This is a genomic window from Scrofimicrobium canadense (assembly GCF_009696615.1).
Classification (GTDB): domain Bacteria; phylum Actinomycetota; class Actinomycetes; order Actinomycetales; family Actinomycetaceae; genus Scrofimicrobium; species Scrofimicrobium canadense.
On sequence record NZ_VULO01000014.1, the window covers coordinates 1 to 57,671 of the forward strand.

Here is a 57,671-nt window from a genome sequence, read left to right on the forward strand (position 1 = left end):
TTCAAACTCACCAAAGCCTGAAGAATCAACGTAGGATCAGAGACAGTGAAGGTGTTTCTATTATCTTTTTGGATCACACCTAAAAGTATGAAACACCTTCACACCCCACCAAAGTCCGAAGAGCCCGAAATTGAAAAGCCTACGATTCGTCAAGGCCAGATTCACTTCGCCTACTGACCTGTAGTTTTAAAATCTTGCGGGACTGCCAGTCTTTTCTGGCAGTCACGCGGGGAAGCTGCTCATGTCTGCATCCTGGGTGATGTGGCATGTGCCTGGGCGGTATTTGGCCCCGTTTACGGTTTTATGACCCCGTACGTGGTGTGCGGAGGCACGTAGGTCTCCTCTTCACTACCTGCCGACTTTACTTGACTTGTTCTTCTCTTTTCGGGAACCATCCTCATTAATCTGATGAGCAATAACGCTTGCCCCAGAGGTGAGTAACGCGCGCTTCCAAGGGAGGACCCCCTCAATCTCAATCTGGATCGACATCGACAAAATCGTTCGGATGACAACGATGAGTCCCAAAATGAAAGCATCTTCTAGGGACGGTTTTGACGTGACTGTGCGAACCAAGTCCGCAGCAACGAGTATCTCAAGTCCTAACAGAATTGCGCCGCCGATGGTGGTCTTCAAGGTATGAAAGGCAGCGAGCGCCCCCTGCTTCGTAACTAGTTTATTGATACCCAAATAGGCTGCAATGATGAACCCGACAACCATTGCGATAGTGCCCAGCAGTTCAAAACCGGTGGCTATTACCACGAATGCGTCCTCTAAGAATTCCCCGTTCACACGGTCAATCCTAGAGTGAACAGTCTACTTTTGCAGGGTATCTGCAAGTTCTTTGTCCTCTAGAGCTGCGAGTTTGGTTCCTTCAACGTCCACATTGGGAAGAATCTTGTCTAACCAGCGGGGGATATACCAGGCCCATTTGCCCAGCAGCGACATCACAGCTGGAGTGAGTGTCATGCGCACGACGAAAGCATCAGCCAGTACTCCGATAGCCAGGCCGAACCCAAGCGGCCGCACCATGGTGAGGTGCGAGAAAACAAAGCCGGCAAAGACCGAAGCCATGATCAGTGCTGCTGCGGTAACTACCGGGCCAGATGCTCGGAATCCGCGACGAACTGCTCGCACAGGGGGTGCCCCGTGGGCGTGCGCCTCGCGCATCGCTGAGACCAGGAACACCTGGTAGTCCATTGCCAGTCCGAAAAGAATTCCAGTGAGCAATATGGGCAAGAAACTCAGAATTGGCCCAGGAGTGTGCACATCAAAGATATTTCCAAGCCATCCCCACTGATAGACGGCAACAGTTGTACCAAAAGCAGCAGCCAACGATAGTAAGAATCCTGCGGTTGCCAGGAGAGGGATGACGACTGAACGGAATACCAAGAGCAGGAGGATCAGTGACAGTCCGACGACGATGATGAGATAAGGTGTCAGTGCTTCGGTAACCTTTTGTGACACGTCAATTTGCATAGCAACTTGACCAGCTAAGTTGACCTCTGTGTTGGTTACTTCTTGTATCTGTGCAGTATTGTCGCGCAGAGTATGGACTAGGTTTTCTGTTTCGATCGAGGCGGGGCCACCAGTTGGCACGATCTGTAGTAGGCCTGCAGTGTTGTCGTCATTGAGTCCGGCTGGAAGTACTGCAACTACACCTTCAAGTGGTCGGATTTCATCGGCGACGTCCAGCATCGTGTTTGTTGCCTCGTCGGTACTTAGACCTTCTGGCAGGTCGACCATCGCCACCATGGGGCCGTTGTAACCACCGCCAAACCGTTCCGAGATGGTCTCGTATGCTCTCTGTGCGGTAGAACCGTAAGGCTCTTGACCGCCATCAGGCAGCGCGGTGCGCATGGACAATGTGGGAATGGCAAGCACACCAAGGAGTGCCACCGAGGCCAATGCTGCGATGGCTGGTTGGCGGGTGGTGAACGCTCCCCATCCCCGGTTGCGTGAGCGAGTTTCTTCTTCCTCAACGTCAATAGCACCACTGGCAACTGCCTCGGCATGAGCTTTCTCTTTGGCGTAAGCCCGTTTGGAAACGATCCGCTTACCGATGAATCCGAGCATTGCTGGCGTAAGAGTAATCGCCACCAGGACTGCTATTGCTATGGTCGCAGCAGCAGATAGACCGAGGATTGAAAGGAATGGCAATCCGGGCACAACGAGTGCTACCAGTGCAATGACCACTGTCAATCCTGCAAAGACGACGGCATTCCCTGAGGTGCCTATTGCTCGTCCAACGGATTCTTCAGGTTCCATTCCTTTGAGAAGCTGCTGGCGGTGACGGTGAACGATGAAAAGCGTGTAGTCGATTCCCACAGCTAATCCCAGCATCAGTGCCAAGATCGGGGTGATTGACATGACCTCAATGGCTGAGGACAGCGCTAAGGTCCCGCCGACGCCTACGCCGACGCCTACTAGTGCCATCAAAAGTGGCAGGCCTGCAGCAACGAGGGTTCCCATCATCACGAAGAGAACGACTGCGGCCAGAAGGAGACCAATGACTTCTCCAATACCGATCAGTCCGTCAAGGGTGGTAACGATCTCGGCGGAGTACATGACATTGATGCCGTCGGACTCAAGTGATGCTAGGTCGGCCATGAGTCCGTCGCGGCTTTCGTCTGAGAGTCCGCCCATGCCTGCATCGAAACTGAGCTGGGCGATTGCTGTGGTGCCGTCTTCTGAGACGAAACGCAATCCTTCGGTGGCCGAGGCGGTGCGCTCACCAAGAGCCAGTTGCTCGCGTCCCTCAGCTAGTTGTTTTTCACCGTCAGCTAGTTCTTTTTCTGCTTTGGGGATTTCTTTCTCACCCTTGGCAATGTCTTTCTTGCCTTGTTCTAGCTGGGTTTTGCCTTCTTCGTATTGTGCCCGACCCGCGTCCAATTCCGCTTGGCCTGCCTCTAGCTGAGCCCAGCCATCACTGAGCTGCACGGCTGCTGCATCGAGTTGTTGCTTGGCTGCGGCCAACTGTTCTTCACCCTGCGTGCTCTGTGCCCATCCGGCTGCGAGCTGTGCCTCAGAGGCGTCCAGCTGCTTTTTCCCCTCGGCTAGTTGTGCCTTCTGTGCTGGTAACGCGATTTTTGCCTGGTCGACTTCCTTGATGAGTCCGGTGAGTTCCTTTATGCCGCCTTCGGCCGCCTTGATTTTGTCTTTAAGTGTTTCAGGTGGTTCGCATAATTCGGGCGTAACGATCCCTGCTGCGCATCCCTGATAGAGTTTGAGGCCTTGTTTTGCCTTGTCCAACTCATTCTCAAGTGTTGCCCGTCGCTCAGGGAGCGCTGCTTCAGCAGCAGACAGTGCAGCTTCAACCTCCGAGTAGTTCGCGCCTACGTCAAATTCTTTTGCGGCGGCCGCCAGCCTTTCTTCGTACTGCTTCTTACCGGCGTCAAACTGAGCTTGCCCAGCAGCCAGTTGATCTTTCCCTGCCTGTAGTTCAGCCCAGCCCTGATTGTATTGGGCTAGTCCGGCATCGTATTCGGCTTGGCCTTGTTCAAGTTGGGTGCGTGCAGCATCCAACTCAGCCTGGCCTGACTCCAGCTGCTCTGCTGCAGCTTTGAGTCGGGGTTCATTTTCCGCGACCAACTTTTTGCCGGACTCTAGTTGCTTTTTGGCGTCCTCTAGTTGCTTCTTGCCGTCTTCCAGTTTCTTCGCATTCTTTTCGATCTCGGCTTTACCGTCAGCAACTTCGCTGGCTGCACTGTCGATTTGCTCTTGCTGCTCAAACGGGTCAATAGCGCTGGTTACGTTGTGTTTTCCTGGAAGCGACGCTAGAGCCGCGGAAATGGCTTTTTGCTGTTGGGCGGTAAGAGGTGTCCCGTCACTGCTCTCGAAAACCACCGACCCGGATACTTTGGCAGCGTCGGGAAATATCTCTTTCATGCGGTCCAGCGTGGCTTGCGTTTGCGTGCCTGGCAGGCGGAAATTCTCAGAGAAGGTTCCCATGAAAAGTGCGGCAGATGTACCGACGCCCAGAAGAATAACTATCCACGCGGCCAGAAACCATCTGCGTTGCCGATAAGCTAGTTTCCCCAGGCGGTATAAGAAAGATGCCATAATGATTCACATTCCTACTCGTGCTGCCGCGGTGGCAGTGATTTCAGCGCCTAGTAAAGTTGCGGATGCTCAAGTTACCATTCGTAAGTTACCATTAGTAGGATAGCAGTAGTGAATACCGCTGCGATAGGGGAGGTGAGTGAGGCCATATGAGTTCAGTAACACCGAGGTCGCGTCAGAGGATTCCTGCTTCGGCTCGGCACCAACAAATGCTCGATGTGGCAATAGATATGGCGCGCACTCAAGGGGTCACCTCTCTCACATTGGCGCGTGTAGCGGAGGCCAGTGGAGTTTCTAAACCTGTCGCGTATCAACACTTTGGGTCAATTGCCGGTCTGCTGCAGGAAATGTTCGAACAGGTGGGGGAAGAATATGAGCAGACCATCGCTGAAGCGATAGCCTATTCTGCGTATTCGGGAGCAAATCCGCTGGAGCTGCTGCGGTTGTTTTGCGAGGTGTACATTGACTGCAGTCTGGGGGCCGGCGCTCTCTACGACGAGCTTGGCTCGATGATCGTTGCTGTTGTGGAAGAGGACCGGTCAAGGCGGGTGGATATTGCAGAAAAATACGCACCCTTTGCGGTAGATATTTTCGGGATAGATGAGCGCACCGCATACAAACTCATGGTTGCCTTCTTGGGGGCAATCGATCGTACGTGTGAGGCAGTTATTTCTGGTCGCATTGAACGCGAAGAAGCGATTGAACTTCTTATGGGAATCTTTGTTCCTGCTGTGAGCCTGCCAGGCCAAAGCGACAACTAGGTTAGCGCCCCACTTCGGCAAGCGGGTCGCTAGTACTTGACGTGCTACATCACGATGTCGTCAACTAGCATGCGCATTGATGGTCCGACCTGTGCAGTGGGTGTCCCAATCCGGGCCAGCATGTGGATGGCGCCGTCGCCCCCAAAACTCTCGTGAATCTCTCGATAGCATTCGGATAGCTCAGGGTATTCTTGCAGTGCCTGGCTGAGAGGGTGCGTTGCCAACCCATGAACATTAGCGCTGAGAACCACCCGGGCGTATGTCATTCCTGCTTCCACCTGAGAGTGGCGGTCGTTGTTCTGGGTTGTTACCAAGACAAAAGCAGAGGTACCTTCCACATGCTCGACGGCTGACTCGCGGAACATCTTTGCCGCGGCCTCGCCCTGGCCCAGCCCCGGCAGTAGCGTGACTAGTGTCTGCATTGCGTGGCGGACCAGAGGATTCGCGTTCTGATCGCTTGCGGTAAAGCCCCACCGGTGGCGATTCTTCGCATACTCATTAGAGCGCAAGAGCGCGGACGCCTCGTCCATTGCTTCCTGTTTATCCGCCTCTATCATGGCGGCACTGAGTGCAATAGCTTGAAGATGAGCCACCTCATCTGGATTGTCAATCAGCCTGATCCGCGCCACAGAATTGCTGAGGTTTTCTATGGACGAGGCGACGGACGGGTCAATCGGAGTGTCCTTGTAAGGTGAGCGGTTCGTGTCAGGAATATAGAGTCCTTCGGCCAGAGAGGATTCTACCGGTACGGCCTCAACTAGTCTGATTCGTGCTATCGGCGTATTGGCAAGACTTTCAGAAAAGGCAGCTTCGTCGAGTTCTCCCCGGGGGAAGAGCTTTACCTGAACATCCCAACCGTGAGCAGCTCCGTATTCCTGCATATATCCCAGGAAGGTCCCTTGCGAGATCATAGCTTGGCGTCCCAGCGGATCTACCACAGGTGTGAGCCGCTCTGGATTTACATAGAGGTCGAAAGCGAGTGGATCGTTGTCATCAAGATCGATGCGCCACGGCTGAGTATTATGGCTGCTTCCGGCTAGAAGTCCCGCCGAGGCTACCTGCAATCGCGGGTCTGATGATTGCCCAGCATAGGATTTCTTCTACGGGTCCAAGTAGCTGCGCCCCAATTGAGCCCCGCTGATGAGCGCGCCAGCCGCGACTGCGCTAACCACGATCCCTCCGGTGACAAGAGCCACGGTTTTTCCGATCCGTCGACGTGGATGATGAGTAGGCATAGGTGCCTTTCTGGTTAGTTTTCTGTATGGAGGTAAAGTGGCGATTCGGTGAGCAATCCCAAGAGAATGCCGAACAGAGTTTCTTGATCCAGGTTGTGAGAAGCCTGCAGGTAGTGTGTCTTCCTCATTCCCACCCAGAGGGCCCCTTGAACGCTCACCCATAGGGTGGCTGCAGCAGCGTCTGGATCGAGATCGCGGCGAAATATGCCTTGTTGTTGTCCATCCGTGATGATCGAAACCAAAACGTCGTTGGCTCTATTACCCAGCAGGTACATTCGCCCAAGAATTGAATCAGGGGATTCACAGGCATCTTCTTGCGGTTGGTATTCAACGATGGTGCGGAAGTATTCGGGATAGTCATTGTGGAAGTCAAACAGTACGCGAGCTGCTCCCTGCAGGCGCATCAGGGGATTGGCGGCTTCGTTCGCACGTTCGGCCTCCTCTAACTTCTCCAGTAGCAACGTGAATCCGCGCAGCATCACCTCAGCAATCAGGTCATCTTTGCTGGAGAAATGGTGGTAAACAGTGCGCTTGCTACATCCCGCTTCTTTGGCGATGTCACTCATGGAACTTGATTCCACGCCGCCGCGCAAAAAGACAATTTCAGCCGCGTCAACCAGAAGTTCCTTGCGCGCCTGGTTGAGGCGGCTACTCAGTGCTTCGTTGTGCATAACCCCAGCATTGCACACCCGTGCAAGAGGCTGCTATAAGGGTTTCCCACGGTTAAAGCTCACTCAGCAAGTCAGGGGGATGCTCAAATACTCTGAAAGTGTGGGCTGGAGAGAAGCCTAATGCGTCTGTAGTGACTCAATGTGCACGGGGAAGCTCGTTGTGCATGGGCCCCGCGCACAACGAGCTTCCCCGTGCACATCGGGCAGGAGGAACACGAGTAGAGTAGGTGAGTTCTGCTCTTGCAAACCTCACGGACCGGAAGGTAGTCCGGTCGATCACCGCCCTTGGTGGTTCGTAGCCTCATAGAGGAAACCAGTCAAAGCAGGCATGTTTTTCATGCCCAGCTACGACGGAAGGTTCCGCTATGAAGTCTGCTTTCACACTATTCTTTGATGGCTCGCGGTGGGTGGGAGTGTACGAGGTCCACTATGCAGATGGCACCGTCCAAGCAGCACAACACATTTTTGGCATCGAACCTACTGATGCACAGTTGTGGCAGTGGATGGTCAATCACGGGGTGGAACTGATCGCCCGTGCCCATGATGCGCCGCGGATCAGCCCTCACGTCCGTGAGCGTTCGAAGCGAGCGCTCAATCCAAAGAAGTTAGCGCGTATTGCCGCTAAAGAAGCCGCCACGCCGAGGGCATCAACAGCCGCTCAAGAGGCACTAGCCGATGTCAGAGATGAACTGAAATGTCGCGCGAAAACGAAAAGATCACGCAGAAGGCAAGAGCAGGCAGAGCAGCGCTATCAAAAGCGGACTGCCAAACGCAAACAAAAACACCGCGGCCGTTAGCGGCGGATTACTTTCCCCGCATTTTTCTCAATGTGGGGAAGGCGCTCATTATGTGCAAAATCGTTTTCGGCTTCGTGGTACGACACTTCTCCCGATGTGCAGATTGGCCTATTCTCCTGTTTTGCGCCTTTGTGTGAGTTTCAAAGATCACGCAGTGAAGAAAATATTTTTGCTGAATGAGTTCTTCAGATTCTTTGAAAGCCAATACGTCAGACAGTACAAACCCGGACCACAACACTCAAGGGTGAGAACGTGCCTCTTTTTGCTATAGACGGTTATCACTTTGACGAGGTTTTGGCTTTGCCTAGGTATCTCTCTTGAGAGACTTCCCCGCTTACTATTTTTCGTTCACGGCATGTGCGTCAAAGAAATCAACAATCTTCTGTGCGCTTTCACCCATCATGGCAGCACCATGAGAGGCGTCGTCAAGAACTAGATAATCGCCGCCAATAGTCTCATGGGCGCGCTCTGCCCATGCTATAGGGGTGACAGTCTCATTGGAATGGCCAATGATGAGAAGTGGCACGTCATGGTTTTCTGCTGGAACTGCCACGGGCGCAAACGGCCACCCCGCACAGGCAGTAACCCCTGCGGCAACTCCACTGACAGGGTGAATTGGCCGGGCGAGCCCAGCATCGCCATACTGGTTTCCACGCCTGGTCATGTCGTCGATTTGCTGCTGTTCATCATCCGCGCCCTCATAAGAATTGCAGGTGTAAGCAGTGCGGGCAGCAATATTAAGGGGCATCAAGAGATTCGATGTGTCTATCGGTTGGTCGTCGCTTGCTGGTTGATCCTCAAGTGCTGGATCGGCAGATTCAGGCATGTCCAGTGGTGAATCCTCAATGTTCTCTTCACTATCAATTGCGCCATCTTCATTTTCTGCAGTGAACGTGAGTGTGGCTTCTAAAACATCGTCAAGAGTTTCTGTTGTCTGATGGCGGATATCCATGACAGAATCAAGAACCATGCCTGACACAGACTGGGGGAACATTGACTGGTAGGCAATGCCAAGTTCAGTTCCCCACGACGCACCGAAGAAACCGATCGTGTCCACTCCCAGAGCTTCGCGGATCCGATCAAGGTCGCGGGCTGCATTGGCTGTAGTAAGGCTTTGAGCCAACGCCTGGTCAACCTCTACACATGCTTTATTCGCATCAGCGGTGAGCTTCCAATACTCTTTGGCTACCGTCTGTGCTTCCGTGGGGTTTGTTGTGCTGTCGTTGGGGCCATCCAACTCTGCCAATGAAGGACAGTCCATACTGGTGGACCCACCTGTTCCCCGCACGTCCACGCCAATCAACGTGAAATTATCCGTGAGAGCTTTTGCATCTGAAGATGCAATGGCAGCAGGCATTGTTCGACCTTCTAATCCAGGCCCACCAGGATTAGTAAAAATGTATCCCTTGCTCTCTCCGGTAGGTTGCAGGGCTGCAATCGCCACCTCAACCTGGCGTCCATCCGGGTCATCGTAATCAAGGGGGACCGCCACCGTCGCGCACTGCATCCGGTCAGCAAAAGCCTCTAATTGTGAAGGTGCGCCTATGAGATCGTTGAGTGCTTTTTCGCTTTCTACCAGCTGATCACAGTTTTGCCACGCAATGGAAGAAGACGATGGTGTGCTGCCTGACGCACTGCCACTTTCAGCCAACTGTGGATTGACTGCGCTGCAGCCTGCCACCGTTGCGATTATGCCGATGCCTGTAAATATCATGAGTTTTCTCGATCGAATCATAGGTCAAGGATAGGAAGATTCTGGGTGCAAGGCATCCCCTAAAGGGATGGATTTTTGTCAGTCAAAAGGACTAGTGCGTGTGAGAGGCCGTCGGACGGCCAGTCGCACTTTTGTATATATGTGTTATGTTGTCTGTGTGAAAAATCAGAACAATGAACTAGCCCCAGTCGTTTCGACTCAGGTGCTGCGCGGCATGATGTGCCAGCGAATGTTCATGTCCTGTATGTGTTGTCGCTGATTGACTCATAAAAGAGACTCGCGACCTCTTCACTCAAACAAGCCTTAACCTGCACTTTACCTAGATAAGTGCGGATTGCTTTGCCCCTACGTAAGTGGGCTACTTTCCATAACTAATACACACATTGGCGCTAGGTGCGCTTATCAAAGGAAAAACAATGAAGAAAACCATACTGTACTCTGCCACCGCTATTGCAGCCTTAGCATTAGCTGGATGCTCCAGTTCGCAGGCGCAGCCAAACCAGTCAACAACTGAAGAACAGTCAAACAGCTCAGCCGAGGTGATCACCTTCGGAACCGAAGGAACCTATGCGCCCTTCACCTTCCATGACACCGAAAGCGGGGAACTGATCGGATATGACGTGGAAGTAGCTCAGGCTGTTGCAGCAAAACTTGGGGCAGAAGCCCAGTTCCACGAAGTGAAATGGGACGGGATCTTCGCGGGGCTTGAATCCGGACGCTATGACGTGGTGGCAAACCAGGTGGCGATCACCCCAGAACGTGAAGAAATCTATTCCTTCTCCGCCCCCTATGCTGTCTCTAACCCTGTTCTGATTGTTCCCGCGGATGACACCAGCATCACCAGCGTTGACTCCGTCAAGGGCAAGAAATCAGCGCAATCAGTGACCTCAAACTGGGCTGAACTTGCCCGTAACGCCGGTGCAGAAGTAGTGCCGGTGGATGGATTCACCGAGGCCGTGGCTGCGCTGCGTGATGGCCGGGTTGACGTGACCTTCAATGACAATCTGGCTGTACTTGAGTACTTCGCAACCACAGGTGATGACTCGGTCAAGGTCGGCGCGGAAGTCCCAGAAGACAAATCACGCCAAGGCTTCGCATTCCTCAAGGACTCCGAACTGGCCCCCAAGTTCACCCAGGCTTTGGAAGAACTCAAAGCCGACGGAACACTGGCCAAGATCGGTGAAAAATACTTTGGCACAGATATTTCGGAGTAACCGTGGATGCCTCCACTCTTGAACTGATAGGAACCTCTCTGGGGCCACTGGCCCAAGGAGCACTACTAGGAACCATTCCCCTCACGCTGATCTCCTTTGCGTTCGGCATGGTTTTGGCAGTCACTATTGCTCTCATGCGCATATCGTCCTCGCGTACTCTGAGGACGATAGCGAAAATCTATGTGTCACTGATTCGTGGCACCCCACTGCTGGTGCAGCTATTCATCATCTTCTATGCGCTGCCCACACTTGGACTAGTGATAGATCCGTTCACCTCGGCAGTAGTGGCATTTTCTCTCAACGTGGGAGGATACGCAGCGGAAGTTATTCGTGCCGCGATTCTAGCCGTCCCGCAAGGCCAATGGGAAGCGGCCGAAGTAGTGGGTCTAAGCTACGCAAAGACCCTCAAACGCGTCATATTGCCGCAGGCACTACGAATCGCTGTCCCACCCCTGTCGAACACCTTTATTTCTTTGGTGAAAGAGACGTCTCTCGCCTCGTCCATCATGGTGGTTGAACTGCTACGCAAAGCCCAAGAGATCGCCGCTCCCACATTCCAGTTCTTGGCGCTCTACGTACTTGCAGCTTTGTACTACTGGGTGATCTGCTCGGTCCTGTCAGTTATTCAAGGATTATTGGAGGACCGCCTACAGCGGGCCTACGTGTCGGAAGGAGCGCGCAATGTCTTTGCCTAATCTACTCACCGTGAGAAATCTTCATAAAGCTTACGGTCCAAAAAAGGTTCTCAAAGGCGTCGATTTAGATGTGCCAGCGGGAACGGTCACCGCAATGATTGGGCCATCGGGTTCAGGGAAGACCACGTTTCTTCGCTCGCTCAACGCTTTAGAAATACCCGAATTGGGAATTGTCTCAATCGACCAGGTGAGTGTCGATTATGGGGCGTCGCCAAAGAAACCCGCATTGCGTCAGCTTCGAGCCCAGTCTGGAATGGTCTTTCAGTCACACAATCTCTTCCCTCATCGCACTGTATTAGAGAACATTATTGAAGGGCCCGTTTACGCTAAGGGAATCGACAAGACTAACGCAACTGAGCAAGCCCACGAATACCTCAAGCAAGTGGGATTGTCTGAGTTTGCTGACCGCTATCCAGGCCAACTCTCAGGTGGTCAACAGCAGCGGGTTGGTATCGCCAGGGCTTTAGCACTTGAGCCGAAGTTACTTCTTTTTGACGAACCAACATCAGCGCTTGACCCAGAGACTGTTGGTGACGTTCTTGGCGTTATGCGTGACTTAGCGGAGCAAGGGTGGACCATCGTGGTGGTCACCCACGAAATAGCGTTCGCAAGGGATATTGCCGACCAGGTCCTCTTCTTGGACGAGGGAGTCGTTGCCGAGAGGGGCAGCGCCGCTGACGTTCTTGACACCCCATCAAACCCGCGCACCCGGCAGTTCTTGGGCCGCGTGCTCGACCGCATTTAACACAAAGGATCACTATTTATGTCAGTCGATCATTCAGGATTCTCCACGCAGGCCATTCATGTGGGAAATGAGCCGGACCGCATCACTGGGGACATTATTCCCCCCGTACATATTGCCTCCACTTTCGTCATGGACGGGGTGGGAATTCTACGAGCAGGCTACGACTACGGCCGGGGCACCAACCCGACCCGCGACGCCTACCAGGTGACTTTGGGTGCGTTAGAAGGCGGGGAGGCGGTGGCATTCCCCGCCGGACTTAGCGCTGAAGATACCCTACTGAGGGTGCTTTCGCGGCCGGGAGATCACCTAACCTTCTCTTCCGATGTGTATGGAGGAACCTACCGGCTTTTCACTAGAATCCATGCAGCTGAGGGAAGAAAATGGAGTGAAGTAGACGCTGGGGACCTCGCCGCTGTTGAACAGGACCTGGCAGCAAATAGGCCCCGAGTGCTATGGGTAGAGACTCCCTCCAATCCTCTCCTTGACGTCTACGACATTGCGGCGTTGGCGCAGTTGGCACATGCTTATGGCGCGCTCTTAGTTGTTGACAACACCTTCGCCTCCCCCTACCTGCAACGCCCACTGGCTTTGGGCGCCGACGCGGTTATCCACTCGACCACCAAATACATTGGTGGGCATTCCGACTTGGTGGGCGGTGCCGCTATCGTCGCCTCGGATTTAGTGGTGCCAGAGGGGATAGAACCATGGACGGACAATGGGTTGGTCAGTGAAGAACTGGTCCTACTGCAAACAGCAACGGGGGCCATCCCCTCACCAGAAGATTCCTATAAGGCGGCTCGGGGACTCAAAACCCTGGCCGTGAGGGTGGACAGGCAAAGCCGCAGTGCCCTAGAAATAGCTCAATTCTTAGAGGTTGATCCGCGGGTCAAAACCGTCAACTATCCGGGTCTTCCCAGTCACAGGGGACACCAGTTGGCACTCTCACAGATGAGCGGCGGCTTTGGTGGGGTTCTCTCTTTCACGGTCGCTACCCCCGAAGACGCCATCAGGGTGTGTGAGTCGACGCAGACGTTCAGTTTGGCTGTTTCTCTAGGTGCCGTGGAGTCTCTCATCGAATATCCAGCCGCCATGACCCATGGAACCAAAGAAGGATCGGCCACCGCCGTTGACCCCACCCTGGTTCGGCTCTCTGTGGGATTGGAAGATGTCGAAGACTTGATTGCCGATGTAGATCGAGCTTTGGGCTAGAACCAGATACGGCTGATGTGAGAGTCTTTGCCTTGAGAGCGTAGGTACCTTTCGAAATCTTCTGCCCAGGCTTCATGTGACTCACGTTGGAACTGAGTGATTTCCGTAGCCGACATACCTTGCAGTTGTGGGTGTTGCTGCATTATTCGAGCCATGAGTGCCAAGGTCATTGCCACATCAGCGTCAGCATTGTGAGCGTTGGCGGAGATCTCAACCCCATAAGCCATGCACAGGTCTGAGAGAGTTCTGCGTCCCTTGCGAAACCGCACCAGTGCGCGATCTAGCACCAGAGGGTCCAAGACCGGGGCGATAGTACCTACTCTTTGTGACAGGGGTGCCACTCCGTTGCGGCGTGAGTCAGCCTCAAGCAACGTCAGGTCGTAGCCAGCATTGAAAATAACAACCGCTGCATTCTGGGAGAGGTGCTGCGCCAAAGCGTCGTTGATTTCATTGAGCGCAGTTGCCGGGTCTGCACCATGTTCATGAGCATACTCGGTTGTGATCCCATGGACGGCGGTGGCTCTATCTGGAATAGGAACCCCTGGGTTGACCAGCCAGGTTTGCGCCGTCCCTAAAGTGCCGTCGGTCCACGACGTGATTGCTGCGGTCACTAGCCGGTCCTGGGTTGGGGAGATGCCGGTGGTTTCTGTGTCAAACCCAATCCACGGTTTGCTGATCCAAGACTCAGAACTTTGTATTTCGCTCATAAGAACATTGTGCCGTATCGCTCCGACATGTCTGAGGTGATGGGTACCATAGAGAAATGAGTAGTGAGGTAGAGATTGGTCGAGGCAAGCGTGGACGCCGTGCCTATTCCCTTGACGACATTGCCCTGATCCCAGCTAGGCGAACTCGTGACACTGAAGATGTCAACGTGTCATGGCAAATCGACGCATTCCACGTGGATGTGCCAGTAATGGCGGCGCCCATGGATTCGGTGATGAGCCCGCAAACGGCCATCGAATTCGGGCGCCTTGGTGGCATTGGCGTATTGGATTTGGACGGTTTGTGGACTCGTTATGCGGATCCAATGCCATTGTTGCAAGAGATTGGTGAGCTCCCCGCGGATTCGTCAATAGCGCGTTTGCAGCAGATTTACTCTGAGCCGATCAAAGAAGAGCTCATTTTTGAGCGCCTCAATGAGATTCGTCAGGCTGGAGTGGTCGTTTCGGGTCGTCTTTCTCCCCAAAGAACGCAGCGCTACTGGCGTGCGGTCGTTGAGGCTGGCGTTGACCTCTTCGTCATCCGCGGTACCACGGTCTCTGCTGAGCATGTTTCTAGCCGGGCAGAACCTCTCAATCTCAAACGCTTCATCTATGAGTTGGATGTGCCTGTAATCGTAGGGGGAGTGGCAACATATACCGCCGCCTTACATTTGATGCGCACAGGTGCAACAGGAGTGTTGGTGGGGTTTGGTGGCGGAGCTGCCCACTCCACCAGACAGTCGTTGGGCATCCATGCCCCCATGGCAACAGCAATTGCTGACGTTGCGGCGGCAAGACGGGACTACATGGATGAGTCTGGAGGTCGCTACGTTCACGTTATTGCTGATGGCAGTGTTGGCAAGTCAGGGTCGATGATCAAAGCTATTGCCTGCGGGGCTGATGCTGTCATGCTTGGTGCGGCTCTTGCCCGCGCAAGTGAGGTGCCCGGACAGGGATGGCATTGGGGTTCAGAAGCAACCCACCCAGAGATGCCCCGCGGTCACCGTGCCCATGTGGGAACAGTCGGAACGCTAGAACAAATCCTTTACGGGCCTTCAGCTAGGGACGATGGTCACTTGAACTTCATAGGTGCGCTCAAACGCACAATGGCAACCACCGGATATAGCGAGGTTAAAGACCTTCAACGTGTCGAGGTCGTCGTCGCGCCCTACCAACCGGCCTAGAATAGACCAAGGAAACCCCAAACGTGAGGATACCTGAGCGAAGGAGCAACATGACCGAGTACCGCGTCGAGCACGACACCATGGGTGAAGTTCGAGTCCCGAAGGATGCGCTATACGCTGCGCAGACTCAACGGGCTGTGGAAAACTTCCCCATCTCTGGCGAAACCCTCTCTGCCCATCACATTGCAGCTTTAGGTCAAATCAAACGGGCAGCTGCTTTGGCCAACGTTGAACTGGGGGTCATTGACGCAGCCACTTCAGAGGCAATCGTCTCAGCAGCAGACGAAGTCATCGACGGCAAACATGACAAAGAATTCCCCATCGACATCTTCCAAACCGGTTCTGGAACATCGTCGAATATGAATACCAATGAGGTTGTCGCTACGCTGGCTTCGGCTCGCACCAAGGGCGAGAAGGTTCACCCCAACGATCATGTGAATGCTTCACAATCATCCAACGACGTATTCCCATCGTCCATTCATATTGCTGCCTACCAGGCTGTGGAAGAGGTATTGCTTCCAGGACTGCGTAAACTAGCTGAATCTTTGGATAAGAAGGCAGTGGAGTTCGCCGATATTGTGAAGTCGGGACGTACCCACCTGATGGATGCTACCCCTATTACTCTTGGACAAGAGTTCTCAGGGTACGCGCAGCAAATCAAATACGGGATTGACCGTATTCAAGGCGCGCTACCTCGCCTGGCTGAGTTGCCTTTAGGTGGCACTGCTGTTGGTACTGGCATCAACACTCCCGAAGGGTTCTCTGCCCGGGTCATTGAGCTGATTGCTGAGAACACCGGACTACCGTTCGTTGAGGCCCCCAACCACTTTGAGGCACAGGCTGCTCAAGACTCACTTGTTGAACTGTCCGGCGCCATCCGCACGGTTGCAGTCTCCCTGGTGAAGATTGCCAACGACCTGCGCTGGATGGGTTCAGGCCCACGCACTGGCATTGGCGAAATCGCCCTACCTGACTTACAGCCTGGCTCTTCCATCATGCCTGGAAAGGTCAACCCAGTGCTGCCAGAAGCCACAGTGCAGGTAGCCGCACAGGTGATTGGCAATGACGCGGCTATTGCTTTTGCTGGAGCTCAAGGTAACTTTGACCTGCTGGTGATGTTGCCGGTGATGGCTGCTAACCTGCTGCAATCCATCAACATTGTTGGCAACGTGACAGCAACCCTTGCTGATCGCTGCATCGACGGTATTGTCGCAAACCGTGAAGCATGCCTGCGTTATGCAGAGTCGTCGCCTTCGATCGTCACACCGCTCAATCGTCTGATTGGTTATGAGAATGCTGCCAAGATTGCGAAGCACTCGGTCAAGAAAGACATGACAGTGCGTGAAGCTGTTGAAGATCTTGGCTTTGTTGAGCGTGGAGAGGTCACTCCTGAGCAGCTTGATGCCGCCTTGGACGTGATGTCGATGACCACTCCAGCAAAGAAGTAGTATCCTCGTAAACTTCCCAATCATCCCCGGCGGCAGTGTATTCTGCCCCGGGGATTTTGGATAGATAGGTGTTTACAAACCAAGGTTCACGTGTTCTGGTGACCTCACATACGTAATCCTGGTTCTCGGAATTGTCAGAACTCAATGCCACTATATGAACCTCCTTGTATTCGTTAGGCTCCTTACACGGGGGCAGAGTATGCAACGATCACGGCGAAAGGGCAGATTACACTGCCGGTCTCTGTTCGCCGTGCCTTGGGCTTGCAGGCAGGCCAAAAGGTCTCTGTGAAAGTTTCGGACAACGTTGTGGTTATTGAAAGAGCAGCCGACATATCCACGGTGCGAAGCCGATTGCGTGAAGAGGTACAAAGTAGTGGTACGTGCGGACATATTCCCACTTCGGGTGAAGTGTGGGAGGCAAGAGCCGAGGACTACCGTGGTGATGCTTGATACGAATGTCATGCTCCCCTGGTTGCTTGATGACGTTCCCGAACAAACGAAAGCAGTCGATCATCTTTTTGCTACGTCGACAGAGATGGTTGTACCTGACGTCGCATTGATAGAGGTTGTTTTTGTCTTGGAACGAGTGATGATGATTTCTCGGCCCACAATTGTTGCGGCAATTCGTTCTCTTATTGGTCTAGCAAACGTCAGAATGGATAGACGTCTATGAGCCGCGCCCCTCAGCGAGTACCAGCTTCTTCCAAAGCTCTCGATTGCTGATGTGTTTTTGGCTAAGCAAGCAGAGAAGAGCGGAGAAACTCCACTAGCGACATTTGACCGGAAGCTTGCCCACCAAATGAACTCTGCTGTGCTTGTAGGGGACTACCTCTCAACACTCATTGAGCTCTGAATCTGCATACTCCGTTAAAGGTCTACATCAAGATTGCCGGTTTCGCCGCGACGAAAGCCAGACGATTGCTGCGACCAAAACTAGTCCCACCACGGTCACAGTAATAATGTAACCGGGAGTTCCAATCTCAGAATAGAAGGCAGCGATACCCAGAGCTAATGCCTGCAAGAGAGATACCCCCGCTCCGATCCAATAGTAGAGGGAAACGCGCCCCTCAGAGCGGGTTGCTAGAGCCCAGAAAACCCCACATGCCAAGGCAAAAAGAGCTCCGAAGATGATCGCAACAATGCTCACTTGGCCTCCAACTCTTCAATTTCAGCCAGCCACATGCGTGAAAGAGCATCAGAAGGCATCCGCCAATCCCCACGAGGTGAAAGAGCCCCACCCCCCATAAGCTTAGGACCGTTAGGGATCGCCGTGCGTTTGAACTGATTGGCGAAGAAACGCTGGTGGAATACGCGAAGCCAATGAATAATGTCTTCACGGGAATACTCTGGCCACGCGTGTTGCGCCAGGAAAGCAATCTTTCGTGGCCCAGCCCCGTGACGAAGCAAGTAGTAGAGGGTGAAATCTTGCAGTTCGTAGGGGCCAATAACGGCCTGCGTTGACTGCATGGACGCCCCTGGAACCAGCTCCGGAGAAATCTCTGTATCGAGAATATCCTCAAGCACCTCAGACAATTCTGGAGTTCGGTGCGTCGCTACCCACCGAATCAAATGTTGGATCATCGTCTTGGGAAGCCCAGAGTTCACCGCATAGTGGCTCATCTGATCGCCAACTCCGTAGGTGCACCACCCTAAAGCCAATTCGGACAGGTCCCCGGTTCCCACCACAATCCCACCTTCTTGGTTGGCGAGGCGGAAAAGATAGTCTGTACGTAAACCAGCCTGAACATTTTCAAAAGTGACGTCATATTCATCTTCAGCATGCCCCAGGGTCTGAAGCATCTGGGTTGCGGTGGGACGAATGTCGATTTCTTTGAACGTCGCGCCGATAGCAACAGCAAGTTCTTCAGCATTTGAGCGAGTACGCGAGGACGTGCCAAAACCTGGCATCGTGTAGGCCAAAATGTCAGAGCGGGGTCTGCCCAATGAATCCATTGCCTGAGCACACACCAGCAGCGCTTGAGTGGAATCTAAACCTCCGGAAACACCGATGACCAGTTTGGGAGTGCCGATTGATTCCATTCGACGCGCCAAAGCAGAAACCTGAATGTTGAAAGCCTCGTAACAGTCATCATCAAGGCGCGCTGCATCATCAGGAACAAATGGGAAGCGAGCCACCTCCCTGCGCAACGTTGCTGCTGGAGGCTCACCGAAGGCAACCTCAATGCGTGCGATGGTGCTATCAGCGTGGATGCGCGCAGCGTTGTCACCAAAAGTACCTTGCTGTATGCGTTCACGCAGCAACGAGTCCACGTCGACGTCGGCAGTGGTCATCACTGTTTCGCGGGAAAATCGCGGAGATGACGCAAGGTGAGTTCCTGCCTCGTAAATCACAGACTGCCCATCCCACGACAGGTCGTTGGAGGATTCACCATAGCTGGCGGCACAATAAATGTACGCAGCACAACTGGTCATTGATTGGGCTTTCACTAAGTCTTCGCGCTTGCGGGCGCGGCCTACGGTGATGGGAGAAGCCGAAAGGTTCGCTAAGACAGTTGCGCCAGCCATTGCCGCAAATGAGGAAGGGGGAGTCGGGACCCACAGGTCTTCGCAAATCTCAGCGCTAACGGCAAACCCTGGAATGTCCTGGGCCGCGACAACTACCGGTCCCACTGGAATGCCATCAATGAAAGTAGGCTCGGGGAGAGTGTGAAAATAGCGTTTTTCGTAAAACTCGCGGTAGGTGGGCAGGTAGGTTTTCGGAGTAATCGCAAGGATACTGCCCCGGTGAATAAACACGGCACAGTTATAGAGGCACTGATCTATTACTAGTGGTGCGCCCACTAGCAACAACGGGAATAGCTCACGTGAAGCTTTTACAACCGTGTCAAGAGCGCCCCTCACACCAGTCAACAGCGTGTCTTGGAGGACTAGGTCATCAAGAGAATAGCCCGAAAGGCTCAATTCTGGGAATACAACAACGGCAGCGCCATCGTCATGGGCTGCGCGGGCAGCCGCAATAATTCTATCGGCATTTGTGGCCGGATCGGCCAAAGCAACCGGAAGTGATACCGCGGCTACGCGCGCAAAACCATGAGAATACATGACTCCTATTAGACCAGGGTCAGTGCTTGTTTGGCGATTGCAAGCTCTTCATTCGTGGGAACAACCATGACACGAACCGACGAACCACGCGCTGAGATAGTGATTGGATCACGGGGACGCTGGTTATTAGCATCCTCATCCAAAACGACACCGAAGAACTGCAACCGTTGACATACTTCACGTCGCAGGTCAATATCATTTTCGCCAATACCTGCAGTGAATGTGATGACGTCGACGCCGCCCATTTCAGCGGTGTATGCGCCGATGTACTTCACGAGGCGGTTGATGTAGACGTCGAGAGCCTCGCGGGCACGCTGACGAACATTGTGATCGCCGGACCTGAACATCTCGCGCACAGCACGCATGTCATTGTCGCCAGCTAAGCCGCGCAAACCAGAACGCCGATTCATGAGAACATCAACCTCATCGACACTCATACCTGCTACGCGTTGCAGGTGGAAAACCACGGCAGGGTCAATGTCACCCGTACGCGTGCCCATGACAAGGCCTTCCAAGGGAGTCAGGCCCATAGAAGTGTCCATGGCGTGGGGGCCGTCGATTGCTGAAGCTGATGCGCCATTGCCGAGGTGGAGGACAATCTGTTTGAGGTCCTTCCCCCCCAGAATCTCTGCCACTCTCTTCGATACATATTGGTGTGAAGTCCCATGGGCGCCGTAACGTCGAATGGAATACTTTTCGGCTATTTCGCGGTCGAGAGCGTAGAGGGCTGCCTGTGCGGGCAAATCTTGGAAGAACGCCGTATCGAAAACTGCCACCTGGGGAATATCTGGCAAAAGATCCTGGGCAACTTCAATGCCCTTAAGTGCAGGGGGGTTGTGAAGGGGAGCTAGAGTTGAGAGCTCTTTGATGAGGCCACGCACGCGGTCATCGATGAGAGCGGGGCCCGAGAAATAACGACCTCCCTGCACGATCCGGTGGCCAACAGCAACGATATTCGCCTCATCAAGGTGAGGTCCCACCTCGTCAAAGAGATCGAGTACAAGACGCAGAGCCTGCGCATGGTCTGCGATGGGTTGGTTGAGATCCACTTCCCGCAGTGAATACCTGTGGTGCAGGTGCCCCACGTCCTCCCCAATGCGTTCTACCAGACCAGATGCCATAGCATGGCCGATATCTGGGTCTACCAGCTGGTATTTGATTGAAGACGATCCTGAGTTGATAACAAGGACGGTTTTAGGCATTAGTTCACTTTCTCATTGCCAGCCTGTACTGCAGTGATAGCCACAGTATTGACGATATCTTCAACGAGGGCGCCGCGGGAAAGATCATTTACCGGACGGCGTAACCCTTGAAGAATGGGACCAACAGCGACGGCACCAGCACTACGCTGGATTGCCTTGTAGGCGATATTGCCCGCTGTGAGATTGGGGAAGATCAACACATTGGCCTTGCCGGCTACGGCAGAACCGGGAGCCTTGGATGCGGCAACTTCTGGTGAAACGGCTGCATCGTATTGGAGGGGCCCTTCGACAGAAAGTTCAGGCGCCAGTTGCATGAGTTTTTCGGTCGCCTCACGAACTAGGTCAACGTCGGCACCTGAACCAGAAGAGCCAGTGGAGTAAGAAAGCATGGCAACTTTAGGATCAAGGCCAAAGGCAGCTGCTGTTTGGGCAGTTGACACCGCAATCTCTGCTAATTGGTTTGACGTTGGATTGGTGTTGACTGCGCAATCGCCCAACACAAGAACCTGGTCGGCCAGCAGCATGAGGAATGACGATGACACTATCGAAACACCTGGAGCAGTCTTGATGATCTGGAATGCCGGAACGATAGTCTCAGCAGTGGTATGTGCTGCACCGGATACCATCCCATCAGCATCCCCCATCTGCACCATCATGGTGGCGAAATAGGTGACGTCACGCATTTTCTGGCGGGCATCATCAATGGAGACACCTTTATGTGCGCGAAGCCGGGCGAACTCGGTTGCATACTTCTCACTGAGCTCTGGATCGGTGACGCCTACGATACGAGCATCCGAAATATCTAGGTCTAATTCTTGAGCAGAAGAGCGAACCTGAGTCTCATCACCAACGAGAACTATATTCGCAACTCCATCAGCAAGTACCCGCGCGGCAGCGGTGAGTACGCGTGCATCTTCAGGCTCTGGAAGGACAATTGTCTTCTTATTGGAGCGTGCCCGTGCCATCAAATCACCCTGAAACATCAACGGTGTTGTGACAGTAGCTGCGGGCCCGGTAACGCTGCGCACTTTCTCCACATCGAGTGGTGAGGTGACTACCGGAACCTCTACGTCGGGAACAGTGTTAGAGCCGACCAGAACGATTCCGCTCACACTGGCATGGTGCTGCCCCGCGCGGCGCAAAGACGAAGCGATCTCATCGGTAAGTAGCTCACTTCCCATACCGGCCGCGTCAATAACCAATATGACTTTAGCGCCAGCATTTGCTGCTACATCTAGGTTCCATCCCAGCACATCGAAGCTGGGGGCTGGAGCTCCGGACAAACCAGCGATCAAGGCCGCACCAGGGGTAGAGCGGAGCGACACGGTCACCTCTTTGAGTGCCTGTTGTGGGTGCTTAATCGCATTGACGATTGTCGTTCCGGCAGTGGCATCGGTGAGCGTGAAACTTTCACCCCCATATACAACGTCTATTTCTGGAAGCATCGTAGCGAGCTGGTGCGTGACTTCGGCGGCAGCAGACCCAGGTGCAGTGCCTGTGACCAAGATTGAATGCGACACGAGAATCCCTCATGGTTGACAGTTTTCCTGACAATCCCATGGTAACCCCGCCCTCCCACAGATGGGGTGAGTCTAGGTGAGGCCTAGCTCTCCTTCTTGTTCCTCAAGAAGGAAGAGGTGCCGTGATGCGATGTCTTCTTCAACACCCAAAGAACATCATTTGGACAACGTGTGCGAGGCAGCCCGGAAACAGGAGTAAAGTCTCGGTGTTCGCACAACTGCATAAAGGGGGCATATGACTGGTAAGTCACGCAAACGTGAGGTTTTGAGAATCCTATGGGGACTTCTTTTAGCGCTTTTTGTCTCCAATCTCTCCGTCACAATCGTTGGAAATGCGCTGCCTCAAATCATGGCGGCATTGGACGGTTCTGAAACCCAATACACGTGGATTGTCACTGCTGTGCTCTTGGCCTCCACCGCCGCAACCCCCATAGCGGGAAAGCTAGGTGACCTTTTTAATAAGAAGGCGCTACTGCTTGCGGCAATCGGACTATTTTCTCTGGGCTCGCTCCTTTCCGGCATGGTCCCCAATGCATCCTGGCTCATCGCGTCGCGGGTACTTCAAGGCATCGGGATGGGCGCCCAGATGGCATTGGTCCAGACGGTCATCGCCTCCATCGTGACACCAAGAGAACGCGGCCAATACAACGGATACCTGGGTGCGACAATGGCGGTTGCAACAGTATCGGGACCACTCCTTGGCGGACTCATTGTGTCGACTCCATGGCTGGGATGGAGGTGGACCTTCTGGCTTTCAGTACCTTTTTCACTAATCGCCATAGTCGTCTTATGGCGCTACCTGAAGATTCCCAAGAGCGCTCGGCTCAAACCCCACATAGACTACTGGGGATCTGCTCTCATCACCGCTGGAGTATCGCTGCTCCTCATCTGGATCTCCTGTGGTGGAAAAATCTTCCCATGGGTTTCACCCCTGGGTATTGGTATGCCGGTTGCAGCGTTGCTGGTTCTCGCCATATTCGTTTGGGTTGAGCTTCACGACCCAGAACCAGTCGTGCCTTTGCGTCTCCTTACACAGCGCACCCCGCTCCTAGCTGTTCTGGCTTCTATAGGGATTGGAACAGCGCTCAACGCACCTCCAGTGTTCTTCGGCCAGTACTTCCAAATTGCTCAGGGATATAGTCCCGCCTTATCAGGCATCATCATGGTTCCTCTCATGCTGGCGATGTTCCTTTCCTCGACGATTTCGGGACAACTGGTATCCCATATAGGTCGGTGGAAACGCTTTGTTGTCACGGGACTAGTGGCCATGAGCGGCGGACTCATCATGATGATATGGGTAGGGTCAGTCACCCCACTGTGGTACATATGGATAGCGATGGTCCTCATTGGCTTCGGGCAGGGATCCTCAATGCAGAACCTGGTCCTTGCCGTACAAAATGGTGTCCCGCTCAGGGATGTCGGGGCGTCAACAGCAATGGTGACTTTTTTCAGGTCTCTTGGCGGTGCAATCGGAGTGCAAGTAGCTGGAATCATCTACACAATCTCGACCGAAGCTCATATGGAAAGTAAAGTGTTGGCTGCCGGAATGCCAGTGTCAATGGTCCCCGATACCGATTCTCTTGACATCACGAAAATGGAACCCGCATTGCAAGCAATTGTCCGCTCCGCTTACGGGGATGCAATGGGTGACATTTTCATGGGAATTGCAGTCCTTGGAGTTCTCTCCCTCATAGCCGCGCTCTTCCTCCCAGGATCGTCTTTGCGTGATACTTTGGATCTTCTTCCAGAAAATGACACCTAGAAATGAGCTCTTCACTCCATAGATGAGTGCACGCTATGAATACGTACTTCGGCACGGAAAGCCATGCCCCGAAAGAACGGTAAGATGAACCCCGTGAATGAGACGACGCGACGCCCAGTTCTAGTAGTTGACTTCGGAGCTCAGTACGCGCAGTTGATTGCGCGGCGAGTCCGTGAAGCAGGGGTCTATTCGGAAATCGTGCCACATTCGTGGGATGCAAAAAAGATTCTTGAGAAGAATCCCGCTGCCATCATCCTTTCTGGAGGACCGGCTTCAGTGTATGTGGACAATGCAGCTCACCTTGACGGGTCACTATTTCGCGCTGGAATCCCCATCTTCGGAATCTGCTATGGCTTCCAGCTCATGGCCCAATCGATGGGTGGGGAAGTGAACCAAACCGGTGAGAGGGAATACGGGCGAACACAAATTGAACGCGTAGGCGATAGCGTCCTCTTGGACGGTACCGATGCTGATCAGTTTGTGTGGATGAGTCACGGCGATGCCGTAATCTCAGCTCCCGAAGGCTTCACAGTGACTGCTCGCAGCGCGGGCGCGCCAGTGGCAGCCTTTGAAAATACCGACAGTTCTCTTTACGGCGTCCAATGGCACCCTGAAGTCCTCCATAGCGACCAGGGACAAAAAGTCATTGAAAACTTCCTCTACCAGGGAGCGGGGCTTTCTCCTGACTGGACTGCGGGTAACATCGTGGAACAGCTGGTCGGTCAAATCCGTGATCAAGTGGGTGACAGGCAGGTTATTTGCGCGCTCTCAGGAGGAGTTGACTCATCGGTTGCAGCAGCACTGGTGCACCGAGCTGTGGGCGATCAGCTCACATGTTTCTTTGTGGACCACGGACTTCTTCGAGCTGGCGAACGCGAACAAGTCGAAGACGACTACGCGGCAAATATGGGTATCCGGGTCGTCACCATTGACGAATCAGAGCGTTTCCTTGAAGCGCTTGCGGGAGTCAGCGACCCGGAAACAAAGCGAAAGATTATTGGGCGTGAGTTCATCCGTAGCTTTGAATCAGCAGCCCGTATGCTCACTGACGAAAAGGCTGCTGACGGCTTGAGTATTGACTTTCTCGTCCAGGGGACGTTGTACCCCGACGTGGTTGAGTCTGGTGGCGGTGAGGGCACTGCAAACATCAAGTCTCATCACAATGTGGGGGGACTTCCTGAAGATCTTTCCTTCGATCTAGTAGAACCCTTGCGCACACTCTTCAAAGATGAGGTGCGGGCAATCGGTCGTGAACTAGGATTAGCTGACAAACTGGTGCAACGCCAGCCTTTCCCTGGTCCAGGACTGGGGATTCGCATTGTCGGTGAGGTCACCAAAGAGCGTCTTGATATTCTTCGGGCCGCAGACTTGATCGCTAGAGAAGAACTGACGAAGGCTGGCCTCGACCAAGAGATCTGGCAATGCCCGGTGGTTTTGCTAGCGGATGTGCGCAGTGTTGGCGTGCAAGGGGATGGGCGCACCTACGGTCATCCGATTGTGCTGCGTCCGGTTGTCTCTGAGGATGCGATGACTGCTGACTGGGCTCGCATTCCTTATGATGTGCTATCAGAGATTTCTAACCGCATAACGAACACTGTCCCCGAGGTGAACCGAGTTGTCTTGGACGTAACATCGAAGCCGCCGGGCACAATTGAATGGGAGTAAAGAGAACGACGTGGCAAAGAAACGACGCTCATGGCCGGATCTTCCTGAGCCCCTTCCTATGACGGTGACGGACAATCACACGCATTTGCCCACCCACGACGGTGAGATTCCGTCACCTGAAGGGTTACGACTGTCACTTAGTGAGCAGATTGAGCGGGCGAATCAGGTTCGGGTCAACAGGATGATCACCTCGGCATGCTCTCTGCCCGACTTCGAGCCCACCTTAGAAATCGCACGTCAATGGCCAGAGGTCAAGATTGCATTGGCAATCCATCCGAATGAGGCTGCTCTCCACGCAGGCATTGTAGAGAAGTCTCCTGATGGTTTCGAACACGCCCGGGAAGAACACCATGTGCCACTCATTGAGGCGTTGGGCCTTGTCTCGCGGCACCTTCGTGATCCGGAAGTTGTTGCCGTGGGTGAGACTGGTTTCGATTTCTATCGCACGGGTGAGGCAGGCCGCGAGGCCCAGAACGAATCGTTTGCCGCTCATGTGGAAATGGCTCAAGCCCACAATCTGCCCGTGCAGATTCATGACCGGGATGCTCACCGAGAGACTGTGGAACTCTTGCGCGATGTTGCAGAACCTGACCAAAGGATTGTATTCCATTGCTTTTCTGGCGATCGAGAACTCGCTAAGACGATCACTGAGAACGGTTGGTTTGCAAGTTTTGCGGGGCCTTTAACGTATCCGGCAAATGAGGAACTGCGCCAAGCTTTCTTAGAGCTTCCTCATGACAGAGTTTTGGTGGAGACAGATGCGCCGTATCTTACTCCCGTTCCGCATCGTGGTTGCCCGAATGCCAGTTACGTGATGCCGCACACTGTGCGCTATATGGCGATGCTTTGGAATGTCCCAGTACAGCAGGCAATTGAGCGCCTCAACCAGACAACCGCTAGGGTTTACGGCACTTGGTAGCTGGGCTAAACTCCCCTCTATGGCTGGAAAGGGTGTGACTCTCGGGGTAGCAGGTGCAGCTGTTGCTATCGTTGTTACCCTGGCAGCTGTAGATATTTCCACTTCACACAAGAATCTCACGCTGTCAGTGGACGGGGTAGTGCGCCCCATAGCTACGTGGGGCTCCACCGCTTATGATGTGTTGGAAGAAGCTAGCATCACACTGAGCCCACAAGATCGTGTTATTTCTGATACTACGGTCGAGGCGCCTCGTCCACATCTCATAACGATTGAGGATGGACAACGCATCGATGTGTTCACGGCCCGCCCGATCCGCGCAAATATCGACGGCATCCCATCTACAGTTGTGACACCGGCCCAAAGTATTGTGGAAGTGTTGGAAACGACCAGGGCCGACACAATGACTCGCGTTCAAGCCCAAGAATCTGGGTTACCACTTACCCAAAAAGAGCCTGTGAAACTCCGGGACAATGGTTTCGATGGTGTCACCGTAAAGGCACTGGAGGATCCGGTACTTCCCGATGATCTCAATCCTCTTGACGAGGTGGTCTATCACGCTGACAAGGGGACTCTTCTGGTCGAAATAACGCGTGTAAAGAAGGAACTTGAGGTTGATCGTTCCGAAGTGCCTCACGAAAGTGAGGTAAAAAAGGAATCTTCACTCTTTGAGGGCGAATGGATTCGTGAGCAAGAAGGTAAGGCCGGTATCACTGAAACGATCGCACTGGTCACTCAGCGCGGAAATTCTGATCCTGAAAGAACCATTCTTTCATCGGTAAAGACAGAGCCTGCGGCTGAAAAGAGGACCGAAGGCACGAAAAAAGTCACTCCACTGGCACTCGTGGAAGCTGGCATCGATCCGGCAGCAACACTCGAAGAATATGTGGATGATGAAGGCCGCGCGGTCAAGCGGTATCGGGCAGAGCTAGGGAGTATTACCTCTCAATCTGAGATCGACAAGATCAAGAACGGGCAGAATACTGACAGTCAACTGCCGCAAATACCTCTAGGGCCATATTCGGGTGAAGACCCAAGAGGAATCGCTCAAGCAATGCTTGAGGGACAAGGATTAGGTGCGGAGTTCCCGTGCCTATTGAATCTGTGGGAGAGGGAATCTCATTGGAATCCCTATGCTCACAATGCATCATCGGGTGCCTACGGCATCCCACAAGCCCTACCTGGCTCCAAAATGGCCAGTGCTGGGGCCGATTGGCAGACCAATCCCCGAACGCAAATTACGTGGGGATTGGGATACATATCCGGGCGTTACGGGTCACCGTGCGGTGCCTGGGACTTCTTCCAATCGAATAATTGGTACTAAAGAAGGAATCTTTTGAGTATTACGTCAAACCGTCTCTATGTAGGTCTTGCCGCAGGTGTGGTAATTGTTGCCGTCAGCGGAACAGCCGCATACGGTGTCATTCGAGAGCATAAGGAGATAACCGTATCTTCAGATGGCACGGTCCTTGCAATTTCTGGATTCTACACCACCGTTGAGGATGCACTTGATGCGGCCGAAGTGGAAGTGGGGGAACATGACGAGGTTCAGCCAGCTCTCAAGGAATTACTAGAGTCTGGAGACTCCATTACTGTTCGGCGAGCTCAACCGTTTAGCACCGCTGATGGTGAGGTCTGGTCTGTAGAGGATGATTTGGCCAGCGTACTTGCTGATACCGGTGTGGCTAGCCTGACGATTGCAGAAAACCGAGATTCGATTCCCCTTGACAGTGACGGGAATAGCGTCCAGGTCGTCGTCGATAAGGCCGATCCGCAAGAGATTGAACTTGACGAGGACACGACTGTTGCAGATGCTTTGGACGCGGCAAAAATCGAGGTATCCCCGCTAGACATGGTGGCTGTGTCTGCCGCTGGTAATGATCTTGCTGTCGAAGTGACGACGCAAAAACGTTGGATTGAAGAAACGAAGTCAGAAGTACCTTTTGCAGAAGAGCGGCAAGAAGATCCTGAACTGTATGAAGGAACTGAAGAGGTCATTCAAGAAGGTGTCGCTGGAGAGCGAACGATAAAGACCTATCGCCATCTTGTAGGAGGCGAAGTCGTCGTAGAGACCCAGATATCAGACGAAATCACTCGGCAACCGGTTGCGCACATCGTACGTGTAGGAACCAAGGAACGGCCAGCAGAGACCGTCCAGGCTAGCACCGGTGGTGGCGGTGGGTCGTACTCAGGTGGCGACCCGTGGGCTGCACTTGCCCAGTGTGAGTCGGGAGGAAACCCCAGTGCTAATACTGGCAACGGTTTCTATGGAATGTATCAGTTTACGCAACAGACTTGGGAATCAGTGGGAGGCAGCGGCTTGCCTTCGGATGCAAGTGCAGAAGAACAGACGGCCCGTGCTCAAGCTCTGCAGGAAAGGTCGGGCTGGGGTCAATGGCCAGGCTGTACCTCTGCTATGGGACTTCGGTGATATGACACTGCTCGGTCCGGCAGCCATACGCGACATTGCTGCCCGCATAGGGGTCACTCCAACGAAAAAACTGGGGCAGAATTTCCTTCATGACGGCGGCACAATCCGCAAGATTGTCAGAGAATCTGGTGTTGGCAGCGGAGAGATCGTGGTGGAAGTCGGACCGGGCCTAGGCTCACTTACTCTTGGACTTGTGGAGGCAGGGGCGCGGGTGTGCGCCGTGGAAATTGACCCGGTGCTTGCTGAAGAACTCCCTGCCACTGTGCAAGAGCGTTTTCCAGAAGCCTCGCTCGCGGTATACGGTGCCGATGCCTTGGACGTGGAGTCGTGGGAACAGATTGCCCCGGGCTGGCCAGAACCAACAAGACTTGTTGCAAACCTTCCCTACAACGTCGCAGTACCGATATTGCTGCATTTCTTGGAAATCCTTCCTAGCCTCGAAAGCGCATTGGTGATGGTTCAGTCGGAAGTGGCTGATCGACTCGTTGCACCTCCTGGGAGCCGAACATATGGCATCCCTTCCGTAAAGACCGCATGGTATGGGAACGCTCGCAAGGCTGGTGCTATCGGGAGGGCGGTATTCTGGCCTACGCCTAATGTTGATTCGGCTTTAGTCCACGTGAGAATCGGCGAACGGCCGGGAGATGATGACCTTCGATTGCAGACATTTGCGATTATCGATCAGGCATTTGCAGCGAGGCGCAAAATGTTGCGTGGTGTTTTGCGCCCACTATTGGGAGACAAGACCGCCGAGATTTTGGCCTTAGCGGGTGTTGAAGAAACCCTGCGTGGAGAAAACCTGAGTCTGGATCAATACATCGATATTGCAAAGGCTGCGTCGGCTATTGGCTAGCATCATCGCGCGTGCTCCAGGCAAAGTTAACCGGATACTGAGAGTCGGCGCCCCTGCAGACGATGGCTATCATCCATTGGTAACTGTCTTTGAAGCCGTCTCTCTTTATGAATACGTGCATATTGAAGAGATGCCCGGCACCGTCGACTACATTGTTACCGTGTGCTATCTGAATCAAGCTGAGGACCCGGAGGCAACACACATAGCTGCCGCGATCCCTGACGTGGATCATCTGGCTATGCGGGCGTTGCAAGCGTTGAGGCCTCCGGCCACTCCAGCGGTAAGAATAACTGTCCATAAAAGTATTCCTACTGCAGGTGGAATGGCAGGTGGATCAGCCGATGCTGCCGCGACGCTGGTTGCAGTCAACGCACTATGGTGCCTGGGCTTGAGTAGCGACGAACTTCAGCAGATAGGCCGTTCCCTGGGAGCTGACGTGCCTGCATGCATCGCAGGGGGGGTTACCGTTGGGGTTGGGCGCGGGGATGTTCTTGAATCAATCGATGACAATGTTGACCACCACTGGGTATTAGCTTTTTCGTATCAGGGGCTGTCAACCCCGGCAGTATTCGCCCAGTTCGATCGCCTCAACCTTGCGCGGGACTTACCACGCAAACACGACATTGATCTTCACTATCTGACTAATGATCTTGCTGCTGCTGCTCTCTCGCTTCGACCGGAGCTTGAGGAGATTGGAAATGTCGCCTTGGAGGCTGGTGCCCAGCAGTGGATAGTTTCTGGTTCCGGGCCAACTATTGCCGCACTTGTGGGCGATGAGGCTACGGCTAGCCGAGTGCGCGCAGCATGGGCACTGTTGCCTAATGTGCGCGGAACCTGCAGTGTGCGGGGGCCTGTGACCGGGGCCGAATTATGTGAGAAACTGCCATCCTGGGCGCGCAGATGTGCATAGATTTCGATTGTGACAATGTCCCTAATCGTTGCTTTAGTGGGGCAAAATAGGGGTCGAGGCATGAAAAAACCTCTTATTGGGGGGTTTGAGCACGCGAAAAACTGCAGTGCGCTAGTATCCCAGTCGATGGGGTGCATGTCAATGCCAACAAATCCGCATGACGACACGCTTGATGAACCTAAGCTGACAAGAAGGCGATCGTTTCGTAATCTAGCCTGCGAACCACGTTTGTGGCGAAACACAGAGTTATAAGAAAAGGGATGTCTCTATGGCTATGAACCGCACTGAGCTTGTCGCTGCTATCGCTGAGCGTGCTGGCCTCACCAAGACCCAGGCTGATGCAGCCCTGGGTGCCTTCCAGGATGTTCTTATCACCTCGCTCTCAGAGGGCGAGACTGTTAAGGTCACTGGTCTGCTTTCAGCAGAGCGTGTGCAACGCGCCGCCCGCACCGGACGCAACCCCCGCACCGGCGAAGAGATCCAGATTCCTGCTGGCTTTGGCGTAAAGCTCACCGCTGGCTCAACACTGAAGAAGGCTGTTGCCAAGAAGTAGTTCTTCTGTGATGAGGGTGGGAAGACGTGTCTTCACACCCTCATTGTGTTCTATGATTGGTATCAGTCGAACAGGGAGAACACACTCATGCAGGTTGGCATTTTCAATGATGAAAGCAAAATCGGCGAAATTGGAGCTGAGATTATCGCTCCGGTATTCATTGACAAGCCCACGGGGGTTTTAGGTTTAGCTACGGGGTCTTCTCCATTGCCGCTGTATGATGCATTAGTCAAGAAAGTCGAAGCTGGGACATTAAGCTTCGCCCAAGCACAAGCTTTCTGTCTTGATGAATATGTGGGCCTGTCGATGGAACATCCAGAGGCCTATCGCAACTTTATCCGGCGGGTATTCACCGCACGCACGGACTTCCCTGACAGTGCAGTCCATGCCCCCGCAGGTGCCTCTGACGATCCTTATGCGGCTGCCGCCGAATATGATGCTCAGATCAAAGCTGCTGGGGGAGTTGACGTCCAGATTCTTGGCATTGGATCGGATGGTCACATCGGTTTCAACGAACCCTCTGGTTCTCTCTCCTCTCGAACGCACGTAGATTTTCTGACTGAGCAAACCCGCCAAGATAACGCTCGATTTTTTGATGGCAACCTAGCTGATGTTCCCACCGCCTGTATCACTCAGGGACTGGGGACGATTATGGAAGCTGGCAAACTGGTACTCATCGCAACCGGTGCCGGTAAAGCTGAAGCTGTGGCTCAGATGGTAGAGGGGCCGGTCTCAGCCCGTTGGCCTGCAACCGTTGTGCAATTCCACAACGACATTACAGTTTTGTTGGATGAGGGTGCAGCCAGCAAACTCACTATGCGCGACTACTACGCCCAGGCGTGGAAGGCACAGTATGACCAATCTTGACGTAATCGAAGAAACTAAGGTAAAGCCACAAAAGAGTGATGGAGACGGCGATCGCTTTTCGCACTATGTGCGCCGTGACCGCGCCAACCGCTCGGCAGTATCGGGCCAGCCTGTAGTGGCATTGTGTGGCAAAGTGTGGGTTCCGACCCGGGATGCTAAGAAATATCCGGTGTGCCCGCGGTGCAAGGCTCTCCGCGACGAAATGGGCAAGCAAGGACCCAACTGGCCATTTGGGGATGGAAAGAAATAATGCCACTCTGTTCTATCACAGTGTCATAATTGCTGTGGCAGGTCGATATTTCTTGCGGGGATAGTGGTTTATTCGAGGGGATAGTGAATGTTGCTCCGAGAATACGCTAACTTTGAATAGCTACGCGCATATATGTATGCGCGAGTGTCGTTTTGGGGGGATGACGACTTGGGGGAGGCGACCGGGGGTACCGCAGGGAACTCCCGGTTTAGCCTCGTTCAAACAGAAGGTGCACTCAGGAGCGCACATCTTCGATGGCGCTAACACGCGTAGGAATGCCAGGTTCCCCCTCGGAAAGACGCCACGCAGGATACGGAAGTTCATTGCGAGATCTGCGGTGATGTGCTGCTGCTTCCTCAACGGCACCAGGTCCCCACAGGTTGGGATCTAGCATTCCGCCGTCAACAATCTTGTGCTGCAGCGGTCTGGCCCCCGCGTCTTTCAAAACACTCTGGGTCTCTTCCCATGTACCGCCAGTCACCAGCAATTCTTCTGAAGCGTAACCTTCGTCGTCAAATAGGCGTCCGGCCACTTTCCGACCGCCAATAGTCTGTTTTGATTCCGACTCTTTAGCAACAGGTACGCCTTCGCGTTCCACCAACTTATACACCAGCGCTGCGGTTGGCACACCGGAACCGGTTACTACGCGAGTCCCCACTCCGTAGCTGTCCACCGGTGCGGCGCCTAATGCGGCGATAGCGTACTCATCCAAATCTGAGGTTACGGTAATGCGCGTCGTGTGAGCGCCAAGTGAATCGAGCTGTCCTCGCACTTTGAAAGCATGGGCAACGAGGTCGCCTGAGTCGAGGCGTACGGCCCCCAATTCTCCACCAGCTGCGCGCGCCGCAGCGACGGCATTTTCTACACCCTTGGCGATGTCGTAGGTGTCCACCAGCAGAGTTGTCGAGGGGCCAAGCCTGGCCACTTGTGCAGCGAAGGCCTCCGGTTCGCTTTCGTAGAGAAGCGTAAATGAATGGGCGGAAGTTCCCACAGTTTCTAGGTCGTAGCGTTTCCCTGCTTCAAGATCGGATGTTGAGACGAAGCCTCCAATCACAGCTGCGCGAGCCGCAGAAACGGCGGCTCTTTCGTGAGTGCGGCGTGCTCCCATATCGATACAGGGGCGTCCGTGCGCGGCAATGGTCATGCGTGAGGCAGCTGATGCGACAGCGCAGTCAAAGTTGAGCACCGACAGAAGCAGCGTTTCAAGCAGTGTGCATTCAGCGAAAGTTCCTTCGACCGTAAGAAGGGGCGAGCCTGGGAAGTAACATTCCCCTTCGGCGTATCCGTAAATATCGCCAGAGAACCGGAAATTACGCAGGTATTCTAAAGTAGCTGGCGCCAAGTAGTCTTGGGCCTCCAACCAGGCAATTTGGTCATCACTGAACTCGAATCTCTCTAGGGCTTCCAGTATTCGGCCAGTCCCAGCAACTACTCCAAAGCGTCTGGTGGGTGGAAGTTTCCTGCCAAATAGTTCAAATGTGACGCGTCGTTCAGCGGCGCCACTTGCCAGCGCGGCGTCGACCATTGTGAGTTCGTATTTGTCCGTCAATAGTGCGGTTGATAACGATGCAGCCATGGAGATAACGGTAGCAGCCCTGTGACTATGTTGGTTCTCACGTCCTTATGGCTAACATCGAAGTGCCTCGCGAGGTAGCGTCGAAGACATGAATGACGCTCCAATTGGTGTCTTTGACTCCGGGCTGGGTGGCCTCACGGTTGCCCGCGCCATCATGGATAAACTTCCCGGAGAAGACCTCATCTACCTGGGGGATACTGCCAATACCCCCTATGGTCCAAAGTCCATTGCAGATGTGCGGGCTTTGACTATACGATGTCTCGATGCATTGGTTGAGCAAGGCGTGAAGATGCTTGTCATTGCCTGTAACACCGGTACTGCCGCCGCGTTATCGGATGCACAAGAACGCTATTGGGCACGCCAGGGTATCCCTGTTGTTGAGGTAATCACTCCCGCAGCAACGGCGGCAGCCGCTACCACCCGTAATGGAAAAGTGGGGGTTATTGGAACGCAAGCAACTATTTCTTCAGGCGAATATCGCAGGGTTCTTTCGGTCAATCCTCGATTAGAGATTACCCAGCAGGCATGTCCACGGTTCGTTGATTTTGTTGAGCAGGGGATTACCACTGGTGAAGAACTCACTGATTTAACTCGCCAGTATTTGGCTCCGCTGCAAGAAGAGGAAGTGGATACTGTCGTTTTAGGATGCACCCACTATCCACTGCTCACAGGTGTGATTTCCTACGTCATGGGGCCAGATGTGAGTCTCGTAGCAAGTTCTGAGGCAACTGCTAACGCGGTGTATTCACGTTTGGTGAATCTTGACTTACTTCACGGCCCAGGGGGCGGGCGTTACACTTTCCTCTCTACATCTGAATCTGCGCGTTTTACCCAATTGGCGAAGCGTTTTTTGGGACCCGAAGTGGAATCTGTACATATGCTTGAGGTGAACGCATGAAACTGACGATAGTTGGGGCAACTGGTTCCATGTCCGGACCAGAATCGGCGGCATCGTCGTACCTATTGCAGGAAGAATCAGAAGGTCGAATATGGTCGGTTCTATTTGATATGGGGCCAGGAGCATTCGGTCAACTATGGCGATACATGGACCCAAAAGATTTAGATGCGGTGTTCTTTTCTCATGGCCATGCTGACCACATGGGCGATATTATTTCGTTGTTTGTTCACCATCGTTGGAATCCAGAGGGAAAGCTCCCAGAGCTTCCTATCTATGGCCCTCGTGGTACTCGCGAGAGAACCCTACAAATTGACGGATGGGCTACAGCTGACGAGTTCGCAGGGATTTTTGACTTTCGCAATGTCGAACCTGGAACGGTAGTTGATATTGGGCCGATGCACATCGTCGCGTATCCGGGCAATCACACAGTTGAATCGTACGGGTTTCGCGTAGAGACACCGAGTGGTTCTTTTGCCTATACCGGCGATACCGACGCATGCCAGACAATGATCGACATGGCCAATGGTGTTGATTTGCTTCTTGGCGAATGTGGATTCACCGCGGCTGATGAACCCCGAGGTATCCATTTGGATGGAGCACGGTTGGGACAGCTTGCATCCGATAGTGGTGTGGGAAAGTTAGTTGTTACTCATATTCAGCCGTGGACTGATCCGCAGACGGTTGTCTCAGAGATCCGCTCCCAATGGGAGGGGCCACTTGAGGTCGCCCGCAGCGCAGCAGTCCACGACTGCGCCGTCTAATTATTCGCTTTGCCAAGAATGCCACAGGGAAGCGTAGTCACCACCTGCTTTCACCAGCGCTTCGTGGCTGCCTAGCTCGGCCAACCTGCCATCGATCATGACAGCAACTCGGTCGGCATCATGAGCTGTGTGAAGACGGTGAGCAATAGCGACGACTGTGCGCCCTTCCAATACCCGAGATAAGGACTTTTCTAACGATCTTGCAGCTGAAGGGTCCATCAGAGAAGTTGCCTCGTCTAGCACTAATGTGTGGGGATTGAGCAACACAATGCGGGCTAATGCTAACTGTTGTGCCTGTCCTGGGCTGAGCTCACGGCCGCTGGCACCCACAGCAGTTGCTAGCCCATCAGGAAGTTGGTCGATCCACGAGTGCGCGCCGACAGCGCTCATAGCCGACTGCAACTCATCTGCTGTTGCGTCGGCTTTGGCAAGGCGGAGATTATCGGCAATAGTACCAACAAAAACATGGTGTTCCTGGGAAACCAAAATGACCTGTTTGTGGAGTAGGTCTTCGGGAAGATTGACCAAGTCCACTCCACCAACACGCACATGCCCGGAGGTGGTGGGATGGATCCCTGCCACGAGACGTCCCAAAGTTGATTTACCAGCACCAGAAGGCCCCACAACAGCGAGGGTCTCCCCAGGTACAAGGTCCAGACTGACTCCGTGAAGTACCTCGCGATCCGCGCGATATGCGTACCTGACATCGTGGACGTTGAGGTGATTGTCGCTAGGGATATCGTCTGTAGACTGCCGATCTGGCTGCACCATATCAACCCCAAAAATGCGTCCTAACGCTGCTTGCGAAGATTGGATTTCATCAATCCAGAAAGCCATGTCCCACATGGGGCCACGCACCTGATAACAGTAGAGAGCTACCGTTGTGATCTGACCGACAGTCACAATACCGTATGGCAGTAACCATGAACCCACAAGGATGGTCACGCCAATGGGGAGGAACACCGCGACGATGAGTGTCGACCAGAGAATTATGCGCTGCCAGGCGGTGTATCGTTCCAGACGCCATACCTCACGGACCGCCTCATCCAGTTTGAGGTTGCGGCGATCCATGAGGCGGGCCGCATCAACCGTTTCTGCTTGGTCCATTGTTTCAGCGATGACGCCCGACATGGATGCCCAAGCGCTTGCACCCGCGCGGTAGGCGGGGACAGTGCGCGGCAGGTACCACCGCATCACCACAATGACAGCGGGGATAGGGACCAGAAGAGCAACCGATAGCGGCGGCGACGTGAGAATAGCCGCACCGAAGGTAACAATGATCGTTGTTGTGATCGTCAATACCGAAGAGAGCCCCTGTCTGACGACGAATTGCACTCGTTCGATATCTCGGGTAGTTCTGCCCAATAGGTCACCGGTACCCGCCTCCTCAACTACTGAAAGGGGCAGATGGGTAACGGTTTCCATGAGGTCTTCGCGCAAGTGAGCAAAAATAGTTTCTCCCAGTATGCGAGAGTTACGCTCAGCCCAATACGTGAGGACAGCGCCCACACAGACGATCACCAATGCTATCCCCATCATGACCATCACGGTATGTAATGTTGTACCTCCATCGATGCGATCGATGATGTCGCCGGTGATATAAGGCAACGCTACCGCGGCAACGGCAGCCAAGATTTGCAGGATGAGCACGGAAACTACTTGCAGGCGATAGGCGCCAAAAAGCCTGCCTACGCGGCGCCACAAAAAACGGTTATGAGCTACAGGAAGTTTCACCATGAGCTATTCGCCACCTCGTCCAATAATTGTGCAGTAAGTTTGTGCCGCTTGATCTCCCTGCGCCGCGGATGCAACGAGTGATTCATGTGTCCCATACGCTGCGACATTTCCGTGCCGATCAAGCACAACTACGTGGTCACAGTTACTGAGAAACAGGGGAGAAGTTGATGCCACCACGGTGGTTTCGCCTTTTCTTTGCATTGCAAGGCGCTCAACAATCCTCGCTTCTGTGTGGGAGTCGACGGCCGAGGTGGGTTCTACCAATATCAGTATGGGGGCATGAGAATAGACGGCGCGGGCGAGTGCAACCCGCTGTCTTTGTCCACCAGAAATGTTTCGTCCCTTCTCAGAGATCTCTCCAGCCAGGCCGTTATCGAGAGAGATCTCGACATCGGCGGCATCAGCCACCCATAGAGCTTCTTGCATACGATGTGAGGTGACGGGCTCTGTTGGTTGAAAGAGCGTGTTTTCTTCGTCAGCAAAGTTCTCAATATGCTCGCGATAAATGAGTTCAGTGACTCCTCGGGGCGTGGGCGGAGGTGCATCCGGTCCCATGATGGTGTCTCGCAGACTATCCCGAAATACCTGAGCATTCGCCTCGGACAAGAAAATCCCCTCACGAACCTGAGCAATCGGATAGGTCCGCAGATTCACTTTGTCAGCAAGGACATCACCATTTTCTTCGTCCGTCGTGCGGGCCAAGCGGGCAGCAAGAGCTGCTGCGTGTTCTGGGACTTCGCAGACTATACCGGTAAGTTTTCCCGGTGCAATTACAGCTTTGCTGCGAAGGTCACGTAGTTCAACCTGGCACCAATTAGGGGATGATTGATCTGGGACTACATGCGTGTCACTGGATGCAGGTTCAACCGCGTAAATGCCGGCAAGTTTCTTGACACCAACCCAGGCTCTGGTCCATGTGCTCACCACCCCGGCTGCGGTCCCAATAGGGATACGCAAATACCAGGTGTATCCAAAGAATGACACCAGTTCCCCCACGGTGATCGTCCCGTTGAATGCCAGGTACGATCCGTATCCAATGACCAGTGCGATTAACAGCTGAGGGATGGAAGTGCGCAACACCATCAGCATTGCCTGGGAAGGACTCGCTGCAATTCCTGCTTCTTTAACCCGCTGTGACTGCTTGCGGTAGCGATCGTTGTAGGTGTCCTCACCGCCGATTCCTCGCAGGATTCGCAGCCCTGAGACGGCGTCGCTAGAAATAGTCGTGAGCTTTCCCTGTTCCTCGCGCTGAATAGCCAGCTTCTTTTGGATGGGAGCAGCTAAAAGACTGACGAGTGCGACAGAGAGAGGGACCCCGAGCAAAACCAACCACCCTAGGGGAGCTGAAATACTGAACATGAGAACGATAATGACAACGGTCGAGATTGTTGCCGAGATCGCCTCAGGAAGCCATACGAAAGCCATACCTATGTGGTCGGAGTCGTTAACCATTGCTGTGACGACGTCTCCTGCAGGTTCGTCACGTTTAGCTGCCCGTCCTGCTCGGCTTACTCGCCGCCCAACGGCCCATGCGCCGATGAGTCCTCCACCAAACCAGGTGGCAATTTCGGAGAGCTGTCCAACAGCCTCAGTGGCAGCAATGACTAACACCAGAGCAAGAAACAAACTCAGCTGCTGGATGGCTGCGGTGCTGAAACCCTCATTGAGCAGACTTTCTACCATAGAGCCGATGGTTCCAGGAATGAGTGCCCCCGCAACTCCTGAAAGCGTCATTACTAGCGTTTGTAGTGCAATGGGCCTCCAGCTCCGCTTGAGTAGGCGCTGGAGGAATGTGCGTGGGTTTGCTGATAGCTGTGGGGGCTCGCCGCTGGGCGCGCGAAGTGAAGGTGCCCAGCGCCTGGGGGTCTTTCCTAGCGGCGGGAGGGCAACGTGTAGCTGACGGGCTCTTTCGCGCAGGAACTGCACATAGCGGCGAGAAGGTGCCGGTGGAGTCATGATGATCTTTCGAGACTAAAACGAAAATCGGGAGTGTGACAACTATCGAGAGCTGCTTGGAATGCGCTAAGTAACGGCGCGCCTGTATGCGCGTTGCCGTATGCGGGAGCAGAAAGAGTTTCTCAATGTCTCATTTGGCACACATTACCGCCGGCGTTGGCAGCAACAGAAATTAGCCTGTTATGAGAGATACCTGCTGACTGTGGGCAGGGCAAGAGTCACTCCTGCCCACAGCAATTGGCAGGTGTATTAGTCGCCCAATGTCAACTCTGTGACGATGGGAAGGAGCTTTCGCAAAGCAATACCGCGATGCGAGAGTGCATTCTTCTCCTCGGCGGTCATTTCGGCAGTAGTCTGCTCATGTCCGGTGGGGATAAAAATTGGGTCGTAGCCAAAACCGCCTGAGCCACGTGCTTCGCGGGTGAGCATTCCCTCTACGCGTCCTTCAACGACCGTTTCACCTCCATCGGGGAGAACCAAGGCAATTGCTGACACAAATGCCGCCTGGCGGTGCCGATCAGGAACGTCAGAAAGCTGTGCCAGCAGGAGGTTACGGTTGGCGGCATCATCACCGTGATGTCCGCTCCAGCGAGCGGAAAAGACACCGGGCGCGCCGCCTAGTACATCAACCGTGATACCAGAATCGTCGGCCAGAGCCGCAAGACCGGTGATCTCACATGCACTGCGGGCTTTGATGAGGGCATTCTCTGCGAATGTGATTCCATCTTCAACCGGCTCGGGGGCATCAAAATCGGAGAGAGGGACAATACTGTCAGCTACCGGTGAGAGAATCGCGCGCACCTCGGAGAGTTTATGTGCATTTCCGGTGGCTACGACAATCTTCATATGCGCTGCCCCAGCTGTGCCTGGAGGGAGGCTTGTTGCAGTGCGGTGAGGCGGTCGATACCAGATTCTGCCAATCCCAAAAGCTGGTCCAGCTCATCGCGAGAGAAAGGGCGTCCCTCGGCGGTTCCTTGGACCTCTACCAAGCCTCCGGAGCCAGTGCGCACCACATTCATATCTGTTCCGGCGCGAACGTCCTCCTCGTAAGGAAGATCGAGCATGGGGCGGCCGTCGATGATTCCCACGGAGATTGCTGCAACAGAATCAGTCAAGGCTGGTTCGCCTTTACGATTACGAATAAAGCCTTTCTCTATTCCGTATTCCACGGCATCGTGCAAGGCAATCCACGCACCGGTGATAGCGGCTGTACGGGTGCCTCCATCTGCTTGGAGGACATCGCAATCCAAAACGATTGTGTTTTCTCCCAGGGCACGCACGTCGACCACCGCACGCAAAGAACGTCCGATTAGGCGAGAAATCTCGTGGGTGCGGCCACCTTGTTTGCCTTTGACTGATTCACGTGTGCTGCGTTCAGCGGTGGCGCGCGGCAGCATTGAGTATTCTGCTGTTACCCAGCCTTCACCGCTTCCTTTGCGCCACCGTGGCACACCCTCGGTGAGGGATGCCACGCATAGCACGCGGGTTTGTCCAAACTCAATGAGCACTGACCCCTCGCCGGCTTGTCCCCATCCGCGGGTAATGTGAATGTCGCGTAACTCATCTAGGGCGCGTCCGTCGGCCCGTGTCTGTTGTGTCATGACTCCACCGTATCGGTCTAGGCTAAAAACATGCATATTGAGCCTGCTCTTGATCGTGGTGCTATCGACTCCCTTGCTGAGTGGAGAGAAGATTTTCGTATCCCAACCGATGCGGTAACCCACCTGGTTGATAGCCAGGGACGCATTGCTGTGCGAGGTAATCGGCTAGTTGCCGAGGCAGGGGGTGGTCCGTGGCTATTGGGGCGCAGCGCAGACGGGATTGTTCACTGTGCCCGTATGAGCGAAGGGAGAGATGATTTTCACACTCTGCGAAGTGTTGGTGCCCTCCTTGATTCGGACGAGGCGATGCTGGCAACCCAGGCGGTGGCGTTGGGCCGGTGGCATGCAATGGATAAGTTTTGCGCTGGGTGCGGTAACCCTGTTAAGACTATCCAGGCGGGGTGGGCCACCCGCTGCACCGAATGCGAAAGAATCGAATACCCCCGCACGGATCCAGCTGTGATTGTCCTTGTCCTTGATGACAATGATCGCGTTCTTCTTGCTCACAATACGCTCTGGAACAACGCTATGATGTCGCTACCTGCTGGGTTTGTTGAGGCGGGGGAATCGCCTCGAAGAACTGTCATACGAGAGCTCAAAGAAGAGGTAAACGTCGATGTTTCTGACGTGGAATATCTGGCAGCGCAGCCGTGGCCAGCACCGCGCTCATTGATGCTGGGTTTCAAAGCCCACACCCATACTGCTGACCCCACACCTGATGGGGTGGAAATAGACCATGCGAGGTTCTTCAGCCGCAGTGAATATCGTCAAGCACTCAAATCAGGAGAAGTATTGGCGCCAGGGAAAGCTGCTATCGCATATTCGATTCTTACTGCCTGGTACGGTGAGGAACTTCCAAGCTGAGCCACTGGTACTTGTCGGTGCCTCCATGGACAATAGATGGGTGAAGAATCCCGAAGAGCTTTTGCTGGCACTTGACCCGGAACAGCAACAGGTTGCGCTGCAAACCCGCGGTCCTCTGTGTGTGAGGGCAGGGGCCGGTACAGGTAAGACTCGCGCTATTACCTATAGGATCGCCTACGGCGCTGCCTCAGGTGAAGTGGATCCGAATGGAATCTTGGCGGTGACTTTTACAACGCGTGCGGCTGCTGAAATGCGATCGCGACTGCGTGAACTGGGTGTTCCTGTCGTTCAGGCCCGCACATTCCACTCAGCGGCTTTGCGTCAACTACGGTATTTTTGGGGGCACGCGTTTGGGGGGCAATGCCCAGAAGTGAAGTCTTCTAAGGCTTCGACTATTGCTGCGGCCGCTGCGCGCATAGGTATCAAAGTAGATAAAACGATGGTTCGTGATCTTGCCGCTGAGGTTGAATGGGCAAAAGTCTCCATGCTGACTGCCCAATCGTATCCGCAGCGATGTCTGCAGATTGGCCGCACTCCTCCCGGGGTGTCTGTAGAGGAATTTCTCAAACTCTATGATGCCTACGAACAGGCAAAAATTGAGCAGAACGTCATTGACTTTGAGGACGTTCTGGCCCTCACCTGTGGTCTACTTACAGAACACGAAGAGATAGCCCAAACTATTCGCAGGCAGTATCGAAGTTTTGTCGTCGATGAATATCAGGATGTTTCTGCTTTGCAGCATCGACTCCTCACCTTGTGGCGGGGAGGCAGGAATGACATTTGTGTCGTAGGTGATGTGGCCCAGACTATTTACTCATTTGCCGGTGCCGATCCACGGTTTTTGATTGACTTCCACAAAGAATTCCCCGCTGCCCACACTGTCGAACTCAACAGAGATTACCGTTCCACACCGCAGGTCGTCTCGATAGCTAACCAAGTGATGGCAAGAGCACGCGGGATCGATGGGGTGGGGCCTGAAAAAGGACTTCCGGGGGCAGTACAGCTTATATCCCAAGAAGAATCTGGTCCGGCTGTGTCTTTTGCTACCTATCCCACCGATGAGGTGGAAGCCGGGGAGGTTGCTGCCCGCGTCAAAGAGCTCAACGACGCAGGCGTACAACTATCGCAGATTGCGATTCTCTATCGCACTAACGCCCAGTCAGAAGCCTATGAGCAGGCGTTGAGTGCCCTCGGATTTGGGGTGCAGGTTCATGGTGGGGCGCGTTTCTTTGATCGTGAAGAAGTTCGTAGGGCAGTCGTTATGCTACGACAGGCAGAAAGAATCGCGGCACTTGCAGATACCGAGCCTGAGGGGTCTTTGGAAGAACAAGTTACTCAGGTGGTATCAGGACTGGGGTGGTCCCCCACGGCACCTAACGTGTCTGGGCTCGTGCGCGAACGCTGGGAAAACCTTGATGCACTTGTCGCTCTGGCGCGTAGCAGACCCGATTTTACTCTCTCTAATTTTGTGGCTGAACTGCAAGAGCGTGCCGAATCTCAGGCGGCTCCACAAGTCAATGGTGTTGTCTTATCGACCCTCCACGCGGCTAAAGGCTTAGAATGGGAAGCTGTTTTTCTTGTGGGAATGAGCGAAGGACTCATGCCTATTTCTTTAGCAGAATCACCACAATCTATCGAGGAAGAACGGCGTCTTCTTTATGTTGGCATAACGCGGGCAAAACGTCACTTACAGCTGTCATGGTCGCGTTCTCGTGGGGCGGGCAGGTCTTCTAGCCGCAAAGTGTCGCGTTTCCTTGAGAGTATGTGGCCTTCAGATACTCCCCACCGCGAACACGCGAAGAAGATCGCGTCGACTCCTCGCAAGCGTCGCCTCGACGCAATCCAGGAATTTGAGGAAGAAGCAGACGAACAGGCAAAAGCCCTCTTTGAAGAACTGCGTCAATGGCGGTTGAGCGTGGCAAAAGAAAAATCTCTACCACCCTTTGCTGTGCTCACGGATGTGTCATTGCGACAGATTGCTCTTGCCAGGCCACGAACACTTCGCCAGCTTCTTCTGATTCGAGGAATAGGTGACACCAAACTAGCTGATTATGGACCGGCTATTTTGGAACTGGTACGGGACACCACCCACCAATAGTATTCACAGGTATATCCACAGCATGGTTGTGGCGGTGAGGCCACGAAATGCTTTGCGTGCATACTACTTCCAGGGGGAAATGGAAGGTTATGAGATGACATCTGTACGCCTACGGGCAGGAGTACCGTTAGCTCGCTTAGAAGAAGGCATAGTACAAGTGGGCTCGGGAGCAACTCACTCTGTATTGATCACGAATGCTACGGATAAAGATATTGAGTGTCTGGAGCTTTTGCGGCATGGAATACATGCCCACGAAGTCGATTCGTCATTACTGGAGGCTCTCAAAGATGCAGGGCTCTTAGAAGAATCTGCAAAGATATGGCAGCAATACCTGTGCGTTCGCATAGTGGGACTAGGCCGGATTGGTACACTCATTGCGCGAACACTAGCTGATGACGGGGTTCCCTACATTGATGTGCGGGACGGTCGTCCGGTTGACGCGGCGGTGGAAGGTATTTACGGAGAAGAAGAAAAGGGTATGCGGCGAGATGTTGCCCTGAGACAGTGGCTCACCGACAGGGGAGTGCACTGGTCGCGGGGAAGGATGCCCCACGTGGCAATCACTGTTGACGAAGGGGTGCAAGATTGGGGTACTGCATCGAATCTTTTGTACCAGGACATTCCCCATTTGCCCATCGTTACTGAGGACAGAGAAGTCTCTATTGGCCCGCTTAGCATTCCCGGGGCAACGCCATGCTTTCAATGTGTCGAACGCAGCAGGTTAGAAGCAGTGCCAGGGTGGAAATACTTGCGTGAAGCTATCGCCCAAGAGCCTCCCGCCGAGCCCACCTGGGGACTTGCTCATACCAGTGCAGGTATCGCAGCGAATATCATCTTTACACTGCTTACCTGTGGTTCCAAACCTGAACAGTGGCCAGCTACTCAATCGTGGTTGGTAGGAACCGCGGGTATGCACTTGCTGGAATGGACAGTCCATCCTGAATGTGGATGCTCAACCAGTGCAGTATAGCGATTTCTCAATCCGTTACTGTGGTGGCTCTAATCCATCGGCCCACCCCAGAGTACCGTCCAGGAGTTTTCTAAGTTCGTCATCCATGTCGTCGCTATCATCTGACTGTGATGAGTGGAGGAAAGCCTCGACATCGGAGAGTTGCTCGGCAGTGGGAAGATGGTCGGGATGTGCCCAGAGCTCATCTCTTTGCTTTTCAGCTAGTGTGAAGAGTTTGGCTGCGTCTCTTGCTGCCCTTGGCCGCAAGTGAAGTCCGACTAGTTGGGCCAAGAGTTGTTCACCTGGAGAACCAACAATGCGGCGCCTGCGCATCATTTCACGCAGCTGATCGGCGTGAGGCAAATAGGGTGCACACGCCAGGTGGGTTACAACTTCCACCCACCCTTCAACCAGGGCCAGCATTGTTTCCAGACGAGCTAGGGCCCTCTGTTGGTCTTCTGTCGGTTCAGCGGCGAAGACGTCGGTAGCGACTACCTCTTGGAAAGAGGACGGATCCGAAGGGTCGATATTGCGGGCAGTCTCTTCTATGGCCGAAATATCCAGGGCAATTTCAGAAGAATACTTCTGGAGTGCCTGCAAAAGGTCCGTTCTTAGCCAGGGGACCGATGCAAAGAGACGTCCGTGAGCGCATTCACGAACAGCAACATACTGGAGGACCTCGTCAGAAGGAACATCTAAGCCTTCCCCAAAAGCGTCAACATTGGCTAGAACCAATGCCGAAGTTTCTCCTTCTAGCATGGGGATACCAGAGTCCGATGACCCCAGTGCCGTTTGCGACATTGCTCCAAGGGCCTGCCCCACTTGGCTGCCGAACACCATCGCCGACATACGGGGCATTGCTTGTTGAATCGATGCAGCCATACCGGCCATCTCTGGGGGCATGCCGTAGTCGGAAGAATCGAACTCAGAGGAAATAGCCTCCGTGAGTGCTCGAGACCCATTCGATGCCACGGGTTCGATGACCTGTTTCCAACCAGGCAAGGTGCCATCCACCCACTGTACGCGAGTCCATGCCTCGCGCGTTGCGCCAGGATTCACAAAATCAGTGATCGGATCGAGCCACAAATCAGCAACGGTAAGAGCCTGTTTGACCCGGGCAGCCTGGGCAGCGCTGAGTGTTGGATCACCAGATTGGAAAGCCTGCTGATGAGAGATTTCTGTAGCAATCTGCCAGTTAACTGGTCCTGAATCGGTAGAAAAGAGGTGCTTGAGACTCATCATTGCCCCAGGCCCAAAGGCGCCAACCATTTGTGATGGGTCAAACCCCTGTGCTTCGATCTGACGGGCAGCTTCAGCTGCCCCTTCAGGTCCTAGAATGGCGCGAAGTAGTTGTTCGAGAGGATTTTCAGCTTCAGGCTCCATAAGTCGAGCATACCGGCAATGGCCGTCAGATCACGCTAATCTGCCTACCGCGAAACTTTCAACCCAAACAGTTGCCACCTCAGTGGCACAATGGTGCCTGTGAAAGATCAGGACTTGCAGATTCCACCCGATGAAACGCAGACGAATGTACCGTCAAAACGACATGCTGTCAGAGAATGGACACTGCTTTTCACCGCGTTGGTTATGGGGGTTGCGCTCGCTCTCTTTGTTTTCATTGTGCCGCTTCCCTATGTGATCTACAGTCCTGGCCCCACAGTTAATGTCCTGGGAGAGCAGGGCGGCCAACCAATTCTTGAAGTTGAAGGTGGAAGCGTCGACCCCGCTGACGGTGAACTACGCCTCGTAACAATTGGGGAACGAGGTGGTCCCGGCAAAGGATCTGTGACGCTTGCCGATATTATCGCCGCATGGATCAAACCTGGGTACGACGTTAAGACATACGAGTCCGTGTACGGAAAACAAGATCTCACCGCTGAGCAGGTTGAAGAAGCCTCTCAAGCTCAGATGCAGTCTTCACAGTCGACGGCACCTATCGCTGCCCTCGACTATTTGGGGTACGACCTCCAAGCAACGATCACCGTTGCGGCTGCCGTGGAAGGTTCTCCAGCGGTGGACGTCTTCCAACCGGGGGACGAACTGGTATCCATCCGCACGCCCGACGGACAAGTACACCCTATGAACCGCCCATCCGCACCATTTTCTCTCATGGAAACAATTCCACCAGGAACTGAGCTAGACGTGACTGTGATCAGAGATGGCGTGCAGGAAGTCATTCCCGTCGCCTCGTACGCTGATCCAACGAATCCTGCAGGTGACGGGTCGAAACTTGGGTTACTCCTTACAGTCGATGCGCCGCTACCTCTTGATGTACAGTTTCACCTCGAAAAAATCGGCGGTCCTTCGGCGGGGACAGTCTTTGCCTTGGGGGTTGTCGACCTGCTTTCCGATGGACCACTGACTGCCGGAAAATCTATTGCGGCCACGGGAACTGTTGACTACGCAGGTCACGTAGGGCCGATCGGAGGAATCGTCCAAAAGATGTATGGGGCTTCTCGGGACGGTGCTGAGTGGTTCCTGGCCCCTGCTGATAACTGTGCAGAAGTGCAAGGAAATATTCCTCGGGGCCTAGAGGTCGTTTCGGTGAGAACGCTTGCGGATGCCGTGGCTGCAGTCGAAGCTATTGCGGATAACGAAGCCTCAGGACTTCCGCGATGTTCGGACATTTCTGCTCAGTCATGATCAGGGGTAAGACTTGCTGTCAATAGTTCTGCTAACTGCGGAACTAAGTTGTCTCCTGAAGCTACCGTCTCATCAGCATCGAAGTCACGTGCCCGAATCATCGACCATGTTTCACCACTGCGTAAAGCACTGACGACCAGACGCACTTCAGCACGTTGTGGGTGATTGGAAATGAACTCTATTGCTGCGTCTTCGTCGTCAGGGGCCTGCTGTTCAACCTCGGGAGGAACAATCACGCGTTCTACGCAGACTACAGCTCCCAAAACATCTTCTGGCCAGGCAAGACGTGGGAGCATTTCTTCGATATTGTCTTCAGGCATTTGTTCTTGCAATATCGCGCTCAGGTGGTTGTCACCGCCATCCCATTCGGCTCGCACCTGCTGGGCTATGTCAGGTGGAAGATCAGGTTGTCCTAAAAGCGTCGACGTTTTGACCAGTGCATATAAGGCAGGAGGACGATCCCATCCCAACTTAGCGGTTCCATGTTCGATTTCAGCAGTAACTTTTTGCAGGGCATCTTTCATATATTTATAGTCGCACGCCTATGAGAGACGAGGCAACGTCTGGGTATACTCGATGGGGTAGACGATGAAAGGTAAGACTTGAGTTCCTTCTTTCCCCCAGGTTTCTTTGGTTCCGGACCTGCCGCTGAAGGCGATGATGGCGATGGTAGCCAACGTCAGCGTGTGCAGGTAGCTAATCCGTTCAAGAATCCCTTGGTTATCACGGTAGCCATTGTGGTCCTGATCGGACTCTTTATTTATTTCATGTCCCACTTTTGGACTGAGGTTCTTTGGTATCGTCAGGTTGGGGCAGAACGTGTTCTTTGGACTGGCTGGATTGCGGCGGGAGTCCTCGGTCTCATCGGCTTTATCGTAGTTTTTGCGGTTTTGGCGACGGTCATACATATTGCCTATCGCAAACGTCCAGCGGTCGTACCCGGCGCTGCTGGCAGTTCTCTGCGCGCCTATCAGCAAGCCTTAGAACCAGTACGTAAACTGGTTTTTTGGGGTGGACCTATAGTCATTGGCACTCTCATGGCCTTTGGCTTGGCTGCCAATTGGCGTCAGTTCCTCTTGTGGATCAATAGCACGCCCTTTGGTGAGGTCGATCCTCAGTATGGCCTTGATATTTCTTTCTATGTATTTTCCCTTCCAGTAATGCAAACGCTTGTCAGTTTCTTGATCAGCGTTGCAGTATGGTCACTTATCGCAGTGGTCGTCGTGAACTACATATATGGGGGTATACAGTTCGCGCCCAAATTCCGTTCAACTCCTGCTGCACGAATGCAGGTTGGCATCATCGCAGCAGTCTTGTCACTTCTTATTGGTGTGCGATATTGGATGAGTATCTACACGATGCTTTATCAAAATGGCACCCTGGTAGATGGAGCGCTCTATTCTGACATCAATGCCACGCGTCCCGCTTACATCATATTGGCAGTGATTTCCGTCCTTGTTGCAGCGCTTTTTGTGTTTGCTGCTTTCAAAGGAACGTGGAGATTACCAGTCACCGGTGTGGTAGTGACAGTCGTGGCGGGTCTCGTAATCGGCGTAGTGTATCCGTCACTGGTTCAGCAGTTCCGCGTCACCCCCAATGCCCGTGTAACGGAGCAGCCTTACATTCAACGAAACATTGACGCCACGCTTAAGGCATATGGTTTGGACGACGTTGAGTTCCAAACGTATACCGCGAAAACTGATGCCTCCCCGGGTCAGCTTCGTGAGGATTCTGATTCCACCTCGCAAATCCGCCTTTTGGACCCGGCTATTGTCTCTCCGACTTTTAGGCAGCTTCAGCAGTCTCGGCCCTATTACACCTTCCCTCAACAGCTGGCGGTTGATCGCTACGAAGTCGATGGCGAAAAACGCGACACCGTGATTTCTGTTCGTGACCTCAATCTTGATGGTCTCAATGAACAACAGCGAAACTGGGTCAACCAGCATACTGTCTATACCCACGGTTATGGTGTCGTGGCCGCTTATGGTAATACCGCAAATGGAGACGGCGCACCATCATTTTGGGAGCAGTCGATTCCCTCCGAAGGTGACCTAGGTGAGTATGAGCCGCGAGTCTACTTCTCGGCCAATGCACCTGCGTACTCGATCGTAGGTGCTCCTGAGGGTGCGGCGCCTCAAGAGCTTGACTATCCTGATGACACCGCGCCGTCGGGGCAGGTCCAGACCACTTTCTCTGGTGACGGTGGCCCGTCGGTGGGAAATATGTGGAATAAGCTGCTGTATGCAGTCAAGTTTGGTTCTACTGATATTTTCTTCTCTGATCAAACTAACTCGGAATCACAGATTCTTTATCATCGCGATCCGCTAGAGCGAGTGTCTCGTGTGGCTCCCTTCCTCACTCTTGAACAGCGTGCCTATCCCGCTGTTGTTGACATGGATGGGGACGAATCGACACCAAAGCGTTTGGTGTGGGTAGTAGATGCTTACACCACAGCCAATACCTATCCTTATGCTGAGCATATGTCTCTCAACGAATCGACTACGGATTCGCGTACGCTTGAGGACCAATACTTTGAGGTTGACACTGTCAACTACATGCGTAACTCGGTTAAAGCTGTAGTAGATGCCTATGACGGGACTGTGTCGCTCTTCGCATGGGATGCCGAGGACCCAGTCTTGCAGGCCTGGTCGGGAGTGTATCCGGGCATGGTGAAGGATATTTCCGAAGTTTCTGGTGACTTGATGAGTCACTTCCGGTACCCCGAGGATATGTTCAAGGTCCAGCGCTCACTTTTGCAGACGTACCACATCACTGAAGCATCAGAGTTCTACACGGGTGGTGACCGTTGGCGCCTATCGGAAGACCCGGCGTCTTCCGATGAAAACGGTACTGGCCAAAAGCTGCAGGCTCCTTACTATCTGACAATGCAGATGCCGACCCAGGAAACTGCGGAGTTCTCTTTGACCTCTGTGTATGTACCCGCTGGCACCGGTGAATCGCGTCGCGAAGCAATGGCAGGATTCTTAGCAGTTGATTCAGAAACGGGCAACGAACCAGGCAAGATACGCGACGGTTATGGGAAACTACGCCTCATGGCGTTACCTTCCTCCACGACCGTCCCTGGTCCGGGTCAGGTGCAGAACTCTTTCAACTCAGACCAAGAGATCGCCACGAAGCTTAACCTTTTGGGGCAGCAAGGATCAAAGGTTATTCGCGGTAATCTTTTGACTCTTCCTGTTGGTGGTGGCTTGCTATACGTACAGCCGATCTACGTGCAATCGACCTCCGCAACCTCGTATCCACTATTGCGATACGTACTGACGGCTTTTGGGGATCAGATTGGCTTTGCCTCTACCCTTGAAGCATCGCTAGATCAGACATTTGGTGGTGACGCTCAGGCTACTGTGACGAAACCTGATGGTGCGGGTGCAACAGACACCGAAGAACCATCTGAGAGTCTCACTCCCGAGGAAGAACTCAACCTAGTTCTGGGTGATGCCAGGGATGCGTTGAAGGAATCGCAAGATGCCATGACAGCGAATGACTGGGCGGCCTACGGCAAAGCCCAGGAGAAACTGCAGAAGGCTTTAGAAGAAGCTGTGCTGCTGCGCGGTCTTGATGCGCCTGCAACTGGTGAAGGCCCAGGAACGCCTGGTCCAGAAGGTCCAGATGGGCAAAATGAACAGTTAGGTGATTTGGGTGAGCTAGCAGGGCAGTCGTCCTCGTAGTTTCCCATTGAAAACGTGCGGGTGGTGCGCTTCCAGGGGGGTGCGCCACCCGTTTTGTTTTGGCTACATTGCTACCGCATCCGGGGCGATGTGGTAGCTGCCGGGGCGGTATATCGCCCCGTGAACAGTTTTATGACCCCGTACGTGGGAAAGAGTGGCTAGCTGAAGAACTTCACCGCAGCGCTAAACATGCCCAGGTCAAAGCTTCCGGGTACGTTGCGGTAAAGACCCTCACCTATCCGCTCAGAGTGGCCCATCTTGCCAAATACGCGCCCATCAGGGGAAGTGAGTCCCTCGATAGCCCACATTGACCCAGCGGGGTTGAAGTCAATCTCCATAGTGGGAACACCTTCAGCATCGACGTACTGGGTGGCGATCTGGCCGTGGTCAGCTAACTGACGAAGCTGATCCTCGCTGGCAACGACTCGACCTTCGCCATGCGATATTGCAACCGTCACCACCTGGCCCAAGCTGACATTGGCAAGCCACGGTGAAAGCACAGAAGAGACGCGTGTTCGCACTAGGCGCGACTGATGGCGACCGATCACATTGTGGGTCAGTGTGGGGGTGTTTTCGCATGGTTCCATGATGTGGCCGTAGGGAAGCAGTCCCAATTTGATGAGTGCTTGGAACCCATTACAGATGCCACCGATGAGTCCGCCTCGGATGTCTAAAAGTTGTTCGACTTCTGCCGCGATCTGTGGATTGCGCAGGAACGATGTGATGAGCTTGGCGCTGCCATCAGGTTCGTCACCTCCAGAGAACCCACCAGGAAGGAAAAGCCCTTGGGACGTGGCAAGACGCGTGGAGAACTCGTCAATAGAGTGGATGATGTCATTGCTGGAAAGGTTCCGCACTACGAAGATGTCGGCTGTGCCGCCCGCCGCCTCAATAGCGCGTGCAGTGTCATCTTCACAGTTGGTGCCCGGAAAAACTGGAATGAGGAACGTTGGTTTGGCAGTGAGGGCAGTCGAGCTCCCTGCAAACCTTTGCGAGTAAGAGACTTTTGGGGCTTCCCCCGCAGCGCGCACACGTGTGGGGAAGACATCTTCTAAAACATCCCCCCATTTTTCCTCTTGCGACTGCAGAGTGTAGTCAGAGGTGGTCTTCCCAATTGTTTCTCCAACAGTTGACTCTGGCGCAGTTTCGACGATAATCGCACCGTAATCATATGTGAGGAAATCGTCGGGGTTGCCGTCGAGGCGGAAGCCGATGCGGTTACCCACCGACATCTTGAAAAGTCCTTCAAGCACGCCGCCCAATCCTGGTGTCCACGCGGAGCGGATATCGCCAGCGTGGGCCGCATCGAGGGCCTGCTGCCAGATGGCCTGCAGGCTGGCTGAGGTGGGCAATCCTGCCGCATCGCGTTCTGGTCGCAAGATGGCTAAGCGTGATTCACTGGACTTGAACTCGGTCGTCACGAGTTGACTGGCTTTCCCCACGGTCACTGCAAAGGAGACCAGTGTTGGTGGCACATCGAGGTTTTCAAACGACCCGCTCATGGAGTCTTTTCCACCTATTGCCGCGATTCCGAAATCCTTTTGTGCGCGATAGGCACCCAGAAGGGCTGATAAGGGTTTACCCCAGCGTTCAGCATCATTGCGCAAGCGCTCAAAATACTCTTGGAAAGTGAGATAGCAGTCTTCCAGTGTGCAGCCGCTAGCTACCAGCTTTGCCAGTGATTCAACTACTGCCAGGTATCCACCGGCGAAGGGATCTGCTTCCATGATGAATGGATTGAAGCCCCATGACATCACCGACACAACATCGGTATTGGTGGTTCCAGGTATTTTCGCTGCCATGACTTGGGAGGGGGTGAGCTGCCTAGAACCGCCCAAAGGCATGAGAGCTGTACCAGCGCCGATGGTTGAATCGAAGCGTTCAATGAGTCCTCGTTGCGAGGCCACATTGAGGTCAGAAACGATCTCATCGAAGCTAGTAAAAGGAAAAGAGAAGGCTGCGGGAACGGACACGTGTGCCTTTGCGTGTTTGGCTGCTCCGTTGGAATCTAGGAACTCACGGCTGAGGTTGACTAGGCGTTTACCTTGAAAGTCCATGACGAGGCGCGGCTGCTCGGTCACTTCTGCAACTACGGTGGCTTCTAGGTTCTCTTGAGCAGACAACTCTAGGAAGCGGTTCACATCGCCGGGCTCGAGGACAACAGCCATACGTTCCTGAGATTCCGATATCGCCAGTTCAGTGCCGGTGAGGCCCTCATATTTCTTGGGAATCGTGTCGAGGTTAATCAACAGGCCGGGAGCCAACTCGCCAATTGCGACACATACTCCGCCGGCTCCGAAATCGTTGCAGCGCTTGATGAGACGCGCCGCCTCGGGGTTGCGGAAAAGGCGCTGTAATTTGCGTTCTTCAGGGGCATTTCCTTTTTGAACTTCTGAACCTGCTTCTTCCACTGACGAGGCAGTATGGGTTTTTGACGAGCCAGTCGCTCCGCCGCATCCGTCGCGGCCAGTCTTTCCACCAAGGAGCACAATCGCATCCCCAGGAAGGGGGGTTTCACGGCGTACATTGGCAGCCGGGGCTGCACCAACGACAGCGCCAATTTCCATGCGTTTGGCAACATAGCCGGGGTGGTAAATCTCTGTGACATGGCCAGTTGCCAAACCTATCTGATTTCCATATGAGGAATACCCGTCGGCCGCCTGGTTGACGATCTGTCGCTGGGGTAGTTTCCCAGCCAGAGTGTCACCAACTGGCACCCTGGGGTCGGCAGCGCCAGTGACGCGCATTGCCTGGTAGACATATGCTCGTCCCGAGAGAGGATCGCGGATCGCTCCGCCAATACAGGTGGCGGCGCCTCCAAAAGGCTCGATCTCGGTGGGGTGGTTGTGTGTTTCATTCTTGAATAGCAGAAGCCATTCTTCCCCGTCAACGTCGATGCGAACTGTGCAGGCGTTGATTTCTTCGGATTCATCCAGGCCGGGCAGTAGACCATGAGTACGTAGATACTTTCCTGCGACTGTGGCCAAGTCCATGAGAGTGATGGGTTTTGTTACCCCCAGCTCTTGGCGGGTGTCCAGATAATCACGGTAGGCCTCTTCGGCCCGTGGGTCGGAAAACGAAACGTCATCGAGGTGCGTAAGGAATGTCGTATGTCGGCAGTGATCGGACCAATAGGTGTCGATTACTCGCAGCTCAGTCATGGACGGATCGCGTCCTTCTGAAGTGAAGTATTCCTGGCAAAATGCTAGATCATCAGTATCCATGGCAAGGCCAAGGTCGTTGATGAGGTTCTTCGCCTCGTCCAGATTCAGAGTACGGAAGCCATCGACAGTAGGTACTGACGCTGCGGGTGGGGGAGGCGTCGGGGAAGCCGGTTCATCATCGACGGGTATTTCTTGTGAATCGACCGGGTTGATGAGATAGCGTTTGAGAGATTCCACCTGACTGTCAGAGATATCTCCTTCTAACAGATATATGCGTGCATTGTGAACAAGAGGCCGCTGTCCCTGTGTAAGCAGCTGTAGACATTGTGTGGCAGAGTCGGCTCGTTGATCGAATTGACCGGGTAGATATTGCACACCGAAAAAAACATCTGCTTTTGGAAGACTATGATGCACCAGATCAGTTGGCGGTTCAGAAAAGACGGTAGTGATCGCTTGGTCTAAGAAACGAGGATCGAGGTCGTGAATATCGTAGCGTTGAAGCACCCGCACGGCTGTAAGCCCTTCAATCCCTAAGAGATCACGAGCATCGGTGAGTACCTGGGTGGCCTCAGCGGCAAAGTCAGGTTTTTTCTCGACGTAAATCCGGTTGATCATTGCTGCGATCCTTTTGCTTCCAGGGCGCGGGCGCCAATATCTTCACGGCGGTGTAAACCATCAAAATGAACGTGGTCGGCCGCTTTGTATGCGTTGGTGACTGCTTCCCCAAGGTTCTTGCCCGAGGCGACGACAGCTAGTACCCGTCCGCCAGCTGTCACCAGTTTTCCTTCTAACAGTGCAGTCCCCGCGTGGTAGAACTCTGCCTCAACTGGTTCAATGGTGATCTCTTTACCTTTGTCGTATGTGCCAGGATAGCCGCCACTGGCTACGACGACACAGCAGGTGGCTCCATCAGAAAAACGCACATCGACCTCATTTAGGCGCTCATCGCGAACGGCCTGCATAATCTCAAGTAAGTCACTCTCAAGCAGAGGGAGGACAGCCTGTGCCTCCGGGTCGCCGAAACGGCAGTTGTACTCGATGACTTTAGGGCCGTCCTTGGTGAGCATGAGACCAAAGTAGAGGCATCCTTTGAATGGGCGACCTTCCGCGCGCATAGCAGCAATAGTGGGTTCAAGGATCTGCTGCCTTGTTATTTCGGCAATATCTGAAGTGTAAAAGGGGTTAGGTGCAATAACGCCCATGCCACCGGTGTTGGGGCCTTCATCGTTGTCGAAGGCACGCTTATGGTCCATGGATGAGACCATCGGGACAAGGGTAGTACCGTCGGTGAAGGCAAGAACCGACACCTCGGGGCCCTCCAAAAATTCTTCGATGACAACAGTTTTTCCCGCATCACCGAAGCGTGCTTCACCCATCATGTCGTGGACTGCGGCTGACGCCTCGTCCAGATTCTGTGCAATGATCACGCCTTTTCCAAGAGCTAACCCGTCGGCTTTGACGACAATGGGGAATGACTGATCTTGGAGGTATTCCAAGGCGGCCTTCTCATCGGTGAAAGTCTTATGTCGCGCCGTGGGAATCTGGTACTTTTCCATGAGCTCTTTCGAAAAAGCCTTAGAGCCTTCGATAATTGCGGCATCTGCACTGGGTCCGAAAGAAGGAATTCCGGCTTCTTCCAATGCGTCCACAGCACCCAAAACAAGGGGATCGTCAGGGGCGACAACCGCAAAGTCGACCGAATGACTCAGCGCGAAATTGACGATTGCAGGAATATCGGTGGCGCTGATGGGGACACATTCAGCGTCCGCAGATATTCCCCCGTTCCCTGGAAGTGCGTAGATTTTTTCTACAGTCGGATTCTTACGCAATGATCGGATCAGGGCGTGCTCGCGGCCGCCGCCCCCCACCACCATCAGATCCATTCGGGCTCCATACGATTGTGCCGGTGTGACCCCTCTAGGGTAATGGGTTGTAGCTTGCGTGTGGAGACTCGTCCGTCGCGCGAAAAGAAAGACACACATAAAACCCCCACTGCAACGGAGGAATGCGAATACATGTATCTATTTCTCGGTGGCATCATCAGCGGCGTTCTCACGCTCCTCTAAAGCATCCTCATACCATTGCGTGAGTTCTGGATCGTCCGAGTCAAGCCATGCTCCGGCCCCCTGGTCAGGATCGGATTCAGCTGCTGAGAACACGAAATCATCGCCGTGCTCTTGAATTCCAATGCGCACACCTTCAGTAATTGCGATCCGCGCGTATTGTTGCCGCAAGATGAACGGATCTCTAGAAAGATCTTTCCACCATGCGACCATCAACAGCACCAGGATGACCGCGAAGGGGAGTGCCGAGACGGTGACTAATGCTTGGAGGGCGCTGAGAGAGTCTTCTCCACCAGCTAGCAGCAAGGTAATGGCGATGAGCGATAGAGATACGCCCCACCCGATAGTGAGTGTTTTTGTGGGCCGTGGGCGTCCCCGCTCTGTGATCGAAGCCATCACCAATGAGGCAGAGTCTGCGCTTGTGACAAAGAAGACGACTAACGAAATAATGACGATTACCCCAGTAACAAGAGGCCAAGGAAGATTTGTTAAAACTTGGAATAGAACGTCTTGACTAGTAGGAGCGGCAGAGATACCAGCACCATTCATCTCCATCCAGATTGCCGTGCCTCCGACAGTCCCAAACCAAACCAAGCACACTAGGGAAGGCACCAAAATGGTGACTGTGACGAACTCCCGCAAAGAACGACCCCGGGAGATTTTTGCGATAAACATGCCTACGAATGGTGTCCACGACACCCACCACGCCCAATAGTACGTGGTCCACGCCTCCAGGAAATCTGCTGCTTCTGGTCCCGATGCCCCAGATATCGACAGCATAGATCCAATATCGGCGAAGAACGTAAGAGCTGATGAAGGAATAATGTTGAGGAGGAATACTGTAGGGCCAGCAATGAATACGAAGACACAAAATATGGCGACTAACATCATGTTGATGTTAGAGAGCAGACGGATTCCGCGTTTGATCCCGGAGACAGCGGAAGCCAAGAAAAGCACTGTCACTGCAACCATGAGGCCGATGACTACGCCATTTCCTAGTGGCCCAATTCCACTGACAATCTCTACGCCTCGCGCAATTTGAAGAGCGCCAAGTCCCAGGGATACCGCTGTTCCGAAGAGTGTTACAAGGATGGCGAATCCGTCAACAACTGGGCCAAATAGTCCGCGAGTTTTCTCCGAAAAGATAGGGTCAAGGATCGCTGAAATGAGGCCAGGGCGTCCTCGCCTATATGTGACATAGGCGATTGCTCCCCCCACCAGCGCATAATATGACCAGGCTAGAG

Annotated in this window: 48 protein-coding genes (1 of these 48 running past the window's edge); 27 read left to right on the forward strand and 21 right to left on the reverse strand. The window is 53.8% G+C overall.

The features are described from left to right. Window positions 1–348: 348 nt before the first annotated feature. Complete coding sequence (locus FYJ24_RS10835; RefSeq protein ID WP_206192670.1) at window positions 349–789, reverse strand: DUF1622 domain-containing protein; 441 nt, start codon at window positions 787–789, stop codon at window positions 349–351. A 24-nt stretch (window positions 790–813) separates the two neighbouring features. Next, complete coding sequence (locus tag FYJ24_RS10840) at window positions 814–4,059, reverse strand: MMPL family transporter (protein ID WP_154546302.1); 3,246 nt, start codon at window positions 4,057–4,059, stop codon at window positions 814–816. A gap of 149 nt (window positions 4,060–4,208) precedes the next feature. On the opposite strand from FYJ24_RS10840, the gene FYJ24_RS10845 reads away from it, so the two are divergent. Continuing rightward, window positions 4,209–4,820, forward strand: a complete 612-nt coding sequence (locus FYJ24_RS10845; protein ID WP_154546304.1) for a TetR/AcrR family transcriptional regulator — start codon at window positions 4,209–4,211, stop codon at window positions 4,818–4,820. A gap of 44 nt (window positions 4,821–4,864) precedes the next feature. On the opposite strand, the gene FYJ24_RS10850 is transcribed toward FYJ24_RS10845, so the two are convergent. The 3 genes from FYJ24_RS10850 to FYJ24_RS10855 are packed head-to-tail and all read right to left on the reverse strand — an operon-like array spanning window position 4,865 to window position 6,726. After that, window positions 4,865–5,884 carry an Acg family FMN-binding oxidoreductase gene (locus tag FYJ24_RS10850; protein WP_154546306.1) on the reverse strand — a complete coding sequence of 340 codons (1,020 nt, stop codon included), beginning with the start codon at window positions 5,882–5,884 and terminating at the stop codon, window positions 4,865–4,867. A 36-nt stretch (window positions 5,885–5,920) separates the two neighbouring features. Next, window positions 5,921–6,055 carry a hypothetical protein gene (locus tag FYJ24_RS13220; protein WP_263970236.1) on the reverse strand — a complete coding sequence of 45 codons (135 nt, stop codon included), beginning with the start codon at window positions 6,053–6,055 and terminating at the stop codon, window positions 5,921–5,923. A gap of 14 nt (window positions 6,056–6,069) precedes the next feature. Next, the gene (locus FYJ24_RS10855; RefSeq protein ID WP_154546308.1) at window positions 6,070–6,726 is read right to left on the reverse strand and encodes a TetR/AcrR family transcriptional regulator; all 657 of its coding nucleotides are present in this window, start codon (window positions 6,724–6,726) and stop codon (window positions 6,070–6,072) included. Between the two features lie 365 nt (window positions 6,727–7,091). Between FYJ24_RS10855 and FYJ24_RS10860 the strand changes: the two genes are divergently transcribed. Next, the gene (locus FYJ24_RS10860) at window positions 7,092–7,523 is read left to right on the forward strand and encodes a YjdF family protein (RefSeq protein ID WP_154546310.1); all 432 of its coding nucleotides are present in this window, start codon (window positions 7,092–7,094) and stop codon (window positions 7,521–7,523) included. Between the two features lie 337 nt (window positions 7,524–7,860). Here FYJ24_RS10860 and FYJ24_RS10865 read toward each other — a convergent pair whose 3' ends face one another. Beyond that, window positions 7,861–9,258, reverse strand: coding sequence for an alpha/beta fold hydrolase (locus tag FYJ24_RS10865; protein ID WP_154546312.1), 1,398 nt, complete (start codon window positions 9,256–9,258; stop codon window positions 7,861–7,863). 395 nt (window positions 9,259–9,653) lie between these two features. Here FYJ24_RS10865 and FYJ24_RS10870 point away from each other — a divergent pair, with 395 nt between their 5' ends. From FYJ24_RS10870 to FYJ24_RS10885, 4 genes are read left to right on the forward strand one after another with little or no spacing between them, the layout of a single operon-like run. Beyond that, a complete protein-coding gene (locus FYJ24_RS10870; RefSeq protein WP_154546314.1) occupies window positions 9,654–10,451 on the forward strand; it encodes a transporter substrate-binding domain-containing protein in 798 nt (265 codons plus the stop codon). A gap of 2 nt (window positions 10,452–10,453) precedes the next feature. Further along, entirely contained in the window at window positions 10,454–11,146 is a 693-nt protein-coding gene (locus tag FYJ24_RS10875; RefSeq protein WP_318656670.1) for an amino acid ABC transporter permease, read from the forward strand. Next, window positions 11,133–11,891, forward strand: a complete 759-nt coding sequence (locus tag FYJ24_RS10880) for an amino acid ABC transporter ATP-binding protein (protein ID WP_154546316.1) — start codon at window positions 11,133–11,135, stop codon at window positions 11,889–11,891. Before FYJ24_RS10875 ends, FYJ24_RS10880 begins: the two co-directional genes overlap by 14 nt. An 18-nt stretch (window positions 11,892–11,909) precedes the next feature. Beyond that, on the forward strand, window positions 11,910–13,100 hold the full coding sequence (locus FYJ24_RS10885; RefSeq protein ID WP_154546318.1) for an aminotransferase class I/II-fold pyridoxal phosphate-dependent enzyme: 1,191 nt from the start codon (window positions 11,910–11,912) through the stop codon (window positions 13,098–13,100). Here FYJ24_RS10885 and FYJ24_RS10890 read toward each other — a convergent pair. Next, the gene (locus FYJ24_RS10890; RefSeq protein ID WP_154546320.1) at window positions 13,097–13,807 is read right to left on the reverse strand and encodes an exonuclease domain-containing protein; all 711 of its coding nucleotides are present in this window, start codon (window positions 13,805–13,807) and stop codon (window positions 13,097–13,099) included. The two genes, FYJ24_RS10885 and FYJ24_RS10890, sit on opposite strands and share 4 nt — an antisense overlap. Before the next feature lie 56 nt (window positions 13,808–13,863). On the opposite strand from FYJ24_RS10890, the gene FYJ24_RS10895 reads away from it, so the two are divergent. From FYJ24_RS10895 to FYJ24_RS10910, 4 genes are all read left to right on the forward strand, one after another. Further along, entirely contained in the window at window positions 13,864–14,988 is a 1,125-nt protein-coding gene (locus FYJ24_RS10895; RefSeq protein WP_154546322.1) for a GuaB3 family IMP dehydrogenase-related protein, read from the forward strand. A gap of 50 nt (window positions 14,989–15,038) precedes the next feature. Further along, on the forward strand, window positions 15,039–16,436 hold the full coding sequence (locus tag FYJ24_RS10900; protein ID WP_154546324.1) for a class II fumarate hydratase: 1,398 nt from the start codon (window positions 15,039–15,041) through the stop codon (window positions 16,434–16,436). A gap of 207 nt (window positions 16,437–16,643) precedes the next feature. Continuing rightward, on the forward strand, window positions 16,644–16,886 hold the full coding sequence (locus FYJ24_RS10905; RefSeq protein ID WP_318656677.1) for an AbrB/MazE/SpoVT family DNA-binding domain-containing protein: 243 nt from the start codon (window positions 16,644–16,646) through the stop codon (window positions 16,884–16,886). Then, on the forward strand, window positions 16,879–17,109 hold the full coding sequence (locus FYJ24_RS10910) for a PIN domain-containing protein (protein ID WP_154546328.1): 231 nt from the start codon (window positions 16,879–16,881) through the stop codon (window positions 17,107–17,109). The genes FYJ24_RS10905 and FYJ24_RS10910 overlap by 8 nt, the downstream gene beginning before the upstream one ends. 207 nt (window positions 17,110–17,316) lie before the next feature. Here FYJ24_RS10910 and FYJ24_RS10915 read toward each other — a convergent pair whose 3' ends face one another. From FYJ24_RS10915 to pta, 4 genes are read right to left on the reverse strand one after another with little or no spacing between them, the layout of a single operon-like run. Beyond that, window positions 17,317–17,583 (reverse strand): hypothetical protein, encoded by a 267-nt coding sequence (locus tag FYJ24_RS10915; RefSeq protein ID WP_154546330.1) that lies wholly within the window; start codon window positions 17,581–17,583, stop codon window positions 17,317–17,319. Then, window positions 17,580–19,499, reverse strand: coding sequence for an NAD(+) synthase (locus FYJ24_RS10920; RefSeq protein ID WP_154546332.1), 1,920 nt, complete (start codon window positions 19,497–19,499; stop codon window positions 17,580–17,582). Before FYJ24_RS10920 ends, FYJ24_RS10915 begins: the two co-directional genes overlap by 4 nt. Before the next feature lie 8 nt (window positions 19,500–19,507). After that, entirely contained in the window at window positions 19,508–20,701 is a 1,194-nt protein-coding gene (locus FYJ24_RS10925; RefSeq protein ID WP_154546334.1) for an acetate/propionate family kinase, read from the reverse strand. Beyond that, on the reverse strand, window positions 20,701–22,221 hold the full coding sequence (gene pta / locus FYJ24_RS10930; RefSeq protein WP_318656671.1) for a phosphate acetyltransferase: 1,521 nt from the start codon (window positions 22,219–22,221) through the stop codon (window positions 20,701–20,703). Before pta ends, FYJ24_RS10925 begins: the two co-directional genes overlap by 1 nt. 235 nt (window positions 22,222–22,456) lie before the next feature. Here pta and FYJ24_RS10935 point away from each other — a divergent pair, with 235 nt between their 5' ends. The 10 genes from FYJ24_RS10935 (at window position 22,457) to FYJ24_RS10980 (ending at window position 32,428) form a co-directional block, all read left to right on the forward strand. Further along, a complete protein-coding gene (locus tag FYJ24_RS10935) occupies window positions 22,457–23,983 on the forward strand; it encodes an MFS transporter (RefSeq protein ID WP_154546336.1) in 1,527 nt (508 codons plus the stop codon). A gap of 84 nt (window positions 23,984–24,067) precedes the next feature. Beyond that, entirely contained in the window at window positions 24,068–25,648 is a 1,581-nt protein-coding gene (gene guaA / locus FYJ24_RS10940) for a glutamine-hydrolyzing GMP synthase (RefSeq protein ID WP_154546338.1), read from the forward strand. Window positions 25,649–25,706: 58 nt separating this feature from the next. After that, a complete protein-coding gene (locus FYJ24_RS10945) occupies window positions 25,707–26,567 on the forward strand; it encodes a TatD family hydrolase (protein WP_154546408.1) in 861 nt (286 codons plus the stop codon). Window positions 26,568–26,586: 19 nt separating this feature from the next. Continuing rightward, window positions 26,587–27,888: an aggregation-promoting factor C-terminal-like domain-containing protein gene (locus FYJ24_RS10950; protein ID WP_206192671.1), complete on the forward strand. Its 1,302-nt coding sequence runs from the start codon at window positions 26,587–26,589 to the stop codon at window positions 27,886–27,888. 12 nt (window positions 27,889–27,900) lie between these two features. After that, complete coding sequence (locus tag FYJ24_RS10955; RefSeq protein ID WP_154546342.1) at window positions 27,901–28,995, forward strand: transglycosylase family protein; 1,095 nt, start codon at window positions 27,901–27,903, stop codon at window positions 28,993–28,995. Window position 28,996: 1 nt separating this feature from the next. Then, entirely contained in the window at window positions 28,997–29,848 is an 852-nt protein-coding gene (gene rsmA, locus FYJ24_RS10960) for a 16S rRNA (adenine(1518)-N(6)/adenine(1519)-N(6))-dimethyltransferase RsmA (protein ID WP_154546344.1), read from the forward strand. Then, entirely contained in the window at window positions 29,841–30,758 is a 918-nt protein-coding gene (gene ispE / locus FYJ24_RS10965; protein WP_206192672.1) for a 4-(cytidine 5'-diphospho)-2-C-methyl-D-erythritol kinase, read from the forward strand. The genes rsmA and ispE overlap by 8 nt, the downstream gene beginning before the upstream one ends. Before the next feature lie 268 nt (window positions 30,759–31,026). Beyond that, entirely contained in the window at window positions 31,027–31,311 is a 285-nt protein-coding gene (locus FYJ24_RS10970; protein WP_154546348.1) for an HU family DNA-binding protein, read from the forward strand. 87 nt (window positions 31,312–31,398) lie between these two features. Continuing rightward, entirely contained in the window at window positions 31,399–32,178 is a 780-nt protein-coding gene (gene nagB, locus FYJ24_RS10975; protein ID WP_154546350.1) for a glucosamine-6-phosphate deaminase, read from the forward strand. Beyond that, window positions 32,165–32,428 carry a DUF3039 domain-containing protein gene (locus tag FYJ24_RS10980; protein ID WP_154546352.1) on the forward strand — a complete coding sequence of 88 codons (264 nt, stop codon included), beginning with the start codon at window positions 32,165–32,167 and terminating at the stop codon, window positions 32,426–32,428. The genes nagB and FYJ24_RS10980 overlap by 14 nt, the downstream gene beginning before the upstream one ends. A gap of 235 nt (window positions 32,429–32,663) precedes the next feature. On the opposite strand, the gene FYJ24_RS10985 is transcribed toward FYJ24_RS10980, so the two are convergent. After that, entirely contained in the window at window positions 32,664–34,004 is a 1,341-nt protein-coding gene (locus tag FYJ24_RS10985; RefSeq protein WP_154546354.1) for a nicotinate phosphoribosyltransferase, read from the reverse strand. Between the two features lie 88 nt (window positions 34,005–34,092). Here FYJ24_RS10985 and murI point away from each other — a divergent pair, with 88 nt between their 5' ends. Together murI and FYJ24_RS10995 are read left to right on the forward strand one after the other, a co-directional pair. Further along, the gene (murI, locus tag FYJ24_RS10990; protein WP_154546356.1) at window positions 34,093–34,902 is read left to right on the forward strand and encodes a glutamate racemase; all 810 of its coding nucleotides are present in this window, start codon (window positions 34,093–34,095) and stop codon (window positions 34,900–34,902) included. Beyond that, window positions 34,899–35,663 carry an MBL fold metallo-hydrolase gene (locus FYJ24_RS10995; RefSeq protein ID WP_154546358.1) on the forward strand — a complete coding sequence of 255 codons (765 nt, stop codon included), beginning with the start codon at window positions 34,899–34,901 and terminating at the stop codon, window positions 35,661–35,663. The genes murI and FYJ24_RS10995 overlap by 4 nt, the downstream gene beginning before the upstream one ends. Here FYJ24_RS10995 and FYJ24_RS11000 read toward each other — a convergent pair whose 3' ends face one another. The 4 genes from FYJ24_RS11000 to rph all read right to left on the reverse strand — a co-directional run bounded on the left by FYJ24_RS11000 (window position 35,664) and on the right by rph (window position 40,957). Continuing rightward, window positions 35,664–37,400, reverse strand: coding sequence for an ABC transporter ATP-binding protein (locus FYJ24_RS11000; RefSeq protein ID WP_154546360.1), 1,737 nt, complete (start codon window positions 37,398–37,400; stop codon window positions 35,664–35,666). Between the two features lie 3 nt (window positions 37,401–37,403). Continuing rightward, complete coding sequence (locus tag FYJ24_RS11005) at window positions 37,404–39,356, reverse strand: ABC transporter ATP-binding protein (RefSeq protein ID WP_154546362.1); 1,953 nt, start codon at window positions 39,354–39,356, stop codon at window positions 37,404–37,406. Window positions 39,357–39,605: 249 nt separating this feature from the next. Beyond that, on the reverse strand, window positions 39,606–40,202 hold the full coding sequence (gene rdgB / locus FYJ24_RS11010; RefSeq protein WP_154546364.1) for an RdgB/HAM1 family non-canonical purine NTP pyrophosphatase: 597 nt from the start codon (window positions 40,200–40,202) through the stop codon (window positions 39,606–39,608). After that, a complete protein-coding gene (rph, locus tag FYJ24_RS11015) occupies window positions 40,199–40,957 on the reverse strand; it encodes a ribonuclease PH (RefSeq protein ID WP_154546366.1) in 759 nt (252 codons plus the stop codon). Before rph ends, rdgB begins: the two co-directional genes overlap by 4 nt. Before the next feature lie 30 nt (window positions 40,958–40,987). Here rph and nudC point away from each other — a divergent pair, with 30 nt between their 5' ends. From nudC to FYJ24_RS11030, 3 genes are all read left to right on the forward strand, one after another. Continuing rightward, window positions 40,988–41,821, forward strand: coding sequence for an NAD(+) diphosphatase (gene nudC / locus FYJ24_RS11020; protein ID WP_154546368.1), 834 nt, complete (start codon window positions 40,988–40,990; stop codon window positions 41,819–41,821). Window positions 41,822–41,846: 25 nt separating this feature from the next. Beyond that, entirely contained in the window at window positions 41,847–43,919 is a 2,073-nt protein-coding gene (locus tag FYJ24_RS11025) for an ATP-dependent DNA helicase UvrD2 (RefSeq protein ID WP_154546410.1), read from the forward strand. Between the two features lie 94 nt (window positions 43,920–44,013). Continuing rightward, the gene (locus FYJ24_RS11030; protein WP_154546370.1) at window positions 44,014–44,889 is read left to right on the forward strand and encodes a hypothetical protein; all 876 of its coding nucleotides are present in this window, start codon (window positions 44,014–44,016) and stop codon (window positions 44,887–44,889) included. Window positions 44,890–44,904: 15 nt separating this feature from the next. Here the strand turns inward: FYJ24_RS11030 and FYJ24_RS11035 are convergent, their stop codons facing one another. Next, complete coding sequence (locus FYJ24_RS11035; protein WP_154546372.1) at window positions 44,905–46,251, reverse strand: zinc-dependent metalloprotease; 1,347 nt, start codon at window positions 46,249–46,251, stop codon at window positions 44,905–44,907. Window positions 46,252–46,350: 99 nt separating this feature from the next. Between FYJ24_RS11035 and FYJ24_RS11040 the strand changes: the two genes are divergently transcribed. Further along, entirely contained in the window at window positions 46,351–47,511 is a 1,161-nt protein-coding gene (locus tag FYJ24_RS11040; RefSeq protein ID WP_318656673.1) for a YlbL family protein, read from the forward strand. Here the strand turns inward: FYJ24_RS11040 and FYJ24_RS11045 are convergent. Continuing rightward, the gene (locus FYJ24_RS11045) at window positions 47,502–48,035 is read right to left on the reverse strand and encodes a PPA1309 family protein (RefSeq protein WP_154546376.1); all 534 of its coding nucleotides are present in this window, start codon (window positions 48,033–48,035) and stop codon (window positions 47,502–47,504) included. The two genes, FYJ24_RS11040 and FYJ24_RS11045, sit on opposite strands and share 10 nt — an antisense overlap. Window positions 48,036–48,113: 78 nt before the next feature. Between FYJ24_RS11045 and FYJ24_RS11050 the strand changes: the two genes are divergently transcribed. Then, entirely contained in the window at window positions 48,114–51,200 is a 3,087-nt protein-coding gene (locus FYJ24_RS11050; protein WP_206192674.1) for a UPF0182 family membrane protein, read from the forward strand. 158 nt (window positions 51,201–51,358) lie between these two features. Here FYJ24_RS11050 and FYJ24_RS11055 read toward each other — a convergent pair whose 3' ends face one another. The 3 genes from FYJ24_RS11055 to FYJ24_RS11065 all read right to left on the reverse strand — a co-directional run. After that, window positions 51,359–54,979 (reverse strand): phosphoribosylformylglycinamidine synthase, encoded by a 3,621-nt coding sequence (locus tag FYJ24_RS11055; protein WP_154546378.1) that lies wholly within the window; start codon window positions 54,977–54,979, stop codon window positions 51,359–51,361. Then, complete coding sequence (gene purD / locus FYJ24_RS11060) at window positions 54,976–56,247, reverse strand: phosphoribosylamine--glycine ligase (RefSeq protein ID WP_154546380.1); 1,272 nt, start codon at window positions 56,245–56,247, stop codon at window positions 54,976–54,978. The genes FYJ24_RS11055 and purD overlap by 4 nt, the downstream gene beginning before the upstream one ends. 138 nt (window positions 56,248–56,385) lie before the next feature. Continuing rightward, window positions 56,386–57,671, reverse strand: partial view of a BCCT family transporter gene (locus FYJ24_RS11065; RefSeq protein ID WP_154546382.1) — the 3' portion only. Its footprint extends 571 nt past the window's final position; the window shows 1,286 of its 1,857 coding nt (coding positions 572–1,857); the start codon falls outside the window, past its right edge — the gene reads right to left on this strand; its stop codon occupies window positions 56,386–56,388.

What these genes read in the sequence shown, in the direction of transcription:
- FYJ24_RS10900 (WP_154546324.1), top strand. Translation starts at nt 15,039, where the DNA reads ATGACCGAGTACCGCGTCGAGCACGACACCATGGGTGAAGTTCGAGTC.
- FYJ24_RS11005 (WP_154546362.1), bottom strand. Translation starts at nt 39,356, where the DNA reads ATGACTCCACCGGCACCTTCTCGCCGCTATGTGCAGTTCCTGCGCGAA.
- nagB (WP_154546350.1), top strand. Translation starts at nt 31,399, where the DNA reads ATGCAGGTTGGCATTTTCAATGATGAAAGCAAAATCGGCGAAATTGGA.
- FYJ24_RS10920 (WP_154546332.1), bottom strand. Translation starts at nt 19,499, where the DNA reads ATGTATTCTCATGGTTTTGCGCGCGTAGCCGCGGTATCACTTCCGGTT.
- purD (WP_154546380.1), bottom strand. Translation starts at nt 56,247, where the DNA reads ATGGATCTGATGGTGGTGGGGGGCGGCGGCCGCGAGCACGCCCTGATC.
- FYJ24_RS11035 (WP_154546372.1), bottom strand. Translation starts at nt 46,251, where the DNA reads ATGGAGCCTGAAGCTGAAAATCCTCTCGAACAACTACTTCGCGCCATT.
- FYJ24_RS10970 (WP_154546348.1), top strand. Translation starts at nt 31,027, where the DNA reads ATGGCTATGAACCGCACTGAGCTTGTCGCTGCTATCGCTGAGCGTGCT.
- FYJ24_RS10950 (WP_206192671.1), top strand. Translation starts at nt 26,587, where the DNA reads ATGGCTGGAAAGGGTGTGACTCTCGGGGTAGCAGGTGCAGCTGTTGCT.
- FYJ24_RS10945 (WP_154546408.1), top strand. Translation starts at nt 25,707, where the DNA reads ATGACGGTGACGGACAATCACACGCATTTGCCCACCCACGACGGTGAG.
- FYJ24_RS10880 (WP_154546316.1), top strand. Translation starts at nt 11,133, where the DNA reads ATGTCTTTGCCTAATCTACTCACCGTGAGAAATCTTCATAAAGCTTAC.
- nudC (WP_154546368.1), top strand. Translation starts at nt 40,988, where the DNA reads ATGCATATTGAGCCTGCTCTTGATCGTGGTGCTATCGACTCCCTTGCT.
- FYJ24_RS11000 (WP_154546360.1), bottom strand. Translation starts at nt 37,400, where the DNA reads ATGGTGAAACTTCCTGTAGCTCATAACCGTTTTTTGTGGCGCCGCGTA.
- FYJ24_RS10865 (WP_154546312.1), bottom strand. Translation starts at nt 9,258, where the DNA reads ATGATTCGATCGAGAAAACTCATGATATTTACAGGCATCGGCATAATC.
- FYJ24_RS10855 (WP_154546308.1), bottom strand. Translation starts at nt 6,726, where the DNA reads ATGCACAACGAAGCACTGAGTAGCCGCCTCAACCAGGCGCGCAAGGAA.
- FYJ24_RS11055 (WP_154546378.1), bottom strand. Translation starts at nt 54,979, where the DNA reads ATGATCAACCGGATTTACGTCGAGAAAAAACCTGACTTTGCCGCTGAG.
- FYJ24_RS10890 (WP_154546320.1), bottom strand. Translation starts at nt 13,807, where the DNA reads ATGAGCGAAATACAAAGTTCTGAGTCTTGGATCAGCAAACCGTGGATT.
- FYJ24_RS10925 (WP_154546334.1), bottom strand. Translation starts at nt 20,701, where the DNA reads ATGCCTAAAACCGTCCTTGTTATCAACTCAGGATCGTCTTCAATCAAA.
- FYJ24_RS10840 (WP_154546302.1), bottom strand. Translation starts at nt 4,059, where the DNA reads ATGGCATCTTTCTTATACCGCCTGGGGAAACTAGCTTATCGGCAACGC.
- FYJ24_RS11045 (WP_154546376.1), bottom strand. Translation starts at nt 48,035, where the DNA reads ATGAAAGATGCCCTGCAAAAAGTTACTGCTGAAATCGAACATGGAACC.
- FYJ24_RS10995 (WP_154546358.1), top strand. Translation starts at nt 34,899, where the DNA reads ATGAAACTGACGATAGTTGGGGCAACTGGTTCCATGTCCGGACCAGAA.
- FYJ24_RS10985 (WP_154546354.1), bottom strand. Translation starts at nt 34,004, where the DNA reads ATGGCTGCATCGTTATCAACCGCACTATTGACGGACAAATACGAACTC.
- FYJ24_RS11030 (WP_154546370.1), top strand. Translation starts at nt 44,014, where the DNA reads ATGACATCTGTACGCCTACGGGCAGGAGTACCGTTAGCTCGCTTAGAA.
- FYJ24_RS10860 (WP_154546310.1), top strand. Translation starts at nt 7,092, where the DNA reads ATGAAGTCTGCTTTCACACTATTCTTTGATGGCTCGCGGTGGGTGGGA.
- FYJ24_RS10845 (WP_154546304.1), top strand. Translation starts at nt 4,209, where the DNA reads ATGAGTTCAGTAACACCGAGGTCGCGTCAGAGGATTCCTGCTTCGGCT.
- rsmA (WP_154546344.1), top strand. Translation starts at nt 28,997, where the DNA reads ATGACACTGCTCGGTCCGGCAGCCATACGCGACATTGCTGCCCGCATA.
- FYJ24_RS10895 (WP_154546322.1), top strand. Translation starts at nt 13,864, where the DNA reads ATGAGTAGTGAGGTAGAGATTGGTCGAGGCAAGCGTGGACGCCGTGCC.
- FYJ24_RS10910 (WP_154546328.1), top strand. Translation starts at nt 16,879, where the DNA reads ATGCTTGATACGAATGTCATGCTCCCCTGGTTGCTTGATGACGTTCCC.
- rdgB (WP_154546364.1), bottom strand. Translation starts at nt 40,202, where the DNA reads ATGAAGATTGTCGTAGCCACCGGAAATGCACATAAACTCTCCGAGGTG.
- guaA (WP_154546338.1), top strand. Translation starts at nt 24,068, where the DNA reads ATGAACCCCGTGAATGAGACGACGCGACGCCCAGTTCTAGTAGTTGAC.
- FYJ24_RS10870 (WP_154546314.1), top strand. Translation starts at nt 9,654, where the DNA reads ATGAAGAAAACCATACTGTACTCTGCCACCGCTATTGCAGCCTTAGCA.
- murI (WP_154546356.1), top strand. Translation starts at nt 34,093, where the DNA reads ATGAATGACGCTCCAATTGGTGTCTTTGACTCCGGGCTGGGTGGCCTC.
- FYJ24_RS10980 (WP_154546352.1), top strand. Translation starts at nt 32,165, where the DNA reads ATGACCAATCTTGACGTAATCGAAGAAACTAAGGTAAAGCCACAAAAG.
- FYJ24_RS10935 (WP_154546336.1), top strand. Translation starts at nt 22,457, where the DNA reads ATGACTGGTAAGTCACGCAAACGTGAGGTTTTGAGAATCCTATGGGGA.
- rph (WP_154546366.1), bottom strand. Translation starts at nt 40,957, where the DNA reads ATGACACAACAGACACGGGCCGACGGACGCGCCCTAGATGAGTTACGC.
- FYJ24_RS13220 (WP_263970236.1), bottom strand. Translation starts at nt 6,055, where the DNA reads ATGCCTACTCATCATCCACGTCGACGGATCGGAAAAACCGTGGCTCTT.
- FYJ24_RS11025 (WP_154546410.1), top strand. Translation starts at nt 41,847, where the DNA reads ATGGACAATAGATGGGTGAAGAATCCCGAAGAGCTTTTGCTGGCACTT.
- FYJ24_RS10885 (WP_154546318.1), top strand. Translation starts at nt 11,910, where the DNA reads ATGTCAGTCGATCATTCAGGATTCTCCACGCAGGCCATTCATGTGGGA.